The organism is Janthinobacterium sp. BHSEK, from assembly GCF_056174685.1.
In genome coordinates, this window is record NZ_JBWBYV010000059.1 from 1 (window position 1) to 54552 (window position 54552).

General features: G+C 64.0%; 58 protein-coding genes (1 of these 58 only partly in view). 26 read left to right on the forward strand and 32 right to left on the reverse strand.

Annotation, left to right across the window (positions count from 1 at the left end; translation table 11 throughout):
- Positions 1-303 precede the first annotated feature (303 nt).
- On the forward strand, positions 304-975 hold the full coding sequence (locus AC0V2Y_RS19930) for a hypothetical protein (RefSeq protein WP_475415065.1): 672 nt from the start codon (positions 304-306) through the stop codon (positions 973-975).
- A gap of 48 nt (positions 976-1023) precedes the next feature.
- Complete coding sequence (locus AC0V2Y_RS19935; RefSeq protein ID WP_475415064.1) at positions 1024-1470, forward strand: GNAT family N-acetyltransferase; 447 nt, start codon at positions 1024-1026, stop codon at positions 1468-1470.
- A gap of 58 nt (positions 1471-1528) precedes the next feature.
- Here the strand turns inward: AC0V2Y_RS19935 and AC0V2Y_RS19940 are convergent, their stop codons facing one another.
- Both AC0V2Y_RS19940 and AC0V2Y_RS19945 read right to left on the reverse strand, forming a co-directional pair.
- Positions 1529-2221, reverse strand: a complete 693-nt coding sequence (locus tag AC0V2Y_RS19940) for a DUF3334 family protein (protein ID WP_092708686.1) — start codon at positions 2219-2221, stop codon at positions 1529-1531.
- Between the two features lie 306 nt (positions 2222-2527).
- On the reverse strand, positions 2528-2785 hold the full coding sequence (locus AC0V2Y_RS19945; protein WP_475415063.1) for a DUF1488 family protein: 258 nt from the start codon (positions 2783-2785) through the stop codon (positions 2528-2530).
- 390 nt (positions 2786-3175) lie between these two features.
- On the opposite strand from AC0V2Y_RS19945, the gene AC0V2Y_RS19950 reads away from it, so the two are divergent.
- From AC0V2Y_RS19950 to AC0V2Y_RS19970, 5 genes are all read left to right on the forward strand, one after another.
- Complete coding sequence (locus AC0V2Y_RS19950; protein WP_475415062.1) at positions 3176-4846, forward strand: DUF6138 family protein; 1671 nt, start codon at positions 3176-3178, stop codon at positions 4844-4846.
- A 111-nt stretch (positions 4847-4957) separates the two neighbouring features.
- Positions 4958-5647: a hypothetical protein gene (locus tag AC0V2Y_RS19955; protein WP_475415061.1), complete on the forward strand. Its 690-nt coding sequence runs from the start codon at positions 4958-4960 to the stop codon at positions 5645-5647.
- Between the two features lie 25 nt (positions 5648-5672).
- Positions 5673-5999, forward strand: a complete 327-nt coding sequence (locus AC0V2Y_RS19960; RefSeq protein ID WP_475415060.1) for a hypothetical protein — start codon at positions 5673-5675, stop codon at positions 5997-5999.
- An 85-nt stretch (positions 6000-6084) separates the two neighbouring features.
- A complete protein-coding gene (locus AC0V2Y_RS19965) occupies positions 6085-6726 on the forward strand; it encodes a hypothetical protein (protein ID WP_475415059.1) in 642 nt (213 codons plus the stop codon).
- An 85-nt stretch (positions 6727-6811) separates the two neighbouring features.
- Complete coding sequence (locus AC0V2Y_RS19970; protein ID WP_475415058.1) at positions 6812-7681, forward strand: alpha/beta hydrolase; 870 nt, start codon at positions 6812-6814, stop codon at positions 7679-7681.
- A 9-nt stretch (positions 7682-7690) separates the two neighbouring features.
- On the opposite strand, the gene AC0V2Y_RS19975 is transcribed toward AC0V2Y_RS19970, so the two are convergent.
- The gene (locus AC0V2Y_RS19975; RefSeq protein WP_475415057.1) at positions 7691-8584 is read right to left on the reverse strand and encodes a LysR substrate-binding domain-containing protein; all 894 of its coding nucleotides are present in this window, start codon (positions 8582-8584) and stop codon (positions 7691-7693) included.
- A gap of 169 nt (positions 8585-8753) precedes the next feature.
- Here AC0V2Y_RS19975 and AC0V2Y_RS19980 point away from each other — a divergent pair, with 169 nt between their 5' ends.
- The 6 genes from AC0V2Y_RS19980 (at position 8754) to AC0V2Y_RS20005 (ending at position 12105) form a co-directional block, all read left to right on the forward strand.
- Positions 8754-9374: a LysE family translocator gene (locus tag AC0V2Y_RS19980; RefSeq protein WP_475415056.1), complete on the forward strand. Its 621-nt coding sequence runs from the start codon at positions 8754-8756 to the stop codon at positions 9372-9374.
- Between the two features lie 77 nt (positions 9375-9451).
- Positions 9452-10306, forward strand: a complete 855-nt coding sequence (locus AC0V2Y_RS19985; protein ID WP_475415055.1) for an undecaprenyl-diphosphate phosphatase — start codon at positions 9452-9454, stop codon at positions 10304-10306.
- 58 nt (positions 10307-10364) lie between these two features.
- The gene (mntP, locus tag AC0V2Y_RS19990) at positions 10365-10934 is read left to right on the forward strand and encodes a manganese efflux pump MntP (protein ID WP_475415054.1); all 570 of its coding nucleotides are present in this window, start codon (positions 10365-10367) and stop codon (positions 10932-10934) included.
- Positions 10935-11040: 106 nt separating this feature from the next.
- The gene (locus tag AC0V2Y_RS19995; RefSeq protein WP_289904861.1) at positions 11041-11247 is read left to right on the forward strand and encodes a hypothetical protein; all 207 of its coding nucleotides are present in this window, start codon (positions 11041-11043) and stop codon (positions 11245-11247) included.
- Positions 11248-11480: 233 nt separating this feature from the next.
- On the forward strand, positions 11481-11786 hold the full coding sequence (locus AC0V2Y_RS20000; protein ID WP_475415053.1) for a hypothetical protein: 306 nt from the start codon (positions 11481-11483) through the stop codon (positions 11784-11786).
- Positions 11787-11859: 73 nt separating this feature from the next.
- Complete coding sequence (locus AC0V2Y_RS20005) at positions 11860-12105, forward strand: hypothetical protein (protein ID WP_475415052.1); 246 nt, start codon at positions 11860-11862, stop codon at positions 12103-12105.
- A 7-nt stretch (positions 12106-12112) separates the two neighbouring features.
- On the opposite strand, the gene AC0V2Y_RS20010 is transcribed toward AC0V2Y_RS20005, so the two are convergent.
- A complete protein-coding gene (locus tag AC0V2Y_RS20010) occupies positions 12113-12334 on the reverse strand; it encodes a hypothetical protein (protein WP_475415051.1) in 222 nt (73 codons plus the stop codon).
- A gap of 145 nt (positions 12335-12479) precedes the next feature.
- Here AC0V2Y_RS20010 and AC0V2Y_RS20015 point away from each other — a divergent pair, with 145 nt between their 5' ends.
- Positions 12480-13196 carry an SOS response-associated peptidase gene (locus tag AC0V2Y_RS20015; RefSeq protein ID WP_475415050.1) on the forward strand — a complete coding sequence of 239 codons (717 nt, stop codon included), beginning with the start codon at positions 12480-12482 and terminating at the stop codon, positions 13194-13196.
- Here the strand turns inward: AC0V2Y_RS20015 and AC0V2Y_RS20020 are convergent.
- The 8 genes from AC0V2Y_RS20020 to queE all read right to left on the reverse strand — a co-directional run bounded on the left by AC0V2Y_RS20020 (position 13193) and on the right by queE (position 21810).
- On the reverse strand, positions 13193-14371 hold the full coding sequence (locus AC0V2Y_RS20020; protein WP_475415049.1) for a DUF418 domain-containing protein: 1179 nt from the start codon (positions 14369-14371) through the stop codon (positions 13193-13195). The two genes, AC0V2Y_RS20015 and AC0V2Y_RS20020, sit on opposite strands and share 4 nt — an antisense overlap.
- A 5-nt stretch (positions 14372-14376) precedes the next feature.
- Positions 14377-15294 (reverse strand): muramoyltetrapeptide carboxypeptidase, encoded by a 918-nt coding sequence (gene ldcA, locus AC0V2Y_RS20025; RefSeq protein WP_475415048.1) that lies wholly within the window; start codon positions 15292-15294, stop codon positions 14377-14379.
- Positions 15295-15326: 32 nt separating this feature from the next.
- Positions 15327-16244, reverse strand: a complete 918-nt coding sequence (locus tag AC0V2Y_RS20030) for an alpha/beta fold hydrolase (RefSeq protein ID WP_475415047.1) — start codon at positions 16242-16244, stop codon at positions 15327-15329.
- A gap of 152 nt (positions 16245-16396) precedes the next feature.
- Positions 16397-17554: a hemin-degrading factor gene (locus AC0V2Y_RS20035; protein ID WP_475415046.1), complete on the reverse strand. Its 1158-nt coding sequence runs from the start codon at positions 17552-17554 to the stop codon at positions 16397-16399.
- A 62-nt stretch (positions 17555-17616) separates the two neighbouring features.
- A complete protein-coding gene (locus tag AC0V2Y_RS20040) occupies positions 17617-19974 on the reverse strand; it encodes a TonB-dependent hemoglobin/transferrin/lactoferrin family receptor (RefSeq protein WP_475415045.1) in 2358 nt (785 codons plus the stop codon).
- 242 nt (positions 19975-20216) lie between these two features.
- Positions 20217-20726, reverse strand: coding sequence for a tRNA adenosine(34) deaminase TadA (gene tadA, locus AC0V2Y_RS20045; RefSeq protein ID WP_475415044.1), 510 nt, complete (start codon positions 20724-20726; stop codon positions 20217-20219).
- Positions 20719-21165, reverse strand: a complete 447-nt coding sequence (gene queD, locus AC0V2Y_RS20050) for a 6-carboxytetrahydropterin synthase QueD (RefSeq protein ID WP_475415043.1) — start codon at positions 21163-21165, stop codon at positions 20719-20721. The genes tadA and queD overlap by 8 nt, the downstream gene beginning before the upstream one ends.
- Positions 21166-21174: 9 nt before the next feature.
- Positions 21175-21810 carry a 7-carboxy-7-deazaguanine synthase gene (gene queE / locus AC0V2Y_RS20055; RefSeq protein ID WP_289897788.1) on the reverse strand — a complete coding sequence of 212 codons (636 nt, stop codon included), beginning with the start codon at positions 21808-21810 and terminating at the stop codon, positions 21175-21177.
- A 291-nt stretch (positions 21811-22101) separates the two neighbouring features.
- Here queE and AC0V2Y_RS20060 point away from each other — a divergent pair, with 291 nt between their 5' ends.
- The 4 genes from AC0V2Y_RS20060 to AC0V2Y_RS20075 all read left to right on the forward strand — a co-directional run bounded on the left by AC0V2Y_RS20060 (position 22102) and on the right by AC0V2Y_RS20075 (position 29624).
- A complete protein-coding gene (locus tag AC0V2Y_RS20060; RefSeq protein WP_475415042.1) occupies positions 22102-23001 on the forward strand; it encodes a sensor histidine kinase in 900 nt (299 codons plus the stop codon).
- A gap of 91 nt (positions 23002-23092) precedes the next feature.
- Positions 23093-24079 (forward strand): sensor domain-containing diguanylate cyclase, encoded by a 987-nt coding sequence (locus AC0V2Y_RS20065; RefSeq protein WP_475415041.1) that lies wholly within the window; start codon positions 23093-23095, stop codon positions 24077-24079.
- Between the two features lie 153 nt (positions 24080-24232).
- Entirely contained in the window at positions 24233-27097 is a 2865-nt protein-coding gene (locus AC0V2Y_RS20070; protein WP_475415040.1) for a M16 family metallopeptidase, read from the forward strand.
- Positions 27098-27281: 184 nt separating this feature from the next.
- Positions 27282-29624 carry a M28 family metallopeptidase gene (locus AC0V2Y_RS20075; RefSeq protein WP_475415039.1) on the forward strand — a complete coding sequence of 781 codons (2343 nt, stop codon included), beginning with the start codon at positions 27282-27284 and terminating at the stop codon, positions 29622-29624.
- 15 nt (positions 29625-29639) lie between these two features.
- Here the strand turns inward: AC0V2Y_RS20075 and AC0V2Y_RS20080 are convergent, their stop codons facing one another.
- Together AC0V2Y_RS20080 and AC0V2Y_RS20085 are read right to left on the reverse strand one after the other, a co-directional pair.
- Positions 29640-29894, reverse strand: a complete 255-nt coding sequence (locus AC0V2Y_RS20080; protein WP_475415038.1) for a hypothetical protein — start codon at positions 29892-29894, stop codon at positions 29640-29642.
- A gap of 24 nt (positions 29895-29918) precedes the next feature.
- Positions 29919-30704, reverse strand: a complete 786-nt coding sequence (locus AC0V2Y_RS20085) for a DNA/RNA non-specific endonuclease (protein ID WP_475415037.1) — start codon at positions 30702-30704, stop codon at positions 29919-29921.
- A gap of 227 nt (positions 30705-30931) precedes the next feature.
- On the opposite strand from AC0V2Y_RS20085, the gene AC0V2Y_RS20090 reads away from it, so the two are divergent.
- A complete protein-coding gene (locus AC0V2Y_RS20090; protein ID WP_475415036.1) occupies positions 30932-31459 on the forward strand; it encodes an SRPBCC family protein in 528 nt (175 codons plus the stop codon).
- A gap of 72 nt (positions 31460-31531) precedes the next feature.
- On the opposite strand, the gene AC0V2Y_RS20095 is transcribed toward AC0V2Y_RS20090, so the two are convergent.
- The 6 genes from AC0V2Y_RS20095 to AC0V2Y_RS20120 all read right to left on the reverse strand — a co-directional run bounded on the left by AC0V2Y_RS20095 (position 31532) and on the right by AC0V2Y_RS20120 (position 38574).
- A complete protein-coding gene (locus AC0V2Y_RS20095; RefSeq protein WP_475415035.1) occupies positions 31532-32545 on the reverse strand; it encodes a response regulator in 1014 nt (337 codons plus the stop codon).
- Positions 32538-33635, reverse strand: a complete 1098-nt coding sequence (locus AC0V2Y_RS20100) for a hybrid sensor histidine kinase/response regulator (RefSeq protein ID WP_475415034.1) — start codon at positions 33633-33635, stop codon at positions 32538-32540. The genes AC0V2Y_RS20095 and AC0V2Y_RS20100 overlap by 8 nt, the downstream gene beginning before the upstream one ends.
- A gap of 1 nt (position 33636) precedes the next feature.
- A complete protein-coding gene (locus AC0V2Y_RS20105) occupies positions 33637-34980 on the reverse strand; it encodes a sensor histidine kinase (RefSeq protein ID WP_475415068.1) in 1344 nt (447 codons plus the stop codon).
- Between the two features lie 2 nt (positions 34981-34982).
- Positions 34983-36377 (reverse strand): class I SAM-dependent methyltransferase, encoded by a 1395-nt coding sequence (locus tag AC0V2Y_RS20110; RefSeq protein ID WP_475415033.1) that lies wholly within the window; start codon positions 36375-36377, stop codon positions 34983-34985.
- A 263-nt stretch (positions 36378-36640) separates the two neighbouring features.
- On the reverse strand, positions 36641-37666 hold the full coding sequence (locus tag AC0V2Y_RS20115) for an AraC family transcriptional regulator (protein WP_475415032.1): 1026 nt from the start codon (positions 37664-37666) through the stop codon (positions 36641-36643).
- On the reverse strand, positions 37666-38574 hold the full coding sequence (locus AC0V2Y_RS20120; RefSeq protein ID WP_475415031.1) for a GGDEF domain-containing protein: 909 nt from the start codon (positions 38572-38574) through the stop codon (positions 37666-37668). Before AC0V2Y_RS20120 ends, AC0V2Y_RS20115 begins: the two co-directional genes overlap by 1 nt.
- Before the next feature lie 307 nt (positions 38575-38881).
- Between AC0V2Y_RS20120 and AC0V2Y_RS20125 the strand changes: the two genes are divergently transcribed.
- Entirely contained in the window at positions 38882-41416 is a 2535-nt protein-coding gene (locus AC0V2Y_RS20125) for a TonB-dependent receptor (protein WP_475415030.1), read from the forward strand.
- Positions 41417-41433: 17 nt separating this feature from the next.
- Positions 41434-43287: a phytase gene (locus AC0V2Y_RS20130; RefSeq protein WP_475415029.1), complete on the forward strand. Its 1854-nt coding sequence runs from the start codon at positions 41434-41436 to the stop codon at positions 43285-43287.
- Positions 43288-43369: 82 nt separating this feature from the next.
- Here the strand turns inward: AC0V2Y_RS20130 and AC0V2Y_RS20135 are convergent, their stop codons facing one another.
- The 3 genes from AC0V2Y_RS20135 to AC0V2Y_RS20145 form a co-directional block, all read right to left on the reverse strand.
- Positions 43370-43783 carry a hypothetical protein gene (locus AC0V2Y_RS20135; RefSeq protein ID WP_475415028.1) on the reverse strand — a complete coding sequence of 138 codons (414 nt, stop codon included), beginning with the start codon at positions 43781-43783 and terminating at the stop codon, positions 43370-43372.
- Between the two features lie 88 nt (positions 43784-43871).
- On the reverse strand, positions 43872-44066 hold the full coding sequence (locus AC0V2Y_RS20140) for a hypothetical protein (protein ID WP_475415027.1): 195 nt from the start codon (positions 44064-44066) through the stop codon (positions 43872-43874).
- A gap of 86 nt (positions 44067-44152) precedes the next feature.
- The gene (locus AC0V2Y_RS20145; protein WP_475415026.1) at positions 44153-44359 is read right to left on the reverse strand and encodes a hypothetical protein; all 207 of its coding nucleotides are present in this window, start codon (positions 44357-44359) and stop codon (positions 44153-44155) included.
- Between the two features lie 217 nt (positions 44360-44576).
- On the opposite strand from AC0V2Y_RS20145, the gene AC0V2Y_RS20150 reads away from it, so the two are divergent.
- Together AC0V2Y_RS20150 and AC0V2Y_RS20155 are read left to right on the forward strand one after the other, a co-directional pair.
- Positions 44577-45455, forward strand: coding sequence for an EamA family transporter (locus tag AC0V2Y_RS20150; protein WP_475415025.1), 879 nt, complete (start codon positions 44577-44579; stop codon positions 45453-45455).
- A 275-nt stretch (positions 45456-45730) separates the two neighbouring features.
- On the forward strand, positions 45731-46075 hold the full coding sequence (locus AC0V2Y_RS20155; RefSeq protein ID WP_475415067.1) for a c-type cytochrome: 345 nt from the start codon (positions 45731-45733) through the stop codon (positions 46073-46075).
- Between the two features lie 103 nt (positions 46076-46178).
- On the opposite strand, the gene AC0V2Y_RS20160 is transcribed toward AC0V2Y_RS20155, so the two are convergent.
- The 5 genes from AC0V2Y_RS20160 to AC0V2Y_RS20180 form a co-directional block, all read right to left on the reverse strand.
- The gene (locus tag AC0V2Y_RS20160; RefSeq protein ID WP_475415024.1) at positions 46179-46541 is read right to left on the reverse strand and encodes a hypothetical protein; all 363 of its coding nucleotides are present in this window, start codon (positions 46539-46541) and stop codon (positions 46179-46181) included.
- A 12-nt stretch (positions 46542-46553) separates the two neighbouring features.
- Positions 46554-46817, reverse strand: coding sequence for a DUF378 domain-containing protein (locus tag AC0V2Y_RS20165; RefSeq protein WP_326456128.1), 264 nt, complete (start codon positions 46815-46817; stop codon positions 46554-46556).
- A 213-nt stretch (positions 46818-47030) separates the two neighbouring features.
- Positions 47031-47561 carry an N-acetyltransferase family protein gene (locus AC0V2Y_RS20170; protein ID WP_475415023.1) on the reverse strand — a complete coding sequence of 177 codons (531 nt, stop codon included), beginning with the start codon at positions 47559-47561 and terminating at the stop codon, positions 47031-47033.
- A gap of 7 nt (positions 47562-47568) precedes the next feature.
- Complete coding sequence (locus AC0V2Y_RS20175) at positions 47569-48141, reverse strand: helix-turn-helix domain-containing protein (RefSeq protein ID WP_475415022.1); 573 nt, start codon at positions 48139-48141, stop codon at positions 47569-47571.
- Positions 48142-48173: 32 nt separating this feature from the next.
- A complete protein-coding gene (locus tag AC0V2Y_RS20180; RefSeq protein WP_475415021.1) occupies positions 48174-49073 on the reverse strand; it encodes a LysR family transcriptional regulator in 900 nt (299 codons plus the stop codon).
- Positions 49074-49193: 120 nt separating this feature from the next.
- Between AC0V2Y_RS20180 and AC0V2Y_RS20185 the strand changes: the two genes are divergently transcribed.
- Together AC0V2Y_RS20185 and AC0V2Y_RS20190 are read left to right on the forward strand one after the other, a co-directional pair.
- The gene (locus tag AC0V2Y_RS20185; RefSeq protein ID WP_475415020.1) at positions 49194-50270 is read left to right on the forward strand and encodes a YeiH family protein; all 1077 of its coding nucleotides are present in this window, start codon (positions 49194-49196) and stop codon (positions 50268-50270) included.
- A gap of 105 nt (positions 50271-50375) precedes the next feature.
- Entirely contained in the window at positions 50376-51017 is a 642-nt protein-coding gene (locus AC0V2Y_RS20190) for a LysE family translocator (RefSeq protein WP_070218425.1), read from the forward strand.
- 2 nt (positions 51018-51019) lie between these two features.
- Here AC0V2Y_RS20190 and AC0V2Y_RS20195 read toward each other — a convergent pair whose 3' ends face one another.
- Positions 51020-51784, reverse strand: a complete 765-nt coding sequence (locus tag AC0V2Y_RS20195) for an alpha/beta fold hydrolase (protein ID WP_475415019.1) — start codon at positions 51782-51784, stop codon at positions 51020-51022.
- Between the two features lie 86 nt (positions 51785-51870).
- Between AC0V2Y_RS20195 and AC0V2Y_RS20200 the strand changes: the two genes are divergently transcribed.
- The gene (locus AC0V2Y_RS20200; protein ID WP_475415018.1) at positions 51871-52629 is read left to right on the forward strand and encodes an AraC family transcriptional regulator; all 759 of its coding nucleotides are present in this window, start codon (positions 51871-51873) and stop codon (positions 52627-52629) included.
- On the opposite strand, the gene AC0V2Y_RS20205 is transcribed toward AC0V2Y_RS20200, so the two are convergent.
- The 3 genes in view from AC0V2Y_RS20205 to AC0V2Y_RS20215 are tightly spaced (at most 37 nt apart) and all read right to left on the reverse strand, a layout consistent with a single transcriptional unit that may run on beyond the window.
- A complete protein-coding gene (locus AC0V2Y_RS20205; RefSeq protein WP_475415017.1) occupies positions 52626-53267 on the reverse strand; it encodes a CatA-like O-acetyltransferase in 642 nt (213 codons plus the stop codon). The two genes, AC0V2Y_RS20200 and AC0V2Y_RS20205, sit on opposite strands and share 4 nt — an antisense overlap.
- Positions 53268-53304: 37 nt before the next feature.
- Entirely contained in the window at positions 53305-53694 is a 390-nt protein-coding gene (locus AC0V2Y_RS20210) for a DUF5071 domain-containing protein (RefSeq protein ID WP_475415016.1), read from the reverse strand.
- Between the two features lie 13 nt (positions 53695-53707).
- Positions 53708-54552: the 3' portion of an MFS transporter gene (locus AC0V2Y_RS20215; protein ID WP_475415015.1), read on the reverse strand. The gene runs 376 nt beyond the window's last position; 845 of the gene's 1221 nt are visible here — the last part of the coding sequence; its start codon lies beyond the right edge, outside the window; its stop codon occupies positions 53708-53710.

Here is a 54552-nt window from a genome sequence, read left to right on the forward strand (position 1 = left end):
CATGGGGGAGTATCACCGATATGCCGACGCTACAGTAATCGATCCCGTTCAACTGATGTCTGGCGGCGACATTATCGTGATCAATCTTGAACAGATATGGCTGTTTGACTCAGAAACGGGAACTATTTTGTCAAAAATACAACGATAAATATTTTTCTCTTCAACAAAGTCCGCGTCGAACTGCAAGACATGGCGCACGCCAGGAAATGTGCAAAACAGCAATCTGATACACAATGCATCTCATTTGTATCTGCGGTCAGGCGCGTCCAAGTCCGCCTGACCGCAAGCATTTCAGGAAATTTCATGCTGAAACACACGGCCTTATCGCTGGCGTTGGCCCTTGCCGGCGCCGCGCCATTCGCCCACGCCCTCGATGGCACAGCCGGGAGCAGCCACTCCGTCGTTTCGCGCATGCAGGCGGAAGCATCGAGCGCGGCCGACCCCGACGCCCCCGCACCGCTGCCCGTGCCCAGCGATATCTCGCTGGCCGAACTGGAGCGCCGCCTGGCGCTGGGCCAGGTGCAGGCCGCCGAAAAACACTATGCCAGCGCGCTCGACCCGGCCGTGCTGACGTCCCTGGCGCAGCAGATGGATTGCCGCGATATCGTCGGCATGCAGCCGTTCGGTTTCCCGCTGGACCAGACGCAGCCCACCGTCCTGAGCGGCGCCCACCTGCTGGCGCGCTGCCCGGACCGCGCTTACGTGACGATCACGGCAATGTCGATGGCGGGCAAGGCGGGCAAGCGCGCCTCCCTCAGCCCGCAGGCGTTCAGGCACACGGTCGATGGCAGGCCCGCGCGGCGCCTGTATTACAAGGCGCCCAACGGCCGTCAGAAGGAATCGCTGACCATTGTCGACGGCAACTATGCGTATGCGCTCGAATACTGGTCGCTCGATGACAGCCAGCACAGCGGCATGGTGGGCATGCGCCGCATGGAAACATTGACGTTGCCGCAACGAAATGGGCAGAAATAATCAGAATACTGTATATTCATACAGTTATCGACTATTTTCCTGTCCGCCATGCCTGCACACCCGCATACCGCCTTGCCGTACACCATTTCCGTCAGCGCCACGCTCGACGCGGAAGTCGAGCAAACCATCCTCGATGGCTTGAATGCCTATAACGATGCCATCACCGGCTATAGCGACAGGCAGGTATTGAGCGTGGTCGTGCGCGACCGCGACAGCCAGCGCGTGCTGGGCGGCGCCATGGGACGGACCTCGCTGGGCCTGCTGTTTCTCGATTTGTTTTATTTGCCCGCCGCCTTGCGGGGCCTGGGACTGGGCAGCCAGGTACTGGCGCAGTTCGAGGAAGAAGGACGCCGGCGCGGCTGCGCCTCGGCGGTGCTGTACACCATCAGTTTCCAGGCGCCCGAATTTTACGAGCGTCGCGGCTGGCGCCGCTTCGGCGAGATTGCCTGCAGTCCCGACGGCACGAGCCGGGTCTTCATGAGCAAGGCCCTGTAGGCTGCATACGGCAGCGGCCGGCGGCAAGATGCCGCCGGCCGCTCTCAGACACCGCTGCTTACATGCCCAGCGATTTGAGCAGGTCGGCGTTGTCGTCGTCTTCCGGTTCCGCCGCAGGGGCCGGGGCGGCATCGCGTTCGCGGTTCGCGTATTCGCTATCCATCAGCGAATCGGCGTCGACTTCGCGCGAATCGAAATCGTGCAGCTTGATGAACTCGGTACGGTCGATCGCCAATTCCAGGTAGAAAATATTGTTCTTTTCCGTGTAGAAGGTGACACGACGCATTTCCGGGCGGTCCAGCGGCGTGTCGACGCTGAGCATCACCTGCTTGTTCAGCACCAGCATCTTCGGCTGGCTCTGGGTGATGTTCGTTTGCAGCTCGCGCCGCACCTTGCCCGTGAAGTCGCCCACGATCTGGTTCATCAGCTCGCCCATGATGTTCGACACTTCGTCCGACGTGTAGAAGCTGGCCAGCTCCGACTTCGGCATACCCATGTGCAACATGTAGCGCTCGTAGATTTCCATCGCCGTATCGGCGGCGAAATTGAGCACCACCAGACCCGTGAAACCGCCATCGAACATGACGAAGCAGCCGATGTCCGGCTTCAGCCCCGTCTTGGTGATGCGCTGCACCATGCCCGAATAATTGACCTTGCTTTGCGTTGCCACGTTGAGCACCCGAACCACCGAGTTGCACAAACTCATCAACAAATCTTCTGTACCGTACACAACATCCTTTTCTGCATCCATGAGCAACCTCTCCTACTATTTTAAAGATGACAGCACCGTTCCCTGCCCGCCGCGCGCCGAAACACGACCGTTTCGCTCAGCAAGCGGACGACTTCACCTTTGCATGCCTGACCTTGCCCGGCAGCGCGCGCCGCGTTGCCGCCGGCTCGAACCGCCCTCTTAACTTTTTCTGTATAGAAATAAGTATCAGATGCGCAGAATACCCAGATGTAACATTTCCGTCCAGCCATACCTGCATTTACTTGACGATCTGTGCGGAAATACCATATCTGGCGCGGGCACGGGCGCCGGCACTGGAAATAGTAACTAAAAATCAAGTGCGCGCAAGACCACGCTGCTGACCAGCAGATCCCGGCTCAGGTAAGCGAAGGCGCGCTGGCCGATGCGCAGGCGGTGGGTATCGAAGATGCGCAGCAGATCGCCGCCCTGCCCCTGCTCCAGGCTGTGCAATGCCGTCGCGGTAATGCGGCAAGTCTTTTCCGCCCCGAAGACGGTCAGATGGAAGCGGATGGCATCGCCCGCCGGCTCAAGCGCGATACTGTCGCGCAAAATTTCATAGGGCATGGCCTGGCACCCCGCTATGCACACGCTCCGCCGGCCCCGGGCACCACCTGGCTGACGGAATGGCCGAACAGCGGCGCTCAAGCTGGGCGCGATTTTTCGCTGGGAATAAATGCATCATGGCGTTTCCGGCAATATCAATGTTCAATAACGGGCAAGCGTAGCGCGATGGCTAGTCAACTACCGTCTGTTACCGTACATATTTAACCGCGCGCCTGCCTGGCGCCGTGCTGGCCATTCCCTGTGCTATCGGCATCAGTCACCTCGCCGCGCCCACCGGACAACCGTGCGCCCCTTGTCCCATCCAGGCCCGGCCACCTAAAATAGTGCTTTATATTAAACATGATCGTGACGGCAACCGACGGCACTGTCGCGCACAAGGCAAGGAAGTCAATGAGCACACTTTTAGAACAGGCAACGACGGAAATGATGGCGGCCGTGGAGGCGTGGTTTGTCGAGCGCCTGAAGCGCACCGACCTGGAAGACGCCGTCAACCGGACCACCTTGCAGATGGGTATCTTCAATGATTTATTACTCGACTACAAACCCGGACGCACCACGGCGGACGATTTCCATCTGACCGATGCCGCCGATGTCGCAACGCGGACGCCATCGCACCTCGATGAAGCCGTCGTGCGCGACAGCATCGCGCCCCAACTCGCTGCCATGGTGCAAGCGAAGCTGGAAACACTGGCCGACACGCCCTTCGTCGATTACCGATTCAGCTTTCGCGGCAAGTTCCGGACGGCGCAGGGCACGCTGCACCTGAACCTGCTCGAGTATGTCAACGAAGGCAAGCGCACAACCTTGCTCGAGCACATACACAACTACGTCACGCAAAAACTCGAGCGCGGCAAGCGGCCGACGAAAAAGCTGGAAACCTTCTTCCTGGCGCGCCACCTGCTCGACCCCCACCTGTTCCCACAACCCGATATCGCCTGGACGATCGCCCAATTCGAGCGCATCGAGCAGCTGAACAAGTCGCGCCCGCAAGCGCTGGCCGAACACCGCAGCGATATCATCCAGGCCGTGTCGGCGTGGGCGGAAAAGCAGTTTCTGCCGCAGTTCTATGACGTGCAGCAATCAAGCTACCGCGCCACCGAATACACCTTGAAAGCGGACGCGGCGCTTGACACGCAGGCGCTGGCGCCCATCGACCTGCTGCTGTATGGCGCAGTGATGATCTTGCGCCACGAACCGAGCTACGCCAAGTCGACGGGCGTCAAATTCCTCGACATCGCGCGCGAGCTGGGCAGCGAACGGGCCGTGCGCATGCTCAAGGAAGGCAGCAGCACTTTCGCGCCCGACGCCATCCACCTGAAAAACGCGCAGCTGGAATGCCGCGCCAACGACGTGTTTGCCACCATCAGCATCGCGATTGCTAAGGAAGAGGAAGGCGCGTATGCGCAGGCGCTGGCCTTCATCACGCATTTGCTGAGCAACGGTTTTCCGAAAAGCTGCCAGATCAAGCTCAAGTCCAAGGTCAAGGCATACCTGCCGATCAAGGGACTGGCGAAATCCGATACGCACCGCTTCTTTGCCAACGCCCTCGCCTATCCCGCCCTGCAGCCGCAGCTGGAAGCGTATGCGCGCGCCGCCATCGAGCAATTCGAGTTCTATGCCGACACGGAAGGCGAAAAGAATTGCATGCCCGGCAGCTATGCCACGTTCGGTCTGGGCTTGCTCGACGCCCGTTATTTCCCGCTGGTGCAGCACTACATGGCCAACGTCGACGAGGAACACCAGTCCGTGCAGGACCAGTTCACGGCGGCCTTTGCTGAAAAGCATGGCGTGACGCGCGATTCCGCTCCCGTGCTGGCCGCGTGCCTGCGCGCCTGTACGGATAACGCCAAGGTCAAGATCCAGGCGGAACTGGAAGAAGTGGAGAAGCTGGAACTGTTCTGCCAGCAACTGCAAGGGCTGGAAGGTTATCTGGTCGAGCACATGCTGTATCCCATCTGGGGCAAGCTGGAAAAACTGGCCACCCTGGCGCGCAAGGCGGACGGACGGCGCAAGGAACTGCTGCTGGCCTTGCTGGAAGCGGCCAGCAAGGCGGACGCCTGAGGTGCGCAACCATCTGTGCGCAACGTTATGACTTTTACCATCTATAATGCGCGCGCCATAGTTGCTATAAAGCATTTTTTGGCGCCTGACATTGAATCGTGGAGAAAATACATGCACCAAACACAAGAAACATCGCGCACTGCCCTGCTGGCGGCAGCCTTGGCTACCGCCGTGGCACTGGCCCAGCCCGCCATCGCCGCGGAAACCGCCGTGGAACTGGCACCCATCGAGGTGGCCAACCTGTACATCAAGACCATCATCAACCAGGATGAAGCGAGCGTCGCCAAGCTCAACGCCTACCTGCGCCCCACCCGCCTGGCGGGCAAGCAGAGCGCCGAATACGCGTCGTACAGCGACCTGAAGGCGGCCGATGCCAAGTTTCCGACGGAAACCGGCAAGCTGATCGCCGACCTGTTCCCCGCCGCCATGCGCGCGGCCGTCACGCCTGCCGCCGAACAGCTGGCCGCGAATGTCATCGCCGCCAAGAATGGCGCCCTATGCCGGGCCACGAAGGCGGCCCCGGTGACGGTGGAAAACGGCATGCAGACGGCTGCCGTCAGCTTCGAATGCCAGGTCGTCAAGGTGCCGGTGGCATGGGCACCTGCCGCCCAGCAACTGGCGAAGAGCGGCTGCAAGGTTGAACAATGCACAGCCGGCCTGCAAAAGATCGCCGCCACCTACACGAGCTCGCCGAAGCAGGCGTGGCGCGCCGTGTTTGCCGTCAGCCGCGAAAAGAACTCGGAAGCCTGGCGCAACGATTTCGCGCGCGAAACCTTCGATGAAATCTGGGAATACCTGTAATCCTCGCCTCGTTTAGAATGGCTGGATGGACAAATTGACACCGGCACCACAGCCCGCGGGCCTGGCCTTGCTGCGCTTGATCGACCCCGAGCATGTGGAAGGCGCGGTGGTCGCGCAAGCGCTGGCGCAAGACTTGCCCGCCCTGCACGCCAGGCAATTGCTGGCGCTGCTGCGCCGGCTGCGGGCCGCGCAATCGAATCAACAGGATTATGCGGGCGCCAGCCCCGCGCAGGCCGAACAGCAGTTCGGCGCCGCCATCGCCGCCGTCAAGGCGGAGCTGGCCACGCGGCCGCACATTCCCAACAAGCAGGAAGCCAGGGCCCTGCGCCAGGCGGCGGCAAAGAAGCGCTGAACGGGCCTGCGGTGCGCGGGCGGGCACGGCCCGCCTTCTATAATCGGTGACGATACCTTGTTTCCCGCACTGAAAGGACTCCCCCATGCCCACACGTTTTTCCCGCCACACAGCCGGCTGCGCCATCGTTGCTTTCTCCGTCCTGGCCGCCATGCAGGCGGCCCATGCCCTGGAAACGGGCCCCATCGACGCGCGCGCTGTGTGGCAGGAGCGCTCGCTGTCGGCCTGCCGCAGCGAACAATCGCCCACGGCGCCCGACGTCTGCCTGCTGCGCACCATGCAGCGCTCGGGCGCCCGTCCGCAAGCCATCGCCGCCGCCAAAATGCTGGTGAAGGCGAACAAGGCGGGCTTCATCTCGGCCTGGCGCCCGCTGGGCAAGGCGGCCCTGGCCACCGTCACCTATCCTTTCCGCGCCAACACGAATGAAGGCAGTCTGCTGATCGGCAGCGATGGCGCCGCCATCGATGTCGACGAAGATGCCGTGCGCGAGGAAGACCGCGCCACGCCCGCCTGGCGCGCGTTTGCCGCCGCCCACCCGGACGCCGTGCCGTTCGCTCCCGCCGACTTCGTCGGCAGCACGGCGACCGCCGATGGCGGCCAGAGCGCACTGTTTTCCACGCCCCTGATCACCTGCCACGCCTGCGCCGAGGATGGCGCCCTGCTGGTTGCCTACACGATCGACAAGGCAGGGATCGTGCGCGAGCGCAAGCTATTGACGATCAAGTAAGCCTGCCTCAAAGATAAGATAGAATTGCTTGATGGCATGTCTATACGAGTACATGCCATCTATCCACTACTTATTACAGGAAACCATGCGCCGCTCTTGCCTTGCACTGCACCTCACCGCCGCCCTGCTGCTGTCCAGCTCCGTCCACCTCGCCACTGCCGCGCCCGCCGCTACGGCTAACGCTGCCGCCAGCGCGGCCACGCCGCTCGTCATCGGCGAAAGTTTCACGATCGACTCGCAGGCGCTGAAGGAACAGCGCCACATCAATGTGTATGTGGCACGCGCCTGGGATACGCCGCCCGACGCGCCGCTGCCCGTGCTGTACATGCCGGACGGCGGTGTGGCCGAAGACTTCTTGCACGTGGCCGGCTTGCTACAGGTGTCGGTAGCCAACGGCACCATGCGCCCGTTCATGCTGGTCGGCATGCAGAACACGCAGCGCCGGCGCGACCTGACGGGGCCGACGGACAGCGCGGCAGACCGCAAGATCGCGCCCGTCGTGGGCGGCTCGCAAGCCTACCGGGCCTTCATCCGCGATGAACTGATGCCGGAAGTCAAACGCCGCTACCGCACGACGGGCGAGACGGCCATCGTCGGCGAATCGCTGGCGGGCCTGTTCGTGGTGGAAACATACCTGCTGGAACCGCAGCTGTTCGACCACTACCTGGCCTTCGACCCCAGCCTGTGGTGGAACCAGGGCGCCCTGCCGCGCCAGGCGGCGGCCCTGCTGGCCAAGGGCAAGCCGGGCAAGCACAGCCTGTACCTGGCGTCCAGCAGCGAAGCGGGCATCGCCGTGGAAGTGGCGCGCCTGGCCGACGTGCTGGCAAAACAGGCGCCGCCCGGCTTGCAATGGCACCAAGAAAAGATGCCGGCCGAAACCCATGGCACCATCTACCATCCGGCAGCGTTAAAAGCGTTCCGCGCCGTGTTCAAGCCGGCCGCCGCGCCCCAGTAAGCAGGACGGCTACGCCACCGGCAGCGCCTGCCCCATCTGCTCGCGCAGCCAGTGCAGCAAGGTGGTGCGACGCGCATCGCCGTCGAACGGCAGCGGCGACAGCAGGAAATAGCCGCTGCCGTCGCGCCGGAAACCCAGGGGCGCGACGAGGCGCCCGCTGTCGAGGTCTTCGCGCGCCATGAAGACGGAGCCGATCGCCACACCCAGGCCGGCGCAAGCGGCTTGCAGACTCAGATAGAAATGCTCGTAAGTCTGGCTGTCGCCGTGGCCGTGGCAACTACTGCCGTCGTCCGTGCCGGCGGCGCGCCAGTGCGCCCAGGCGGCCGGGCGCGACGCCGTGTGCAGCAGGCGTTGCGCGGACAGATCCAGCTTGCCTTGCCGCAGCAGGGCCGGCGCGCACACGGGCGCGATCCATTCGTCGCACACCTTTTCCACATGCAATCCCCCATCCCACGCAAAATCGTTGCGGCGCAGCGCCACGTCCACCGCATCGCGCTGGAACGCCACCGGCCCGCCCGAGGCGAACAGGTGCAACGGCACTTCCGGATGGCGCCGGTAAAAGTCGCCGAGGCGCGGGATCAGCCATTTCATCGCGATCGTCGGCTCGCATGACACCACCAGCGGCGCCTGACGCGCCGGCTGGCGCACCGCATCGAGGGCGGCGTCGAGCCGTTCGAACGCCTGCTGGACTGCATCGCGCAACTGCGCGCCCGGCGCGGTCAGGAAGACGCCGCGGTTGCGGCGTTCGAACAGGGCCGTGCCCAGCGACGTTTCCAGCAGACGGATTTGCCGGCTGACCGCCCCGTGCGTCACGTGCAGCTCGTCCGCCGCCTGGACAAAACTGCCCAGCCTGGCCGCCGCCTCGAAGAAACGCAAGCTGCCGAGTGCTGTCTGTCTGCTCATGATCTGTTATTTTTTCTCACACATATCGGCAAGATATCATCGTTTTTCATCGGCCGCCAGTACACCGATAATGTGTCTTCCGGCCAACGGCACGCGAGCAGGAGTTTGCCCATACAGGCGATGAATACTCACCGATTGCCATGCGGCCGCCACTCCCCGAGGAAGACCTATGATTGCATTGCTTGCCGTTGCATTGATTACCCTGCTGGCCGCCATCGTGCCCGGCCCCGATTTCGCGATGGTCACGCGCAACAGCTATCTGCATGGCCGCCGTGCGGGCCTGCTGGCGGCGCTCGGCATCGCGCTGGGCGTGCAAGTGCACGTGTTCTATACGATGTTTGGCGTAGGACTGATCATCGCCAGTTCACCGGCCTTGTTTACGGTCATCAAGTTTGCCGGCGCCCTGTACCTGATCGTGATCGGCTGGAAGACCTGGGCCAACCGCGCGGGCCTCGTCATCGACCTGCAGGGCGGGGCCCGCGTGCCCCAGCATAAGATTTTGCTCAACGGCTTGCTGACGAATGCCCTGAATCCGAAAACCACCTTGTTTGTCATCAGCACCTACACCCAGGTGGTGCAGCCCGGCACGCCATTGAGTGTGCAGTTCGGCTATGGGCTGTGCATGTCCGCCATCCACCTCGCGTGGTTTGCCCTGGTGGCCATCTTTTTCTCACAAGCAAGCTTTCGTTTGCGCATGATCAGCCGCCAGCGGACCATCGACCGCCTGATCGGCACGCTGCTGATGGCCCTCGGCGTGCTGCTGGCCTGCGCCAACATGGACAAACTGTAATGGCGCGCACGGCTCGGGCACACGCTACGGCGGGTAAAATCGGCGGCCCTGCTTTTCCCGCCTGAGTGCCGTCCGCCATGAGCTTTTTGCAATTATTTATCCTTTCCATCGTCCAGGGCTTCGCCGAGCTGCTGCCCGTATCCAGCTCCGCCCACGTCATCATGGCGGAAAAACTGATGGGGCTGGACCCCACGTCGCCCGAACTGACCATGCTGCTGGTAATGTTGCACACCGGCACCATGTTCGCCGTCATCGTATATTTCTGGAAATCCTGGCGCGCCACGTATTTCAGTTCGGCCAGCGCCTTCCGCAGCAATGTGCTGCTGCTGGTGGCCGCCACGGCCCTGACGGGCATCGTCGGCTTCGGCTTGCTGAAAGGGATTACGCATGTCATGAGCAAGGATGCACCCGGCTTTGAAATCGAGCACCTGTTCGGCAACGCGAAACTGATGGCCGCCGCGCTGGCCGCCGCCGGCGTGCTGATCATCGTCTCCTCGCGCCTGCAGGCGCGCCAGCATGGCACCTTGTCCATCGGCAAGGCGATGGTGATCGGCGCCGTGCAAGGCCTGTGCCTGCCCTTCCGCGGCTTTTCCCGCTCGGGCGCCACCATTTCGGCCGGCATCGCCATGGGCGTGCCGCAGCGCCGCGCCGAAGAATTCAGCTTTGCCCTGGCCGTCGTGCTGACGCCGGCCGTGCTGGCCAAGGAAGGCTGGCGCTTCTACCAGGCCGTGGCAAATGGCAGCCTGGACCATCTTGAACACGGCAACAGCCTGCTGCACCTGCTCGGTCCCAGCCTGCTGGGCATGTTGCTCTCGTTCCTGGCCGGCTTGCTGGCCCTGCGCTGGCTGTCGCGCTGGCTGGAACAGGGCCGCTGGCATTTCTTTGGCGCCTATTGCCTGTTGACCTCGTTGGTGGTGCTGTACGTAGGGTAGAATCGCCGGGTTTCTAGTTTATACATACATCCCAGCCAGGTTTCACTGAAAGCCAACGATGAATTTCGCCGCCACCGCCGCCCTCTCCCTTGCCATGTCCACCGATGCCTTCGCGGCCGCCGTCGGCAAGGGTGCCGCCCTGCACAAGCCGCAATGGCGCGAGGCGCTGCGCACGGGGCTGATCTTTGGCGTCATCGAAGCGATCACGCCCATCATCGGCTGGGCCCTGGGCAGCGTGGCCGCGCCCTACGTGGAAGCGTGGGATCACTGGATCGCCTTCAGCCTGCTGGGCATCATCGGCTTGCTGATGATACGCAACGCCCTGTCCGACGCCGACGAGGAAGAAGCCCCAGCCCAGTCGCACTCGTTCTGGGTGCTGGCCGTCACGGGCCTGGCCACCAGCATCGACGCCATGGTCGTGGGCGCGGGCCTGGCCTTGCTGGGCGCCAACATCGTCGTCACGGCCGCCGCCATCGGCTTTTCCACCTTCGTCATGGTGACGCTGGGCGTGATGCTGGGCCGCGTGCTGGGCACCATCGCGGGCCGGCGCGCCGAACTGGTGGGCGGCATGGTGCTGATCGTCATCGGTTGCGTGATCCTGTACGAGCATATCGGCCATCCGGCCTGACGAGGGGGCGACCAACAGGCGCGCACGGCACCAGCGCCGGCGTGGGCGGCGGCGCGCTTTGTGCTACATTCCATACTCTGCATTCCTGTCTCGCAAGGTGACCATCATGGAAACTCTGGAGCTGCTTTTTGCCTCGCTGGTGCGCGAAACGGCCGAATCGATACGCGACCACCACGTCCCTTTTGCCATCAAACACGACGAGCGCGCCTATTTCGAGTGGATGGATGGGCACCCGATCGATGGCTACATCCAGGAAGCGTATCGCGAGATCGAGGAAACAGCCCAACAGATCCGCGCCATTCGCGCTGGGTGAGGACGCTTGCCGCAAGCTACTGCGCGGGGGGCTTTGCGGCTGGCGATGCTCACCGCACCAAAGTGCGGTTGCGCTTCTCAGCCACACATCCCCTCCGCTCGCTACGCTTGCAGCAAGTGTCGATACGCTAGTTGAATGCGTTCAAGGGACGTATTGATACAAATCAAACACTCTGCTGTTCGATACGCGTGGCATGGTCTGGCCCATGACAATCAGGTCTGGAGGCGGGAGACATGGATCAGGAACAAAAACATCAGATCAGGGGTTATGAGTTTCATGTGGCGGGGGCGCTGGAGAAGGATGGGCGCTACCGGGGCATGATCTTGATCAGCAAGCGCGGCGATACCCTGCAGGTGTACGCCAAGCCCGTGCTGATTGAAACGCCGAGCAGTTTCAAGTCCGTGCATGCGGCCTTGATCGAGGCATCGGCGTATGCCCAGGAACTCATCTATAACGGCGCCATCAAGGCGCTGCTGCCGGCCGACGGGCCACTGGCCGGAAAACAGGCGCCGCAGCCGCCGGACTTCGTCGGCAACTGACGCTGGCAAGCGCATCCGGCCATCCAGGGTGGCGCGTATAATGACGCGCTTTCCCGGATGGAAACTCAACACCATGGAATTTGTGAATTTACCGCTCGTCTTCCTGGTCGGCTGCGCGCTGATCGCCTTGCTGGCCAAGAAAAATGGCTACTCGTGGTACCTGTTTTTCTTCGTGATTGCCGTGCCCGCTCCCCTGTTGCTGCTGGCCTTGCCCCATGTGCTGGGCGTGAAAGCCGCGTCGCTGACCTCCGTACGGCTGGGCGCGGTGCTGCTGTTCCCGCTCGCGGGCTTGCTGCTGGCCCTGCGGGGCAAGCGCTAAGGCCGGTTCAACGCACAGGCACCCCGTCGGCCAGGCGCCAGCCTATCGACAAGGCCACTTGCTGCGCTTCTTTTTCGTTGCTGCAATCATCGTAATCGCAGGTGTCCGCATACGCGCCGCACGCCTGGTTCTGGCTGATGTACGAGCCGACCCAGCGGCCATCGCGGCGCTGGCTGGCCGTGGCGCTGATGGTAAAGCCTTTGTGGATGGTGGGGTTTTCAAAAGACATAATTCCTCCGATGCAAAAATAGCGTCAGGGATCTGACTGGATTCCACTGTGCGCCACATGCCGCCACCAGTCTGTACGTTTGATCACACTCACGAAAAGGACGCACGCGCGCTCGTGCCACATGACGATCGGGTATGATTTCAGCATGTGTGGACGATTCGATCAAAATGACACGGCGCGCGTGCTGGCGTCATCCTTCGGCTGGACGGACGCGGTGTTCGACAGCGAGGCCGAGCCGCACCTGAACGTCTCGCCCGGCACGTACCGGCCCGTGCTGCATATCCAGGATGGCGTGCAGCGGGTCGACGACGTCTTCTGGGGCTACCGCCCCGCCTGGGCCGCGCAAGCCGTGCCCGCCCCCGGCAAGAAAAAAATCCCCATCGCCATCAATGCCCGGCTGGAAAAACTCGCCGGCGCCTACTGGAAACCCTTGCTGCGCGCGGGGCGCGGCATCGTCTGCGTCGATGGCTGGTATGAATGGACGGGCGAAAAAGGCAGCAAGCAGCCGTGGCACATCCACCGCAAGGACCGCGCGCCCCTGTTCCTGCTGGCGCTGGCCCAGTTCGGGCCGTACAAATTCAACCGCGAGGAAGCGGGTTTCGTGCTGGTGACGGCCGACAGCCTGGGCGGCATGGTCGATATCCACGACCGCCGCCCCGTCGCCGTCAACCTGGAAGACGCGCACCGCTGGCTGGACCCTGCCTTGACGCCCGAGCAGGCGCTGCACCTGGCGCGCACCTGCATGCTCGACGCGGACTTGTTCGAGTGGCATGCCGTCGATAATCCCCTCGTGCCGTCGGCCAAACCCAGGGCACCGCCGCCGGCGTCGCCGCAAGGCGCCTTCGACTGGGGATCGGATTAAGGCAAGCGCGCCAGCCGGCGCCACAGCGCTTCCATCGGCCCCTGGCGGAAGTGCCGCAGCCAGTAGCGGCTGAGCAGCACCTGCCCCATCATGATGATGAGCGCCAGGCCCAGCATCTCGGCGGGACGCAGTGTCGCGCCCCAGGCCAGGCCAGGCCCCTGCAGCAGCCAGGTGCCGAGCAAGGATTGCAGCAGATAATTGCTCAGCGCCATGCGCCCCACGGGCGCCAGCCATGCGCCTAGCCAACGCAGCAGGAAGGGCCCTGCCAGCATCAGCGCCGCCACATAGCCGGCCGCCAGCACGGGACCGCCGGCGAACAGGCCCACTTCGAACAGGGCCGTATCGAACACTTGCTGATACGGATCGGCCACCTGCCACGCGACGGCTCCCGCCGCCAGCAGGTTGAACGGCAAGCCCACGCCCAGGCCCACGGCACGCACGCGCCGCCACACGCGCTGGTGACGCCGCGGCCGCGTCAGCCAGCCGAGGCGCACGGACAAGATGCCCAGCAGGAACAGCACGATGATATGCGGCAGCATGACGGCGGCGTACAGCAAGGAGACGAGGAAATCGTTGGCGCGCAGCCTGGCCACGGCCCACACACTGCCTTGCGTGTAGGTCGCGTAGCGGGTGGCGAAGTTTTGCAAGTCATGCGCCGTGTCCGGCGCGCCGCCCTGCTGGCCCACGGGAATGAGCAAACACATGAACAGCAGAAAACCGGCCGCCACCAGCCAGGCGCGGTTGCGTATGCGGCTCAGTTTGGCCGCTGCCAGCGGCAGGACCAGCATGCCGGCCACCGCATACGAGGTCAGCACGTCGCCGCTCCAGATGCAAAAACCGTGCAGCAGGCCGAACACGAGCAGCCAGCGCAAACGGCGCCGGTAGGCCGCTTGCGCCGCTTCCCAGCTGCCCAGCTGGCGTTGCAGGGAACGTGTCTGCAGGGCAAATCCGGCACCGAACAGGAACGCGAAGATGGGATAGAACTTGAACTGCGCCAGCGCCGCCACGCCGAAAATGACGAGCTGGTCGAGCACGGGCGGCTGCGCCGGCAAGGTGCCATAGCGCAAGGACAGCGTGCCCCAGGCAAAACCCCAGATATTCACCAGCAAGATGCCAAACACGGCGATGCCGCGCAGCACGTCGAGCTGCAGCAACCTGCCGGGTTTGGCGCTCACGGAGTTCAGGGGCGCGCCAGGGTCGGGTAATCGCTGACCTGCAGGCGGAAACCGGACGCATCCGATTGCAGCCGCGCCTGGCCGCCGAACGGCAAGGTGACCCGCCGGCGGATGTGGCCGAATTCGAGCCCCGTCAGCACGGGCACGGGCAGGCGCTGGCGCACGTAAGCCAGCATGGCGTCGAAATCGTAGCCCCTGTCCATGGGGCTCAATTTATAGGCGGAAAAGTCGCCGAGCACGACCGCATGCTGGCGTTCGAACACGCCCGCATGCAGCAATTGCAGCAGCATGCGCTCGACCCGGTACGGGTGCTCGTTGACGTCTTCCAGGAACAGGATGCCGCCATCGACCTGCGGGAAATACGGCGTGCCGAGCAGATGCACGAGCATGGCCAGGTTGCCGCCCCACAAGGTGCCCACTGCCTCAAGCCGCGGATTGTCCGCCGCCGTGCCCGTGACCGTGTGCGTGGGTCCGGCCAGGCACGACCACAGCTGGTCGAGCGTAAATTGCTCGGGTTCGTCGCGCGTAAAATCATCACAGACCATGGGACCGGCAAAGCTGGCGCGGCCCGTTTTCGCCAGCAAGCCCATGTGGAAGGCAGTAAAATCGCTGTAGCCGACGAACAGCTTGCGGCTGGCGGCCATGGCGGTAAAGTCGATGTCGGGCAGGATGCGGCTGATGCCGTAGCTGCCGCGCAAGGCGAGCACCACCTGCACGTCCGGGTCGGCGGCTGCCGCGTTGAGCTGCGCCAGGCGGCCCGCATCCGTGCCGCCGAAGCGCTGGAAGGTGTGTTCGGGATCGTAATAATTGTGGACGGTGGCGCCTTGCGCCTGCAGGCGGGCGATGCCGCGCGCCACGGCCGCGTCATCGGGCGCGCAACCGCCGGGCGCCACGATGGCGATGCCAATTTCAGGTGTCTTCAAAATGCCCGTGCCTTCAAAAGTGGTGGGCGCGCCTAGGCCGGCTGGGAGCGCATCTGGGGCGCCATCTTACCTTGCAGATGCACATCGATCAAGGCGAGCAGGCGCTCGATCAGCTGGGGCGGCATGTCGTGCCCCATGCCTTCGATCACTTCGAGCGTGGCGCCCGGGATCAGCGCCGCCGTATCGATGCCGCAGGCGACGGGGATCAGGGGATCGGCCGCACCATGGATCACCAGCGCCGGGCAGCTGATACTGGGCAACAAGGCCGTGCGTTCGCCCGAGGCGGCAATGGCCACCATCTGCCGCGCCACGCCTTCGGGGCAGCTGCCCCGCTCCAGCGCCGCCTCGATGCGCTGGTACAACAGTTTTTCCGACACAGGATAGGCGGGACTGCCGATGACGCGCACGGTGGCCGCCATGTGCGCCATCATTTCGGCGCGGCTGGCATTGCGTTTCGGACGTTGCAGCAAGGCATTGCGCGCGGCCCGCGTGGGACCGGGCAAGCCGCGCCGGCCGCTGCTCGACATGATGGAAGTCAAACTGAGCACTTGCTGCGGCGCGCGCGCCGCCATCACTTGCGCGATCATGCCGCCCATCGACACGCCGATCACATGCGCCTGGGCAATGCGCAAGGCCGCCAGCAAACCCAGCGCGTCGTCCGCCATGTCATTCAAGGTGTAGGAAGTTTTCAGGGGCCAGCCCAGCAGGTTTTTCACGTAGGCCAGCGGCAGATACGGTTTGCCCGCCTGCGCCATCTTGCTCGACAGGCCGCTGTCGCGGTTATCGAAGCGCAGGACGCGAAAGCCTTGCTCGACAATGCCTTCGACGAAGTCCGCCGGCCAGGCGATCAGCTGCATGCCCAGACCCATGACCAGCAGCACGCACGGATCGTTGGGGTCGCCGTGGCTTTCATAAGCTATGTTGAGGCCGTTCGCCATGATGGTTGCCATGATTGCCTCTCTTCAGGAACCAGCACGCAGACACGATCGCTGCGGCCTTGCAATCAGCATACCACTATTGTGCTTCAGACATGAGACCGGCACGCGGCACCCACACTGAAGTGTTGCCGCACCGGTACGGCGCGCGGCAACTCTGCTGCTACCTACTTAGCCTTAGGCAAGGAATCAGCCAGGTCCACCCAGCTTTGCGGCTGCGGTTTGCCCCGCTCGCGCACGCCGAAGAAGGAGACCACTTGCGTGCCGTCGTTGTCGAAGAATTCGACGGACGTGACGCCGCCGCGCTTGACGACCCAGCCGCTGCGCAGGGCCGTGTCGCGGATGTGCAGGTTGAAGTCCGGGTCCAGCACATTGAAGAAGCCGCCTGCCGCCATGGTTTTCTCGATCTTGCCGCTGTAGATCTGCGTCAAGCCGTCATTGCCCAGGAAGACCATGATGGCAACCTTGTCCCTGGCCGCGTTTTCCAGCAGGGTGCGCAGCGCTTGCGGCGTCACGCGCTCGACCACGCCGGCCGGCGCCAGGCGCAGCGCCTGCTCGCGTGTCAGGTGGAATTCGCGCATGATTTGCGCAAACTGGTGCACGTCCGTCATGTCTTTCCAGGCCAGCTGGAATTCCTTGACGTCGATCTCGCTGTCCGGCTTTTCCGCCGCCTTCGGCGCCACGGCCAGCACGTTCAGTTCGGCGCTTTGCTGGGGCGCGCGGAAGGTCGCCACCAATTTATCGTAGACGGCCACGCCCGGCTCGTTGCGCAGGTAGATTTTGTGCACGGCCGTACCGTTGGCGTCAAAGAATTGCAGGCTGCGCGTCGGCTTGCCGTCGCGGCCAGGCTGTTCCACGGCAAATGCGTATTTCCAGTTTTCAAAGTGGAAACGCAAGTCGATCTGGCCGCCCAGGTAGCCGCCCGCGATATTGCGCTGGCGCGCTTCCGTTTCCGGATCCTGTTTCGCGTCGGCCTGTTCCGACTTGTCGCCCGCCTGCTTGAACTTGCTGGCCACGCCCGTCGTTTCGATGACGCCGTTTTCATTGCGCGTGATGGCTTGCACCAGGCCCAGGTCCAGCGCGGCGCGCATGATTTCGCGCGGCTGATTACCGTCCGCCTGCAGGCGCGTCACGCCCTTGCCGATGTTGGTTGCCAGCAATTGTGCTTCGGACACACCCAGCGCGCGCGCCGCGTCGCGGATCTGCAGCTTCGGCTGTTCCGTGCGCAGGGTGGACCAGCGTTCCGCCAGGGTGGCTGGGGCCGCGTATGCGTTTGCAATCAGCAGGCTGCCTAGCAGGGATAGAACGAGTTTGGATAACTTCATAGAGAGACCATTCAATCAAACATGGAAAAAAAGAGGGGCAGGCGCCCCTCCCCGGTAAAAATTTAGAAGTTCACGCTGAGGCTGGCGGCGACGTTGCGGCCCGGCTTGGCGTAGCGCTCGATCTCGGCGCGGCTGGCGGCCGTGGTGCCGGCGGCCAGGCTGCGCGAGGCGGCGTAGTCCCAGTACTTGCGATCCGTCAAGTTGTACACGCCGACGACGATCTTCGCGTTCTTGTGCACGTTCCAGTACGTCGACAGGTCGAAGATGGTGTACGACGGCACGGTGAACAGGGACCCGGCATCGCCGATCAGCAGGTTTTCCGGCGCCTGCTTGGCGCCCGCATGCACGGCCGTCAGCGCCAGGCCGAACAACTGGTTCGCGTGGTCGTAGCCGAAGGTCAAGGCCGACTTGGCGGGCGCCACCGAGTTCAGGCCGCCGCTCTCGCCCGTCCGGGTATTGAAGGAGCGGCCCTTGGCCACGCCCGTGGCCAAGTCAACGTGGTAGCCCTGCATGGCCGGCGTCCAGGCGCCCAGTTCCGCGCGCAGGGTCAGCTCGGCGCCCCAGGTGCGGGCATTGCCGATGTTTTCCGGGCGGAACAGGCCGCGCGTGATGGTGGGGTAGTTCACCGGATCATCTTTTTGCATCACGTAGTCGATCATGTCCGTGTATTCCGTCTGGTAGACGGACGCGTGCATGCTCAAGCCCCTGGTGACGTCGCCCTTCAGGCCCAGTTCATACGCCTTGCTGGTTTCCTTGCGCAGGTTCGCATTGCCCAGCACGGCATAGCCCTGCCCCGTGCCCGTATAGCTGAAGGAGTCGTAGGTGCCCGTGCGCTCGGCCGCCGTCGGCAGGCGCGTGCCGCGCGTGAAGGTGGCATAGGCGTTCATCTGCGGCAAGACTTCCACGGACAGGCTCAGGCTGGGCGTGAAATACGTGTCGCTCTCTTCGCGCACTTCCTTGGCCGCGTTCGGCACGGCGATCGCATAGGTTTGCAGGTTTTTCGGTTCGTTCTTGCGGTAATCGGCACGCAGGCCCGGCGTCAGCACGGCTTTCTTGCCCGCCAGATTGAAACTGAGATCGTCGCGCACATACAGGGCCAGCTTGCTCGTGTCCATGTCGGCCATGCGGTTCTTGTTGGTGACCTGATGCTGGCCCGTGGCGACGATGACGCGGTCTTCGCGCCACGGACGGCGCGTTTTCAGCTGTTCCAGCTGCACGCCGTACAGCAGCGCATTGTCCGCATTGAGCTGCTTGAACGCTTCCAACGTCAGGCCGATGCTGTCATTCTTGAAGCTGGTATCGATCGAGCGCTGCGCCGGACTGCCAAACGTGTAGAGGCCTTGCGTCTTGTCGTCGGTCTTCGCGTTCTGCAGATACACTTTCGACGTCAGGCGGTCGAACAGGGCGAAATCCTTGAGCACTACGTCGTGGCCCAGGCTCACGCGCGTACGCTTGGTGGTGGAATCCTGCTGCACGCCCGTCGGGTAATACGCGCTGACCTTGCTACGCAGATCGCGCTTGTTCTTGCGTTCGAACATGTCGACCGTCAAGTCCAGCTTTTGGTCGCCAGGCAATGTCCACACGAGCTTGGACAGCAAGGCGTTCGAATGCCAGTCGTCCGGGTTGACGGGCGTGGTGCCGCGGCTGTCCATCTGCTCGCCGTCGCGGTGCACGTAGACGGCCAGGCCCTGCAGATTGGCGCCGATTTTGGCGGCGCCCGTCAGGGTGTGCGCATTGCTGCGATCGGCCGTGGCGCGGCCGTATTTATAGGCCACGTAATGGTCTTGCCCCTCGCCCAGGTAATCCTCGGGCGACTTGGTGATGAAGGCCACGCCGCCGCCCAGGCCGGGATTGGCGCCGCCGGCCGCCGTCGTGCCCGAATCGATGCGCACTTCGCGGAAGGTTTCCGGATCAAAATAATCACGGCCCGTGGCGAAAGCGTTGAGGGTGTTGCCGTCCGGCTTGGGCGCCGCGTCGGGCAGCGCGATGCCGTCGAGCTCCAGGCTGACCCGGTTGCCTTCCAGGCCGCGGATGTTGTAGCCCGTATTGCCGGAGCCATCCCACACGCTGCCGCTGCCCGAGGCCGCCGCTGGCGCGCTGATCAAGGGTAGATAGCGCACGATGCCGCCCATCTCGGTGACATTGCGGCGCTCCAGGTCGTCCGCCGTGACGACCGTCTTGGTGCCGGCGCGGCGCTCGTAATCCTGCTTGGCGTTGACGACGATTTCCGGGAAGACGGGCAGCTTGGCCGGCTCCTGGGCGGCCGTGCCCGCATTGATGGCGGCCGTTTGCGCGGCCACGGGCAACAGCGGCGCCGCAAACAGGCCCAGCAAGGCGGCGCGCAGCACCAGGTTATGACGGCGGGCAGGAACGGGAGATACGACGGGCGCAGCGGAGCGCTGCAGAAGCACTGTAGTCATGATGATCCGGTGTAAGAGTGGAGGCTGGCTCTTGAACCCGGATCGATAACGATAATGTTAGCGATGCGTAAGGGAAGTTTGCTGGCGAAAACAATACTGTAACACGAATCATTCTCATTTGAGAATGGCAATTGGTCTAGACAGATGTTATTTCGCAACAATTATAAAAATGCCAGCCGGGAGGGCTGGCAAGGCACGGCACACCTACCGGCAAGGCCATGGAGGCCCTGCCCTGTCTGCTGTCAGGCCGGCGGATTGGCCAGCTTGCGCGCTTCCGCCTGGGCCCGGCGGCGCTCGGCAAAGAAGCGCCGGAGGAAGTCGCCGCACTCGTCGGCCAGCACGCCGCCAACGATGGCCGTCTGGTGGTTCAGCGCCGGCTGTTCGAACAGGTTCAGCACGGAACCGCAGGCGCCCGTCTTCGGGTCGCCCGCGCCGTAGACCACGCGCGCCAGCCGTGCATGCAGCATGGCGCCCGAGCACATCACGCACGGTTCCAGGGTCACGTACAGCTCGCAGCCGGGCAAGCGGTAGTTGCCCAGCTTTTCAGCGGCCGCGCGCAAGGCCATCACTTCCGCGTGCGCCGTGGGGTCGTGGCGGCCGATGGGCTGGTTGTAGCCCACGGCGATGACTTCGCCATCCTTGACGACGACGGCGCCGACGGGCACTTCGCCCAGGTCCCACGCGTGCTGGGCCTGCTCCAGGGCCAGCTGCATGTAGCGCGCGTCCTGCGCGCCAGCGTGCGTTTCACTCATCGGTCACTTCGGCCCAGCAATTCGGCGTTTCGTGCAGCACCAGCTTATGCAGGTGCAAGCCCGTGCCGAAATGGTCGGTGAACGCCGCCTTCAGTATCTCGAAGGCGATGCGCGCCAGGTTTTCCACCGTGGGGATGCGGTCGATGACGACGGTCTTATGGTCGGGCAGGCTGGCCAGGAAATCGCGCACGGCCGTGTCCTTCTCGTAGACGAGGAAGGCGTGGTCCCACACGTCGACCAGGTGCTGCTTGGCCAGGGTTTTCACGTCGGAAAAGTCCATGATCATGCCATTGTCGGAATTGCCTTCCGCTTCGATGACCTTGCCGACCAGGGTGATTTCCACCGTGTAGCGGTGGCCGTGCAGGTTGCGGCACTGGCTTTTGTGGTCGGGAATGCGGTGGCCCGCGTCGAATTCAAGCTTGCGTGTGATAGTCAGCATATTGTTTTATTAAGGTATTTGCAGGAGTTTATGGGTTTGCAGGCTCAGCTTCCACTTCGGATTGCTTTTGCACGTCTCGATGGCCAGCTTCATGTTGTGCGCGGCCAGGGGGCCGTCCATCGCCTGCACGAAGAAGTTCTCGAAATCCAGTTGTTCGTAGGCGGCCAGGTCTTGCTGGAACTGGGGGATGACGACCTTGATCTCATTGCCCTTGTGGACGACCAGGGTCGAACCCATCTTCGGGCTGACGCAGATCCAGTCCACGCCGGCGGGCACGGGCAAGGTGCCGTTGGTTTCGATGGCGATGGTAAAGCCCACCGCATGCATGGCGTCGATCAGGGCCGCGTCCAGCTGCAGCAGCGGCTCACCGCCCGTAAACACCACGTATTTGCTGGGTGCATAGCTGGCCGGCCACAGGCTGTCGATCAGCGCGGCCAGTTCCTGCGGCGTCTTGAACTTGCCGCCCAGTTCGCCATCGGTGCCGACGAAATCCGTGTCGCAGAACTGGCACACGGCCGTGGCGCGGTCGCTTTCGCGGCCCGTCCACAGGTTGCAGCCGGAAAAGCGGCAAAACACGGCCGGACGGCCCGCGTGCGCACCTTCGCCCTGCAGGGTATAAAAAATCTCTTTGATGCTATAAGTCACTGTATTTCCTAAGAGCTGGCTGACGCATCGCGCATGGATGCGGGCGCGCCCGGCGCAAAACAACAAGGCCGGGGCCGGAGAGCCGATTGACAACCCTCTATTATATGCCGCCACGACACTTCCCGTGCAAATGCCGTGCCTGCCGCCTGGCGCCGCGGCATCCGGCAGCAAGAAAGCCACAGCGGCAGGCAAAACTGCGCAGCTTTTGCGTTTAGACAATATAAATAACCCAAGGTTAATATATTTTCTGTAATAACATTGCCCGTTGGAAAACATTTAGGGAGCGAGAAAATGATGCAACGCTGGCTGCGCCCGCCGTGTCGCCTGAGCATTCTGGCTTGCCTGGCGGCCACTACTCTCGCTTCCCTGGACGCCGGTTACGCCGCCGGTCCGATGCTGCCGACAAGCACGCCCTTGCCCCTGATACTGGTTTGCGCCATCCTGTGCGGTGCGCTGGCGCTGCTGCTGTGGCGCCAGCACCGCCTGGCGCTGCGCCTGCGGGCGCTGGAACAGCTGCGCGCGGACACCGAGCAGGACCGCCTGGCCAGCGGCCAGCAGCAGGCGCGCGAACAGGAACGCCTGCGCATCGGGCGCGACATCCATGACGACCTGGGGCAGCATCTGCTGACCTTGAAGATCGACCTGTCCATGCTGCAGACCAGCACGCATGGCGTGGCGCCCCAGCTGGCGCAGCAGCTGGCCGTGATCGTGCGCAATGTCGACCTCAGCATCGCGGCGCTGCGCTGCGTCATCCATGACTTGCGCCCGCCCGCGCTCGAAGCGGGCCTGCAGGCGGCATGCGAGGAACTGCTGGCCGACTTCAAGCGCACCACGGGCATCGATTGCCGCTGCGATTACCGGCTCGATGCCGCCGCCGGCCGCGCGCATGGCGCCCTGCTGTACCACGTGGTGCAGGAAGCGCTGGCCAATATCGCCCGCCACGCGCGCGCCACGCATGTCCAGCTATGCCTGCGGCAAGCGGGCGGCAGCGTCGAGTGCCGCATCGGCGACGACGGCGTCGGGCTGTCGGGTTCGCCGCCGCGCCTCGGTTGCGGCCTGTCCGGCATGCATGAGCGCGTGGCCGCCGCCGGCGGCAGCCTGCACATCGACAGCCGCAGCGGCACCGGCACCACCTTGCGCGCCTCGCTGCCCCTGCCGGTCTGCCACGACGCGGCGACACCCCATCGCTGAAAGTATTGCTCAATATCAACACCTTCGGCCCGCCACGCTGCATCATGGCCAACGAGCCAGCCCCCTCATTCACCCCAAGAAGGATGCTTACATGCCGGATAGCCATGCACATGCCAGCGCATCGCCCTGCGATGAAGCCCAGGGTTTCGCCGTCAAGATGATGGAATTGCTGGTCGTGCCCACCTTTGTACTCGACGTGCATGGCCAGGTGATGATCTGGAACCGCGCCTGCGAGCAGCTGACTGGCGTGCCGGCGGCCGAAGTGCTGGGCACGCGCGAGCCGGGCCGCTGCTTTTACAACGACGAGCGCCCCACCCTGGCCGACCTGCTGCTGGCCGGACGGGGCGGCGACACGCGCGCCCTGCATGCACAGCAACAATACCGCAGCAGCACGGGCAGCAATCTGTGCGCGGAAAACTGGTGCGACATGCCGCGCACGGGGCGGCGGCGCTACCTAGCCGTCGATGCCAGCCCCATCTACGGCAACCACGGCGAACTGATCGCCGTCGTCGAAACCCTGCGCGACATGACCGATGAAAAGCGCGCGCACGTGGAATTGGAACGCCTGGCCACGCGCGACGGCTTGACGGGACTGGCAAACCGGCGCTGCTTCGACGACACCATCCTGGCCGAGTGGCAGCGCGCCCAGCGGCAGGACCAGCCCCTGTCGCTGCTGATGGTCGACGTCGACAATTTCAAGGAATACAACGACAGCCACGGCCACCAGGGCGGCGACCTGTGCCTGCGCAAGGTGGCCGGCGCCGTGGCCAGCGAAATGCGCACGAACGACCTGGTGGCCCGCTACGGCGGCGAAGAGTTCGCCGTGATCCTGCCGAACCAGTCGCTCAAGGGCGCGGCCATCGTGGCCGAGCGCATCCGCCAGCGCGTGGAGCGGCTGCAGCTGCCGCGCAAGCGTCCCGACGGCGCCTGCGTCACCGTCAGTATCGGCGCCGCCACGGCCCTGCCCGGTCCCGGCACCGAACTGGGCCAGCTGATCCACACGGCCGACTGCGCCCTGTACCGCGCCAAGCACCTGGGCCGCAACCGCATCAGCCTGCCGGAAACGACGCTGACCTGACCACCTGTCCCTGCGGCACGCCTTGCCTGCCCTGACGGGGCCGCCCCTTCATGCCAAAACGCCTTGCCCCTATGCACGGCGGCACGAATATTCTATGCTGCGGCGTTGCACTTTCATAACATCCAATAAGAAGGAGCCCCCGTGTCAAGAATCATGCCCGCTTTATTACCCGCTTTCGCCCTGGCCCTGTCGGCCATGGCTGCGTCGAACCTGGGCGCCGCGCCCGTCAAACCGGCCGCAGCCCACAGCGCCGCCGCCGGCAAGGCCGATCTGCTGCCATTCAAGGCGACGGAAAAAACCCTGGCGAATGGCTTGAAGATCATCATCGTGCCGACGGGCTTTCCCAACCTGGTCTCCTTGCAGATTCCCGTGCAGACGGGCTCGCGCAATGAAGTCGAGCCGGGCAAGTCCGGCTTCGCCCATTTCTTCGAACACATGATGTTCCGCGGCACCAAGGCCTATCCGCCCGAGAAATACCAGGAAGTCATCACCCGCGCCGGCGCGCGCCAGAACGCCTACACGAGCGACGACCTGACCAATTACCACACGACGTTCGCGAAGCAGGACCTGGAAACCGTGCTGAAGGTGGAGGCGGACCGCTTCCAGCACCTCGACTATGCGGAAGACGCGTTCAAGACGGAATCGCGCGCCGTGCTGGGCGAATACAACAAGAACAGCGCCAATCCCGTGTCGAAACTGTTCGAAGTGATGCGCGACAGCGCCTACACGACGCATACCTACAAGCACACGACGATGGGCTTCATCCAGGACATCGAAGACATGCCGAACCAGTACGCGTATTCGAAGCTGTTCTTCGACCGCTGGTACCGTCCCGAGCGCACCACCATCATCATCGCCGGCGACGTGGAACCGCAGCAGGCCATCGCGCTGGTGGAAAAGTACTGGAGCGGCTGGCAGCGCGGCAAGCAGCAGGCGGCCGTGCCCGTCGAACCCGCGCCGCGCGGCCCCGTCTACAAGCACGTGGCCTGGCCCACGCCGACCCTGCCGTGGGTAGCCGTCGGTTTCCACGCGCCCGCGTTTTCCGTGAAGGACAAGGACCAGGCCGCCCTGGCGACCCTGCTGTCGCTGTCCTTCGGCCGCACCTCGCCCCTGTATAAACGCCTGGTGCAGAATGAACAGAAGGTCGACCAGTTGTTCGAGATGACGCCGGACCGCGTCGATCCCACCCTGGCCGTGCTGGGCGCGCGCGTGAAAAACATCGACGACGCCGTCTACGTGCGTGACGCCATCCTGTCCACCGTGGCGCGGCTGCGCGACACGCCGGTGAGCGAAAAAGACCTGGCGGACGCCAAGTCGGCGGAAAAATACGGCTTGATCCGCTCGCTCGACAACACGGAGCAGATCGCCGGCACCCTGGCCTCGTTCGTGCATTTCGACCGTTCCTACGCCACCATCAACCAGTACTACCGCCTGATCGACACGCTCACGCCAGCCGACCTGCAGGCGGCCGCGCGCAAATACCTGACGGACGACGGCCTGGTGGTGACGACCCTGTCGCACCAGCCGATGGCGGCCGCCATCGCCGCCACACCAAAGCTGGCCAGCCTGCTGCCGGCAGCGTCAAATGCAAAATTCGACGTGCTGGTGCAAAAGTCGGCGTTGCCGCAAATCCGCTACAAGCTGCTGTTTACAGCCGGTTCCGCGCAAGACCCGCAGGGCAAGGAAGGCCTGGCCGCGCTGACGGCCGCCATGGTGGCGTCGGGCGGCTCGTCCGAGCGCAAGATCGACGAAGTCAACCAGGCCCTGTTCCCGCTGGCCGGCAGCTTTTCCCAGCAGACGGACAAGGAAATGACGACGTTTACGGGCTCCATCCACAAGGATAACTGGACCCAGTTCAACGCCATCGCCCTGCCCCTGCTGCTCTCGCCCGGCTTCCGCGAAGACGACTTCCGCCGCTTGAAGGATGCGCAAAAAAATGCACTGCTGCTGGACCTGAAGGACAATAACGAAGAGGAATTCGCCAAGGAACGCCTGCAAACCAATGTGTATGCGGGCACGCCATATGGCCATCCCGTACTGGGCACGGTGGCCGGCATCGACGCCATCACCCTGGACGACGTGAAACAGTTCTGGAAGACGGCGTACGCGCAAGGCGCCGTCAAGGTGGGCATTTCCGGCGACGTGTCCGACGCCATGACGGCGTCGCTGACGCAAGCGCTGGCAAGCTTGCCGGCCGGTCCCGGCTTGCCCGCCACCGTGAAACCGGCGGGCCGCAAGGCGCAGGGCCTGGAAGTGGAAATCATCGAGAAGAACACGCGCGCCACGGCCATCTCGTTCGGCCTGCCTTTGGAGGTGACGCGCACGCATCCGGACTTCCCCGCCCTGTGGCTGGCGAAGACATGGCTGGGCGAGCACCGCGCCTCGAATTCCTACCTGTACCAGCGCATCCGTGAAATCCGCGGCATGAACTATGGCGATTACGCGTACATTGAAGCCTTCCCACGCGGCATGTATCAGTTCTTCCCGAACCCGAACCTGGGCCGCAAGGCGCAGCTGTTCGAGATCTGGATCCGCCCCGTGGCGCCGGACAACGCCCACTTCGCCCTGCGCGTGGCCCTGACGGAATTGGGCAAGCTCATCGACAACGGCCTGACGCAGGACGATTTCGCCACCACGCGCGACTACCTGATGAAGAACGTCTTCGTCATGACGTCGACGCAGGACCAGCAACTCGGTTACGCGCTCGATTCGCAATGGTATGGCACGCCCGAGTTCACCAAGCTGATGCGTGATGGCTTGTCGAAATTGACGGTACAAGACGTCAACCGCGCCATCAAGCAGCACCTGTCGGCGAAGAACCTGTCCGTGGTGATCGTTGCCAAGGATGCGACCGGCCTGAAGGAAAAGCTCGTCAGCGACGCGTTTTCTCCCATCAAGTACGACGGCAACAAGCCGCAAGCCCTGCTCGATGAAGACAAGGTCATCGGCGCGATGAAGCTGAACCTCCAGCCGGCGGCCGTCACCGTGACGCCGGCGGCGCAGGCGTTCGCCCAGTAAGTGGGTGCCAGAGCGACCTCGTCCGATGCAGAAGGTCGGACGAGGTTGACCTGGCATTCGGCGCGGCCAAACGCGCCTTCAGGCCGCCAATCCCGGCCTTGGTCGGAAAGTGGCATCTTGGCAATCTGGTTATCCGCATACTGTTTTCAACTCTTCCCGAGTGAAAAACATGACAAGGACAACCATGAACCTGCGCCTTTCCCCTCTTTACGCCAGCTGCCTCCTCGCCGCTGCCGCGCTGCCCGCCACCCTGTACGCCCAGGCGCCGGCCCTCGCCGGACAGTGGCAATTCCGGACGGCGACGGGCACGACCACGACGAATGGCGTCGAGGCCGACCTGATCGACACGGGCATACTCGACATTACCGAAGAGCAAGGCGGCATGCGTGCGACGATCGCGTGGCTCGATGAACGGGGCCGGCTCACCTCCCCACGCACGGTGCACGGGACAAAAGGCCCCGCCGGCACCGTTTTCCGGCATGGCGGCAAGCGCGTCAGCACGGGGCGCAACGGCAAGGAGGTCAGCACCGAGGTGACGATACGCTGGACCTTGCAAGCGAAAGGCGACGTGCTGAGCGGCGAACGCCTGGTCGAAACCGATGAGAACGAGCCCAAGCCTGTAAACGGCACGCGGCTCAGGGAACGCTATGTGCCAGCGGCTTTGCCCGCCGCGCCAGCGGTGGCGGCGGCAGGCGGCGCCGCTCGCGGCCCATCCACGCCGGCCGAGCGCATGCGCGTGGTGCGGATGGCGAAAGAGGCGCAGGGCGCCCCGCTGGCCGTGCAACAGCGCGACGGCGCCTGGCTGGGCGCATGGGTCGATGCCATTCCCGACCTCGCGTTCGACGCCGGCATGCCCGATGACTGGCTGAGCACCGCCCCCGCGCCGGCCACGCGGGCGGCGCTGCGCTTCCAGTACCTGGCCAGCGTGATGGCCTTCCAGATCAGCCACCCGGAGCAGGCCCGGCAGCAAGGGGAGCGCGACCTGGCGGGCATGCAGGGCGTGCTGCGCGCCTACGAATCGCTGCTGCGCCAGGATAAGCTGAACCGTGCCGCCAAGCTGGATGCGGCGCTGGCGGCGCGCCGGCAAGGCACATTGCCCGCCTTCCTGGGCACGTTGTCCGGCAGGGATGCGCGCATCGAAGCCGCGCCAGCGCGCTCCGGCGACGCCACGGCGCGCAAGATCGTGGCGCTGGGCACCAGCGAGCCGCGCGCGATGGACTGGCTCGACATCCTGAGCAACCGCTTCGGCGGCCGCATGGCCGGCAGCGATGCCTACACGCATGCGGCGCAATGGGCACGCATGCAATTGCGGCAATGGGGCGTGCAGGCCGAACTGGAAGAGGCGGGCCAGATGTCAGCAGGCTTCAACCGCGGTCCCTGGTCGGGCAGGATGCTGGCGCCCCGGGAGCTGCCCTTACGCATGGCGACGCCCGCCTACTCGGCCGGCACGCGTGGCGTGCAGCAGGGCCTGGCAATCGTGGGGCCGGCTACCTTGGAAGAGGCACAGCAGCGCGCCGCGCAGTTCCAGGGAAAATGGGTGCTGATCGGGGGCGAAAACAGCGGCGGCGGGCGCGATGGCAGCGCCATCCACAAGCCCAGGGCCATCACCAGAGTGCTGATGCAGGCCGGCGCCCTGGGCACCCTCCAGTCCGGCGAGGAACCCCTGTACGCCGCCAGCGCGGCGCCCGCCACCTGGGCGTCGCTGCCGACCTTGCCCGACATCAAGCTGGCCGCGCCACAGTACGCGGACATCCGCCAGCGCCTGGCGCACGGCGAGGCCGTCACCCTGGAGTTTGATATCCGCAACTGGTTCTACCCGGGTCCGGTGACGTATCACAACGTCGTCGCCCGCATTCCTGGCTCGGAAAAACCCGGGGAAATCGTGCTGATCGGCGCCCACCTCGACAGCTACGATGGCGGCACGGGTGCGGCAGACAATGGCGGCGGCGTGGCGACCATGCTGGAAGCGATGCGCCTGCTGGCGCTGTCCGAAGCGAAGCCGCGCCGCACCATCATGCTGGTGGCCTTCGGCGCGGAGGAAATCGGCCGCAAGGGTTCATTCGCATTCGCCGAACGGCATGCGGGCGAAATGAAAAACATCGTCATGATGCTCAATCGCGACGGCCGCCCCGGCGCCATCGACGGCATCGCCGTTCCCACGGCCTGGCAACCCGTGTTTGGCCGGGTGGAACGGGCCCTGCAAGACGTCCACCCCGTGTTCGGCTTCGCCGCGACCATCAACGATGTGCCGCGCGACGCCAGCAAGGCGATGAATGCGCGGACAGGCAGCGATGATGCCGTCTTCAGCCTGCATGGCGTGCCGACGCCGAAATTTAGCGTGCTCGGCGATTTCGACTACGGCCGCGTGCATCACACGGTACAGGACACGTATGAGAACGTGCTGCCTTTCGGCGCGGCGCAGCAATATTCGGCCATCGCCATCGCCCTGACCGCCTACGAGGTGGCGAATGCGCCGGAGGAACTGAGCCGGAACGGCTACTATCGCGCCGCCCAAGCGGCACAATAGACGTCCGTGCCCGCGTCACTCGAAGGGATTGGCCACCGACGTCACTTCGGGCGGCGGCAGCTGGTCCGGCAGCTCCTGCTTTTCCAGCTGGGCCACCACGTCGGTCAGCAGTTTTTGCAGCTGCCTGGCCAGCGCCAGGCCCGGCTTGTCCAGGGTCAGGTCGATGTCGCCGCTGAGGCTGATGCGGTCGACCCGGTTTTCGATGGTCAGGCTGCCGATTTCCAGCACATCGCTTTCATTGGCGTAAGGGACGAATTTCTTTGCGCACATGGGATTTCCTTTTTGACGGTCTTGTTATTTCTTGGACTTGCTTTTCACCTTGGGCAAACTCAGCATGCGCAGCTTCTGCTGGCGCGTCAGCGACGGTAACAGATCGATGCCTATCCTGTCTTCCAGTTGCGCAATGCTCAGCACTTCATACGTCTTGGTGTCGACGTTTTCAATGAAGTAGGCGGCGCCGGCACGCTGGCGCGGGCTGTACACGGCCTTGTACAGATGGCTGGGCACGATGACTCTTCCCACCTTGCGCAGGTTGCCGCCGATGAACGCCGGTCCCGTGATCACGTACAGGTCGCCCTCCTTCTTCGCCATCTTGCGCACGGCGCCCTCGATGCCGGCCCACACATAGCGGTTGTTGCGCGCGTCTTGCGGCACCATATTGGCCAGGGTAAAGCTGTCGCGCTGGCTCTGGCGGTCCGGCATGTCGCCGTTGGGCGCCATGTGGCCACGGTCGAAGCCGCTGCGCGCATAATCGGCCAGTTCCGCGCGCTGGGCGGCGGGCAGCTTGCGTTCGGCATGAAAGGAGTTTTCGCGCGACAAATCCTGCGCCGCTTCCAGGTTGTTCGCCGTCAAGTGCTCGGCCGACCACAGCGGCGTGCGCGTGATACCCGAGTGCATCACGCCAAACACGTTATAGCACAGCTCTTTGGTCGCCACGTCCAGCTTGGGGTTGGTGATTTCCGGCTTGCGGCCGTCGACGTAGTGGGCGGGACAGGCATCGGCATGCGCCAGGTTCGCGGCAAAGGCGGAAGCCAGCACGCCGCACGCCAGGGTCAGCCTGGCGATCGATCGTTGAATCATATTTCCCTTTGAAATCTTTGCAGGCCAGCATTCTAGCGGACGCGGGCTCCCGCCACAAACCTGGCGTGCGCGCCTGTGCGGGGCGGCAAATTGGCGTGCAGGCGGGCGTGCAGGCGGCCCTGCGCAAAGCCGGCGCAAATAAAGGCCAACAGGCCGCGCACGGCCATTCATATCTGCTAAGATTGCCTTGATTCGTTCGCATCGACCATTCAAGATTTGGAGAGCATATGATCAAAAAAACCCTGCTGCTGATCGTTGTCGTCGTCGCCGCCATCCTCGGCTATGCCACCACCAAGCCCGACACCTTCAGTGTCCAGCGCGAAATCACCATCAAGGCCCCGCCCGAGAAAATCGCCGCCCTGGTCACGGACTTCCATTACTGGGCCGCCTGGTCGCCGTGGGAAAAGCTCGATCCCGCCATGCGCCGCACGTTTACGGGGCCGGCCAATGGCCTAGGTGCCCAATATGCGTGGCAAGGCAATGACAAGGTGGGCGCCGGGCGCATGGAAATCACGGAAGCGGCCCAGCCCGAGCGCACCGTCATCAAGCTGGACTTCCTCAAGCCGTTTGAGAGCCACAACACCACCACGTTTACCATGGCGCCCGAGGGCGACGGCACCAAGGTGAACTGGACCATGACGGGCCCCAGCCCTTACGTCAGCAAGGTCATGACCGTCTTCGTCAGCATGGACAGGATGATCGGCAAGGATTTTGAAAAAGGCTTGAACAACCTGAAGGCGGCGGCGGAACGCTAAGCCCGCCCACCGCCAGCGGACACAGGGCCCGCGCGGCCCTGTTGTATTTGGCACGCCCCCTTGCGGGTACCGTCAGAACTGCTCGATCCAGGCCGCCAGGTGGTCCGGCGTGAGCGCCGGCTCGGCCTGCACCACCTTGCCCTGCAAGCCCAGTTCCGTTTTGCTCAGCTGCAAGGACCAGCCGCGCCGCGCCAGCCACAGCAAGCTGGCCAGCCAGAACGAGTGGATGGCCGAGACGGGCATGGTGGTCGGCGTTTCCAGGAATTCCGTCAGCAGGCGGCCATCGAGGAACAGCGCCGTGCCGCCCTGGTTTTGCAGTGCCGCGCCAAACACGGGCAGCAGCATGTCGATGGCCTGCTCCACGCCGCGCCCCGGATGCTCGCGCTCGAGCGTGTCGAGCTGCTGGCGCACGGCGGCGGCAAAGGCCGTGCCGCGGAAGGCTTCCGAACTGACCAGATCGGCATAATCCATCAGCAGCCAGTCCGGCTCGGGCGGCGTGACGCCGGCCGTCAGGGCCGCCGACAGATACGCTTCCACGGGCAGCTGCTGTTCCGGACCAGCCAGGCTGGCGCACAGCGCATACAGGGTGCCGATGCGGTTGGCGACGGCTTGCCGCTGGCGCACCATCAGCTTTTCACGCAGCAACTGCGCGTGTTCGTTGCGCAAGCGCGCCAGTTCCAGCGCCTGCTTGAGCTCCATGCGCAGCGCCGCGATATCCCACGGCTTCTGGATGTAGCGGTGGATCTGCCCCTGGTTGACTGCTTCCACCGTGTGCTCCAGCTCGGAATACGCGGTGGTCAGGATGCGCACGATGTGCGGATGGCGGTCCCAGCAATACGACAGCAGCTCGTTGCCGTAGGCGCCAGGCATGCGCTGGTCCGACACCAGCACGGCGATGCGGTCGGCTTGCTCGTCGAGGATGCGCTTGCCTTCCTCGACCGAGGTGGCCGTCAGCACCTCGGCCAGCGGCGCGATGGCGCGCTGGAAGTATTTGAGGGCGTTGGCCTCGTCATCGACGTAGAGTATCGTCGGCAAGCCTTGCGCCGGCTCACGCTGAGCCGGTAAACGCAGATTGGCGTCAATCATGCTCGTTCCTTATATGTACTGGAAAATTCAGGGTGACCGTGGTGGAACTGCCAAATTCGGTGGCGATATCGAGGTTGCCGCCGAACGACTGCATCATGCGGTGGCAAAACACCATGCCCCAGCCCTTGCCTTCGCCGCCGCTGCTGCTCAAGGGGTCGATCAACAGCTGTTCGACGATCTCGGGGGCGATGCCGGCGCCATTGTCGCGCACCGTGATGCGGCCCGCATCGATGCGGATGCCGATCGCCGGATGGGCTTGCTCGCCGGCCGAACGCAAGGCATTCGCCAGCACGGAAGATAAAATCAGCGCGACGCAATTGGGCGACTCGGCAATGGAGAAATCGTCGCCCACCTCGACCGCGATGGCGGCGCGCTGGGCCGTGCTCAAAGGATAGCTGTCGAGCAAGGCGTCCAGCAGCTGGCGCGCGCTGCCGGCGCGGCGTCCACCCTGCATGCCCGGCCCGCTGCTGGCCAGGCGCACCGTGTCGACAAAGCTGGCCAGCACCGACAGGCAATAGCGCGCATTGTCGTGCATCAAGGCGGCCGCCTCGCCGATCTCCGCTTGCGGCGTGGAATCCGCCTGTGCGCGCCGGGCGATGCCGCGCGCAAAATTGGCGATGGCCGCCAGCGGCGTGTTCAATTCATGCGCGAGGAAGGCCAGCGATTCCTCCATCGCCACCAGGCCCTGACGGCGCGCGGCCCGCTCGCGTCCCGTCTGCACGGCCAGCTGCAGCGCCGTTTGCATGGCGGCCAGATCGAGCGGCTTTTCCAGCAGGCGGAATAAGGTGCCGCCGTTGATCAGCTCCAGCAGCACGTCCTTGTCCGCATACGCGGTGACGAGCATGCAGACGATGTGCGGATAGCGCTGCGCCACTTCCTGCAGCAATTCGCTGCCCAGGCGGTCCGGCATGCGGTAATCGGTGACGAGCACGTCGATGAGGCCGGTCTCGTCTTCCAGCAAGGCCAGCGCCGCATCGACGCTGGGCGCCGTCAGCACGCGGTAGCGCTGGCCGACGGCGCGCTCGAAATACTTGCAGGCGAGCGCTTCGTCGTCCACGTACAGCACGCTGGCGCGGCTATCGTTGTCCATGCTAGCGGCCCTCCCAGTCGGAACGCTGCAAGTCGAAATTCATGCTGGCCCATTCGCCGAGCACGCTTTCGGCGCTCAGGGTGCCGCCGTGGCGCTCGATCACGCCATAGCTGATGCTCAGGCCCAGGCCGAGGCCCTGCCCCACTTCGCGCGTGGTAAAGAACGGCTCGAACACGCGCGCCAGGTTTTCCGGAGCGATGCCGGGGCCGTTGTCGCGCACGCTGATGCGCAGGCGGTTGTCGTCCCAGTGGGCCGTGACGCGGATCTCGAACGGCGGCGCATTGCCCTTGCGCATGGACAGCACGGCATTGCCCAGCAAGTTGATCAGCACGCCCACGATGGCCGCCTCGTCGCCGCGCACCAGGGTGTCGACCGGCAAATCGTGGCTGATGCTGACGTTCTTCGTTTCGTGGCCGACGAGACGGATGGCGGCCTCGAGCGCGCTGCGGAACTGGAAGTGCCCCGTTTCCAGCTGGTTGCCGCTCTTGCGGTAGGCGAAGGTTTTCAAGTCCGAGACGATGTGCTGCACGCGCAGCATGCCCTGCTTGGCGTCGGCCAGGCATTCGCTGACCAGCGCGCTTTGCTTGGCGGCCGGGTCTTCGATGGCCACCTCGATGGCCATCATGCAGAAATTCACGGGGTTATTCACTTCATGCAACATCCCGGCGGCCAGGGTGCCGATGGCGGCCATCTTCTCTTGCTGCAGCATCTGCCCCTTGATATCGGCCAGGCTTTTATTCGTTTCTTCCAGCTGCGTGTTCTTTTGCGCCACTTCCGCCTTCAGCTGGAACAGCATGAAGCGGGCGCGTTCATTGAAATAGGTAAACACGGCGCTGATGCTGGCCGACATGATCAGGAACAAACAGTTGACGACAAACGTGCTTGGCAAGTCGAAGCCGCCCGCATGCCAGGCGCAGGCAGCCACGTACAGCAGGCAGGAAATGGCGCCAAAGACCATATTTTGCCACAGGCCGAAGGCCAGCACGATGCCCGACGAATAAATGGCCAGGGTCATGCCCACATAATAGATCGAGGTGGCGCCTTCCGTGACGGCGATCATCCAGGCGATCATGATTTGCGGCAGGATCAGCCAGACAAAGGTCAGCCCCTGGATGCGGTCTTGCGCCCAGCGCGTGCGCATGGCCAGCACGACGCAAAAGATCAGCACGGACACGAGGATGCGCGCGCTGGTAAACGCCGACTGCTTGTCCGGGTACAGGGCCGAATCGAGGCCCATGCCCAGCAGGATCAGCACGATGCCCGTGTAGGCCCCGCCGCGGCTGAATTCCAAGCGGAAGTCGCGCAAAACGGCCGTGTAGCCGGCATGCAAGCCTGGGGTATCCATCATCAAGGAATGCTCACTTCCGCAAATACATTCACGCCCGTGGCGTCGACATAGATCAGCGGATCCGTCGCATGCTCGGGCAGCAGGGCCGACAGGCCCGCTTCATCGCGATAGATCAAATGCCACTCCAGCAAATGCTCCATGCCGAACTTGCCCGGATTATCCGCGTGCACATTCGTCACCAGCAGGCGCCCGCCCGGCCCCACGCGCGAGGCGAAGTGCAGCAGCAGGCGCGCGCACACCTTGTCGGACAGATAATCGAACAGGCCGGCGCAATACACGGCATCGAAACTGCCGGGCAAGCCCGTGGCGCCGGAGCCGTGGCGGCGCTTGAGCAGGTTGTGCACGGAGTCATGCACATAATCGATCTCCACCACGCGCCCCGTGCGCTGCATGATGGTGGTCAGGCGCGCGCGCGTCCAGTCCAGCGTCTCGCTGCTGAAGTCGACCAGCTCGAAGGCCAGCCATTGCGCATCGGGACACGTTTCCAGGAAGCGCTGCACCTCGATGGCCGGGCCGCAGCCCACGTTGAGCACTTTATACACGCGCCCGGCGGCGCGCGCCGCGGCCGCCTTCTGCGCCAAAAATTCCGTCAGGATATCGATGCGGTTGCGGTGCGCCGTCGCCACGGCCGCCTGCAGGAAGGCGGCGTTGACGATCTGAAAATACGTGCTCGGGCCCTGGCGCGGATCGTCCAGCAGCTGGTTGACCATCTGGTAGTCGCCCGCATAGCCGAGCGGCTTCGTAAACGTGCGGAAGACGAAGGGCGCGCGCAGGATCAGCGGATGCAGCGCCGCCTGGGCGAACGCGCGGTGGGCCGGCGCCCGCTCCTCTTCGACCAGCGAAGCCTCGGTCTCGAGCTGGCGCAGGTACAGCTGGGTTTGCTCCATCAGGGGCAAGGCCAGCTCGTCGAAGATATCGGGGCGCAGGCGGCCGTTTTCCTTCGGCAGCGAATCGGACAGGTCGACCTGCTCGACCCAGCGCGCCACTTCCGACAGGAAGGCGCGCATTTCGTTGACGACGATCTGGTAATCGCGGCGGATGCGGAAGCGCTCGCCCCAGCCGGCGACAAAGGCGCTCGACTCCTTCAACACGGCGCCCTTGACCACGACCACGTCGCTCAGCTCGCGCCACTCGTCGATCAGGGTCACGGAAACGATGGCGGTCAGGCCCGTGTTGACGCTGCTGATGACGACGGCCTTGCCCACGTAGGCGTTCTTCGCCCCCATGCGCACCGTCACGTCATTGAGCACCTCGCTGACCTGCACAATCGAGTATGGATTGTAGATTTCCATGACCAGCGAATTGCGCTGCAAGTTGAAAATCGTGCCGCGCACCGCCTCACCCTGGGTGTTGCGGAAACTGACGACTGGATCGATCTGCGATTGTGAATACACGATTGAGCATTATCAAGTTGCCCGGTTTCCGGCGCACCACACTGGTGACGCCAGCTTCCAGGCTGGGTTAAGGCACGGCACACCGGTCGTCTGCCGCCGGCCCGCCATCGCGATGGCGCTGTCGCGGCGTCGCGTGGCGCCGTGCCGGAGCGCCTCAAAGCGCGTCTGTTCGCTCTCTGATCGAGTGTACTATGGATGTAGCAGAACGGGCAATTGTTCCCGCAGGAACGACTGTCCGTGGCGCAGGCGCGCAACGCCGGCGTTCATCCCGCCACGAACAGGGCCAGCGCGTGACGCAATAGTTGCGGCGTTTGCCCCGTCCAGCGTTTGAACGAGCGGCGGAAGTTGGTGGCATCATGAAAGCCGAGGTAGGCGGCCACGGCATCGTTGTCGTAGCCATGCGCCTGGAACAGGTAGATCGCCTTGTGCGCGCGCACCTGGTCCAGCTCGGCCTGGAAATGCGTGCCATGGCGCGCCAGATGGCGTTTCAGGGTGGCGGGACTGACGCCGAATTCCTGCGCCGTGCGTTCCAGGGTCGGCGCGCAGCGGATGTTCGCCAGCAGGTAGTCGTACAGCGCACCGAGCAGGCTGGCGGCGGGCACGGGCGCCAGGGCCGCCGCGCGCAAGGCCAGCGCGGCCGCCGTGGCATTGCCGCGCGGCCAGGGCTTGTCGAGCCAGCTGGAATCGATGAGCATGGCGTCCACCTGGCAATCGAAACGCAGGGACTGGCCCAGGTGCACTTCGTGCTGCTCCACGTGGCGGGGCCGCGCGCGGTTGAAACAGAAGCGCCATGGCAAGGACTCGCCCGCCAGCCAGCGGCACATGGCCGCCAGCGCCGTCATGTGCATTTCCACCAGAAACGGCAGCTGGCTGGGCGCGCCGAACGCATCGACCCAGTACAGCACGTGCATGTCGCCCGCCTCGCGCAGCCGGGGCTGCAGCAGCGGACACAGCAAGGTATGGAAGTTGCACAGGATGGTCAAGGCCTGGCGCAGATTCTGCGCCTGCAGCAAGGCGTGGCTGGCGGCGCCGTAATGGCCGGGCAGCATTTGCTGGCCCAGCATGAAGCTGGTGTCGGCACTGTCAAGGCCGCGCGCCACGTTGGCCAGCAATTGCAGGTATTGCGCAGCGCTGACCTGGCTTTCCGCGGACGGCAGCGCGCCGCCATCGAGGCCCGTGCCCTTGAGCAGCGGCGCCGTGGCCAGCTCGCGGCTGCGCGCATAGTCGAGCACCAGCGCCGGCTGGTGATGGGCCGCGATGCTGGGGTCGCCCTGCTGGTTCAGCGGCATCAGGCAGGCGCGGCGCTGCCGGCCCTGGGACTGGCGCTGCGGCCCGGCGTTTCCACGGCCCGGCTCAGCTCGGCCAAGACCACTTCCGGCACGCCATCGGTGAGCGAGCAGGCATGCCGCAGGCTCAGGCGGATTTCGCGGTTGTCGTTGGCATGGTGGCGCATCTGTCCCACCATGGCGCACAGGTGGCGTGCCTTGACGGCCGCATCCTCGCGCGACACGCCCGGCATCAGCACGGCAAAGCGGTCGCCCGCATAGCGGCACAGCAAGTCGTCATTGCGCAAGTTCAACAGCAGCATGTGGCCCACGGCTTGCAGCACGCGGTCGCCTTCGCGGTGGCCGTATTCCCGGTTAATCAGGTGAAAGCTGTCGATGTCGAGCAAGACCAGCGCGCAATCGAAGCCGGGCCGGCGTTCCTGCTCCAGGCGCATCTGCGTGCGCAGGTAGCTGGCGTCGGCCAGTTGCGTGATGCGGTCGAAGGCGCGGTGGTCGCGGAACAGGCGTTCGCGCTTTTGCAGGTGTTCGTTCAGGCGGAACTGTTCCAGGCGCCAGTAATACATGCCGATCGTCAGCACCAGCATGCCAAACGGAATCAAGGCTTCCAGCCAGTTGTCCCACACGGCGCTCTTGTCGACGGCAAAGAATTCGTCCAGGCAATCGGCCCAGGAACCCAGCATGATGGCGCACAGGCCGCCGGCGATCAGGCTCGTCACCCGCCCCCGTGGACGGCTGCTGAGGGTAAACAAAAACCAGATGCCCGCCATGACGGCCGTGCCGCCTTCGCAGACGATATCCATCCACTTCCAGATGGCAAACGGTTTAACATGGCCCAGTGTGGCGTACAGGAATAAAAACAGGGGCAATGCCAGCGCGGCGGCAATCAGACTGTTACGGTGCAACGGCAGCATGTGGGGAACCTTTAAAAGTGGTGCTGTCGCCACGATAGCGCCCGCCCATGACGGCACGATGACATGCCCCGCGCCCGTGCGGCAGGTGCAAACGGCTCAACATCAGAAGCGCGGCGCAGGCAAATGCGGCAAGCCGTTGCCCATGCGCCCCGCGCCGGCAGGTCAATTCAGCTCACCCCGGTTCATTTCCGGCTGGATAGCGTTCACCCGCCGTTGTTTTCAGGGTGGCAAGCCCTTGCCTGTCACGCAACCGTCATATTTGCTGCCTAGAATCCGCCCGGTTCCTTCCTCCCTAACCGAGCTCTTCATGAAAACCATGCACCCTTCCTTCCCCTCCCCGCTGCGCCTGACGGCCGTGGCCCTGGCCGTCATGGCTGTCTTCAGCGGCGCCAGCCAGGCACAAGCACAGGACGACGGCCAGCCGGCCGCCACCGTGGTCGTCAGCGGCCAGCGCGCCAGCCTGCGCAACGCCATCGCCGCGCAAGAGAAAGCCGACAACATCATCAGCGTCATCAGCAGCGACGATATCGGCGGCTTGCCCGATAAAAACGCGGCCGAGGCACTGGCCCGCTTGCCGGGCGTGTCCGTGCAGCGCGACCAGGGCGAAGGCCGCTACATCACGGTGCGCGGCCTGGGCCCGGACCTGAACGCGGTCACCATCAACGGCGCGCTGGTGCCGTCGCCGGAAGCGGGCCGCCGCGCCGTGGCACTCGATATCCTGCCTGCCGGCCTGATCCGCACGCTGGAAGTCTCGAAAACCTTGCTGCCGGAAATGGACGCCAACTCGCTGGGCGCCACCATCGAAGTCAAATCGCTGTCCGCCTTCGACTTGCCGGGCAAGCTGCTGTCGGCCAACGTGGCCGCCAGCCATGATGAAAAGACGGGCAAGACCAGCCCCAGCGGCGGCGCCCTGTGGGCCCAGCGCTTCCTCGACGGCAAACTGGGCGTGGCCGCCGGCCTGAGCGCGGAAAAGCGCTCGTTCGGCTCCGATGACGTGGAAACGGGCGGCGCCTGGAGCAAGGGAAAACTGTCGGGCCTGGAATTGCGCGACTACCTGCCCGTGCGCAAGCGCGGCGCCCTGGCCGTCAACCTCGACTACCGTCCGGAAGCGGGCAACAGCTGGTTCTTGCGCTCTTTTGTGAGCGAATTTTCCGACGATGAAGTGCGCGACCGTTTGACCATCAGCAATATCGCGGGCGGCAGCCTGGCCGAAGGCCAGACGGCCAGCGCGCGCGCCGAGCGCCGCATCCGCCAGCGCAAGTATACGCAGCAAGTGCGCTCGCTGGTCCTGGGCACGCAGCAGAAATCGGGCGACTGGACCCTGGACGTGAAAGGCGGCCTGAGCCGCGCCACGGAAGACACGCCGGAATCCTTGAACGACGGCCGTTTCCGCGGCCTCAGCAACTTTAACGGCATCAGCTTCAACAGCACCGAGCAACCATTGTTGAGCGGCCCCGCCTCGCTGTACGACCCGGCCAGCTATGCGCTCAATGCCATCACCCTGCAAAAGCGCTACTCGAAAGACAACGAACACCACGCGCGCATCGACCTGGCGCGCAAGTTCGACATCGCCACGCTGAAATTCGGCGCCAAAGTCAGCCGCCGCGAAAAAACCAATGACACGGATCAATGGGCATATAACAGCAGCAAGGCCACCAGCGGCAATTACTGGGGCGCCGGCTCCACCTCGATGAGCAACTTCGTGCAGGGCCACAATCTCGACTACGACCTGGGCAACATCGGCGTGGCGCTGGACCCGGCCCTGATCCGTGCCCGTGTGTCTGGACTGGACCGCGACAAGGCGCGCCTGGCCACGGAATCGATCATCAACGATTACCGCATGCATGAAGACATCAACGCCATGTATGTGCAGAACAGCTACGACTTCGACGCCTGGCACATCCTCGGCGGCGTGCGCGCCGAGCGCACCAGCTTTGAAGCGGCCGGTTCGCAGGTGGACAGCGCCGGCGTCGCCACCGCCTTGACACGCGAGCGTTCGTACACCAACTGGCTGCCAAACCTGCAAACCCGCTATGACCTCGATCAAAAGACGAGCGTGCGGGCCGCCTGGACGCAAGCCGTGGTGCGCGCCAACTTCAGCCAGCTGGCTCCGGGCATCAGCCTGGCCAGCAACACGGAAGCCGTGATCGGCAACCCGGACTTGAAACCCTTGAAGGCCAACAACCTGGACCTCGGCATCGAGCGCGTGCTGGGCAACGATGGCGTGATGTCGGCGTATGGCTTCTACAAGGACATCAAGAATTTTACATACACGACCAACCTGGCCGGCACGGGACAATGGACGGGCTACACGACGGCCACCTCGTATGCAAACGGCGACGCGGCAAAAGTCAAAGGCATCGAACTGGCCTACATGCAGCCGCTGCGCATGCTGCCGGCGCCATTCAACAAGTTCCTCGTCGGCGTCAACGGCACCTTGAGCACCTCGCGCGCGCAAATCGGCCGCTACGACAAGGCGAGCAAGCAGCAGATGAACCGCGACATCCGCCTGCCGGGCCAGTCGAACCAGGTCATGAACCTGATGCTGGGCTATGAAACGGGCCCCGTCAGCGCCCGCCTGGCCCTCAACTACAAGTCGCCTTACCTGCTGGAAATGGGTGGCGAGATCCTCGACCAGAGCCAGGACCATATCGTCGCCAGCCAGAAGCAGCTCGATTTCTCGCTGTCCTACCAGATCAACAAGCAGTTCCAGCTGATGTTCGAGGCGGCCAACCTGAACAACGAGAAATACTATGTCTACCAGGGCACGAAGCAATACAACGTGCAAAACGAACAATACGGCCGCACTTTCAAAGTGAGCCTGAAAGCCAGCGCCTTCTGATGATGATTCTCAATAACATGAAAAAAACCGTACTCTGCAGCGCTGTGCTGGCTTGCCTCGGCGGCATCGCGCAGGCCGCCCCTGCCCAAGCCGTCCCCACTTTCACGCAGGAAGCGGAAGAGCTGGCGCGCCTGCCCGGCGGCGGCTGGCTGACTTTGGACAAACACGGCTTGCGCCTGTTCAATGCGGCTGGCCAGGAACAGGACCGCATCGCCGTGCGCGCCAAGCAGCTCGACACGCGCATCGATGGCAGCAAGCTGCAGGCCGTCTTCCTGGAAGCGGACACGCAGCGCCCGCTGCCCGTCTCCGTCGATGTGCAGGCCGGCAAGCTGGTGAAACTGGCGCCGTTTCCCGTGCCGACGTTTTCCGTGGAAGCATCGTGCCTGTACCGCGACGCCCAGCAGCTAACCCATCTGTTCCTGATCGGCAAGGATGGCCAGGCGGAACAGTGGGTGATGCAGGGCGAGCAACGCAGCCTGGTACGCAAACTGGCCTTGCCGCCCCATGCGAAACATTGCCGCGCCGACGATGGCGCCCGACGCCTGCTGGTGAGCGAGGCCAACATGGGCGTGTGGGCGTATGACGCCGATTCCGAAGGCATGGGCAAACGCGAAGTGGTGGCCCTGCGCAAGCCGTATGGCCAGCTGGACGGGGGCGCCGGCGCGCTGGCCGTGCTGCCGGGCGGCGTGGCCGTGCTCGACGGCAAGGCGGACAAGCTGCACCTGTTTGCTCATCAAGGCGGGCAGTGGACGGCGCAACCAACCCAAACCGTCGCCTTGAACGTGCGCAAGGGCGACAGCCAGCTGGCGCTGGACAAGGACGCCTTGCTACTGCGCGGCAAGAACGGTTGGCAGGCGCGGCCCGTGAAATGGACAGGCAAGGCGGAAACAGCGCCGGCGGAGGCCATCATCGCCCCGCAAGCGCAGACGGAACCGATGGCGCGCCAGGGCGATGCAGCCGACGACCCGGCCATCTGGCTGGCCAGCAACCCGGCCGATGCGCGTATCCTCGGCACCAACAAGAAACAGGGGCTATTGGTCTACGACCTGCAAGGCAAGCAGACGCAGCTGCTGGAAGTGGGCCGTTTGAACAACGTCGACGTGCGGCAGAACATTCAGCTGGGCGGCAGCAAGGTCGACCTGGCCGTGGCCACGCAGCGCGACGACAACAGCATGATGTTATTTACCATCAATGCCAGCGGCGAGGTGGCGGAAGCGGGCCGTTTTGCTACCGGCCTGAAAAGCATCTACGGCATGTGCTTGTATCAGCCAGCGGCCGGCGGCGTGCAGGCGTTCATCAACGACAAGGACGGCACCTTCCAGCAATACAGCATCGGCCTGGAAGGCGACAAGTTCAGCGCGACTCTGTTGCGCAGCTTCAAGGTCGCGACGCAACCGGAAGGCTGCGTGGCCGACGACGCCAACGCCCGCCTGTTCCTGGGCGAGGAAACGCGCGGCGTGTGGACCACCTCGGCCGACGCCGCCAAGCCGGACGCGCTCACCATGGTCTTGCCCGTGGGCGCGAACCTGGCGGCCGACGTGGAAGGCATGGCCATCTACCGCCAGCCGGGCGCCAAGCCCGGCACCGGCTACCTGATCGTCTCCAGCCAGGGCGACAACAGCTACGTGGTGCTCGACGCGCAAGCGCCCTACAAGGTGCGCGGCCGCTTCAAGGTAGGCTTCAACTTGCCGGCCGGCATAGACGGCACATCGGAAACGGACGGCCTCGACGTCACCTCCGCCAACCTGGGCGGCGCGTATGCGCAAGGCATGCTGGTGATCCAGGACGGCTACAAGCGCCTGCCCGATGGACCGCAGAACTTCAAGTACGTGGCGTGGAGGGATGTGGCGAAGGCCTTGAAGCTGGAATAATCAGACTGGAGCGGGGCCGGCCCCGCCGGGGGAATGCGCACCAATGGGGCGCATTCCAATCCCGACGAGCCCGGCCCCGATACTATCTGCGCGGCATATCGATATGAAATGGCAGGCGCTTGCCGCACAAGTCCACCATGCCCGACATGGCTAGTCGATCCGCCGACAATTCAATGATGTTGACGGCCGACACGTCACCATACTCCATCATATAGATACCCGATTCCTCTGCCTCGGGATGCATATCCAGCATCCCGATCGCCAGCGCTCCTTCCGGCCCTTTCTGTATGCGCAAGCCATGCAGGAAAAAAGCCGGCGGATACAGCGCCCACGACCATTCCGCATCCTCCGGCTCGGTCAAGCGCATAAACACATCGTCATCCCCATGGATATCGATATTCAGCTCCAGCATGCCGCTGCCATGAGCTTCCAGACTAATACTTGATTTCGCTACATCCACCTCAAAATTGGTGTCGCCGATACTGAACACAGTCATTGCCCTGCTACTCCTGTAGACGCGTTAATTACAATGCTCGATAGAACGCCACACCCTCGTCGGCCAGCAGACACACGCGTGGAATTCTTCAATCGCCCTGCTGTTGCCAAAACGCCTTGCCGCCCTTGATATAGATCCAGGCACTGGCCGAACCCTCTTTTGCCACCATGATCCCGTCCGTTTTCAGCCTCAGCGATTTTTCATGGTAGCTGTGCTGGAGCGGGCCCTTGTCTTCCACCTGCCACACTTCCAGCCAGGCGAAATCGTCGCCGCCATTGGACAATGCATGTCCCGCCCCCACGATGAGGGGCGCCGACTTCTGCCGGAACAGGAAGACGATGCCTTCTTTCCTGCTGTCCTTGTTCTTGATCAGGACAGCCAGGTCGCCATTGCCGTGTCGCCGTCGAAATCGCCGCGCAGAACGAAGGGATTCATGCGCGCATTGACCTCGATGGCCTCGCGCTTGGCCAGGCTGTCGAGTTGCTGCGTTGCCCAGATCGGTAATTGCGCCTGCGGCGACAAGGCCTGCGCACCGGCCATGCCGGCGGTACACCCCAGCACGAGGGTTACTGCCATGTTTCTGCAACTCATGGGACGGCTCCATCAAAATGAAGAATCGGAGGGTGCACCCGGCGGTTCCAAGGGTGCAGGCAGAATAGCATTATCAGGAAATACTTGCACTACCTCAACAGTGCCCGCGCTACATCGCCTGTCAATGTGCAGGCGGCTAAATTGCCGTGCGTTGCAGATCTGCCAGCGACTGCCAGCCTCAGGCATATTAAAATACCGTCCCATGACCTCCCCAGCCTCGACCTCCGCCCTCCCCGACAGCATCCTGCTCCCTTCCCTGGCCGTACTGGGAGGGCAGATTTCCGTCAATCTGGGGGCGGCGATTGCGAAGAATCTGTTTCCCGTCATCGGGGTCGAGGGGATTACGGCGTACCGCGTGGGGTTCTCGGCGCTGATCCTGCTGGCCATCTTCCGTCCGTGGCGCTACCGGCTGACGCGCAAGGATGTACTGAATTTGCTCGTCTATGGTTCCGTGCTGGGGCTGATGAACTTGCTGATTTACCGGGCGTTTGCGCTGATACCGATCGGCATCGCGGTTGCCATCGAGGTGACGGGGCCGCTGGCCGTGGCCATGCTGTCGTCGCGCCGGCCCCGCGATTTATTCGCCGTCGCCTGTGCCGTGTTCGGCTTGTATTTGCTGCTGCCCCTGCAAGGCAGCCCGGGCAGCCTGGACCCTGTCGGCGTGGCGTATGCGCTGGGCGCGGCCCTGTGCTGGGCGATGTACATCATCTTCGGCAAGCGCGCCTCGACCTTGCAGGGCGGCCAGGCGGTGGCCTGGGGCATGACGGTGGCGGCCATGGTGACGGTGCCCATCGGTGTCGCGTATTCGGGCACGGCCCTGCTAGCGCCATCGATTGCCTTGATGGGCCTGGCAATCGCCATGCTGTCCAGCGCCCTGCCATATTCGCTGGAAATCTTTGCCCTGCGCCGCTTGCCGCAGGGCGTGTTCGGCATGTTCAGCAGCGCGGCGCCGGCCGTCAGCGCGCTGGCCGCCATGGCCGTGCTGGGAGAATTGCTGAGCCTGACCCAGTGGCTGGCCATCGCCTGCATCGTGTTCGCGTCAGCCATGGCGGCGCTCGGTGCACAGGGCGGCAAGCGCTAAGTAATCCTCAGGAAATTATTGTGAATTTATGACGAACAGAACCGAATGCTATGCAAGGCACCCGCTGCGACGCAGTGCGAGCACTGCTAGCAGCGGGCAACGCTGCACAGCAGACAGGCAGGTTTTGATGCCGACCTGTAAAATATGTCAGCGCTTGCCATACAGCCCATTCAGTCCAATTCCAGTCCAATTCCGCCTCGCCAATGACATCCCCATTTCCTTTTCGCTTGCTTTTCCCTCTGACCGCGACAGCCCTGCTGCTGGCGCCAGCCGCCATGGCCAACGCGGCCGCGCCTGCCGCTAAGCCTGCCGTGCAGGGCAATGCGGAAGCGGGCAAGGCGGCGTTTCGCAAGTGCGCCTCCTGCCATCAGGTGGGCCCATCGGCGCACGGCGGCTTCGGCCCCAAGCTGACAGGCGTGATCGGCCGCAAGGCCGGCACCACTACCGACTACAAATACTCGGCAGCCATGAAAAACGCGAATATCATCTGGACCGAGCAGAACCTGGCCAGCTTCCTCAAAGCACCGAGCGATTTCATCCCGGGAAACAACATGCGCTTCTGGGGCATCGGCAATGCCCAGCATGTGGCCGACCTGCTGGCCTACCTGCGCACGCAGTAAGGCGTAAAACCGTAAAACGCAAGAAGCCAGGTATAAAGCCAGACAGGCATCAGGCCAAGCACAAGCATGGCGCACGCAGGCAGATGGATCCGCATCGCTCCCCTTAGCGATCCAAGGCATCGAACACGCCCTTGCGCTTCTTGTGCGCCGCCTCGTATTCGCGCAGGCGCTTGCGCTGGGCGGCAGACAGGCCGTCCAGCTTGTCGCGTATCTGCGCCACCGTCAGGTGCTGATAGCCGGCAATCGGCAAGTCGCTTGCCGCTGGTGCGTCAGCCGCCTTGGCCGCAGGCTTGCCCGCCCCTTCCTCGCCATCTGCCTCCTGCGTTTCACCCGCTTGCGCCCGTTGCTTGTTCACGATGCGGGCCGCGACTTCGTCCTCGCGGCCCGGATAGCGCCCTTCCCGCTTGAATTCTTTTTCCAGCTTCCTGAATTCACGTTCGCGCTTGGGACTGGCACCGACAGGCATGTCACCTCCCGCCTAAGGCTTGGCCGGCAGCTTGCGCACGCACAGATAGATGGAATACAGCGCCGCCAGCCCCACCAGCACGTACACGCCGCGCGACGCCGTCGTCATGGCGCCCAGGATGCGGGCCACGATGTCGATATCGAACAGACCCACCAACGCCCAGTTCAAGCCGCCCACGATCAAGAGGATCATCGAGATCCAGTCGACCACGTTCAGGCGCTTTGCCGTCATTTCCTGTTTTGCCGCACCGTCCGATCCTGCCTGGATATTCGCCATATCAACCTCCTGATAGAAGAAAGGACCCGCCGCCGGGTCTCTGCAAGGAACAGTGTAGGCGCGGCGCCGGCACGCACCAGTCGGACGATGCCGGGTATCGGGGTAGGAGGGATCTGTAATCAGGTGGGTGATTTTATCTGGCAACAAGCCAGCCCACAGTGGCGGGCAGCGGCATCGTACGGTCCTTGTGATGCCAGAGTTTGCCTTGCCAGGTCATGGCTGCAGTTGCTTGTACATGATGGTGGTGGCGTCCAGCCGGTCGCCGGCCGGCGCCAGCGCGTAGCCGGGGATGCTGCCCGCCACCACGTAACCGAGCGACAGGTACAGCGGTTCCGCGTGGTCGCCGCTGCGCGTGTCCAGGGTCAGCAGGCTGCGCGGCAAGAGGCGTGCCTGTTCTTCCAGCGCCTGCATCAGCTGGCGGGCGATGCCATGCCGTCGAAAGGCGGGCGCGACCAACAGCTTGCGCACTTCGGCCCGGTGCGCCTGGTTGGGATTGGTGTCCCAGTCCAGCTGCACGGCGCCCGCCACCTTGCCCGCCACTTCGGCCACCAGCAGCAGGCGCACGCCTCGCGTCACGGCGGGCAGCACATTGTCCGTCCAGAACGCCTGGCTGGCCGCCACGTCGAACGGCAAGATGAAACCGATGCTGGCGCCGTCGTGCACGCAGTCTTGCAGCAAGGCGCCCAGTTCCGGCAGGCGTTCGAGAATATCGGCGGACGAAAAATAGCGTAGCGATGGGGACATATCAACCTCAGACGATGAACAAAAAATAGCGGGCGCCGCTGTCGGCTGGCGTCGTGAACGCGCTGGCGCCATGCAATTGGTAGCGCAGGCAATCGCCGGGCATCAAAGCGTGGGAGCGGCCGTCGATCGTTACGTTGAGCTTGCCGTCCTGCAGCAACAGATGGTGTTCCATGCCGGGCCGGGGCGAGGCCGCGTAGGCGATCGTCACGCCCGCACCCAACTCGCATGCGAGCGCTTCGCCGGCCAGCGCGCGCGACGGGGGCGAGACGGAGCGGCGGACAAAACCGGTCTCCGGGTCCGTCCACACGCTTTGCTCGGCCCGCCGCAGCAGGGGCGGAAAATCGTCCTCGACCATGCGCAGCAGGCGCGACATGGCCAGGCCATACGCGGCGCACAGCTTGCCCAGCACGCTAGTCGTCGGGCTGACTTCGCCGTTTTCCAGGCGCGACAAGGTTGCACGGCTGACCTGGCTCAAGTGGGCCAGCTGGTCCAGCGACCAGCCCCGCTCCACGCGCAACTGTTTTAATCGCGCGGCCAGGCGCTGTTCTGTCTCGCTCTCTGTGAGCGTTGAATTTTCCATATAAGGGAATTTATTCCATATATGGAAAAACGTCAAGCCATGCGCGAGGCGTGGCGGCACAGTTCCAGAAAACCCCTCAAACGGGGCGAGAGGATCTTCTTCGATTGGCGGATCAGATAAAAGTTGCGCTCCAGGGGCGGCAGCATGGTTTCCAGTTCTACCAGTTGCCCGCTGGCCAGCAAATCGGCCACGACGACCCGCGACAGGCAGGCGATGCCGAGACCGGCCGCCGCGCCATACTTGATCGCTTCCGAGTTGCTGAATTCGCCTGCGGCGCGCAGATAGTGCAGATACGGCACCAGCGCTTGCTCCACGGCTTCGCGCGTGCCCGAGCCCGCTTCGCGCAGCAGCCAGCCCGCCTGGTTCAACTCCGCAAAACTGAGCAGATGGCGCAACTGCGCCAGCGGGTGCGCGGGTGCGGCCACGATCAGCATCTGGTCCGTCAGCCACGGCTCCACCAGCAAGCCCGCTTCGTGGCACGGTCCTTCGATCAGGCCGATATCGACACGGAACTCCGCCACGGCGGCCGCGATGTCGGCCGTGTTGGCAATCGTCACCTGCGGAATGCTGCGCCCGTACTGCTGCGCCGCCTGGGCCAGGATCTGCGGCAGCAGATAGATGCCTATCGTCGTGCTGGCGCCGATTTGCAGACTGACGGGCACAGACGGGTCGGCGCCCGCGAACTGGCGTTCGATGCTGGCGGCCCCGTCGCGCATCTGCCGCGCCTGCGGCAACAGCAGGCGGCCATTGTCGTTGAGCAGCAATCGCTTGCCCACGCGATCGAACAGTTGCGCCCCGAGCAGGGTTTCCAGTTCGTTCAGGGCCGCGCTGGTGGCCGATTGCGACAGCGTGATCAGCTCGCCGGCCGCGCTGGTGCTGCCGGTGTCCGCCACGGCCAGGAAAATCTGCAGTTGCCGCAAAGTCAAAGCCATGCTGTTTCCTCTCTCAATTTACCTATTTTTCAGGTTAAACATACAAAAACAATCCATTTTACCATTTAATAAGCGAACTGTACAGTCATGCCATACGAACCAAGAACCATGGAGTACGGCATGTCTTCCCTCTCAACAAGCAACACAACAAGTTTCAGCGACCGCTACGGCCGCCTCCTTCCCGGCCTGCTGCTGAGCGGCATCATCGCCTGGGGCGCCATCGCGCTGGGCAAGCTGGAATGGATGCAAAGCCACGGCATGAGCGCCCTGACCCTGGCCATCATGCTGGGCATTGTGCTGGGCAACAGCGTATATGGACGCCTGGCGCCAACCTGTGGCGCGGGCGTGGCTTTTTCCAAGCAGACGTTATTGCGTCTTGGCATCATCCTGTATGGCTTCCGTTTGACCTTCCAGGACATCGGCCAGGTGGGTCTGGCAGGCATCGCCATCGACGCGCTGGTGCTGACCTCCACGTTTGGCCTGGCCATGTTCCTCGGCACCAAGGTGTTCAAGCTGGAACGCAACAGCGCCATCCTGATCGGCGCGGGCAGCTCGATCTGCGGCGCGGCGGCCGTGATGGCGACGGAACCCGTCGTCAAGGGCCGCAGCGAGGATGTCACCGTGGCGGTCTCCACCGTCGTGGTGTTCGGCACCATCGCCATCTTTCTGTATCCCGTGCTGTACCAGCTGAACCTGGGCTGGCAAGTGCTGGGCGCCACGCCCACGGCCTTCGGCGTGTACATCGGTTCGACCGTGCATGAGGTGGCGCAAGTGGTGGCGGCCGGCAAGTCGATCGGGCAAGAGGCGGCGAATGCGGCCGTGATCGCCAAGATGGTGCGCGTGATGATGCTGGCGCCGTTCCTCGTCATCCTGTCTGCCCTGCTGGCGCGCGGCAAGGCCAAAGATGGCAGCCACGACAAGGCGGCCAAGCTGGCCATCCCCTGGTTTGCCTTCATCTTCATCGGCGTGGTGGCCTTCAATTCGCTGGGCCTGTTGCCAGCCAGCATGGTCGCCACCATCACCGACATCGACACGGCCCTGCTGGCCATGGCCATGGCGGCCCTGGGCTTGACCACGCACATGTCGGCCATCCGCCGCGCCGGCATCAAGCCCCTGTTGCTGGCCGGCCTGCTGTTCTGCTGGCTGATCGCGGGCGGCGCCGCCATCAACCATGTGGTCGCCAGCCTGTTTGCCTGAAGCAAAGCCTGATTCAGGCGGGGCCGCCGGCGCGGGAGTCGAAAACTTCGTACAATAAGCGTGTTTTGACTCTCAATCCGGCTCCGGCCCCACCCAGGAACACCCATGCACCTCTCGAACTGGCTGCTTTTCTGCAGCGTCGCCCTGCTCGTCACGTTTTCTCCCGGCCCGGCCGTCTTGCTGGCCATCTCGAATGCCATCGCCGTCGGCCCGCGCCGCGCGATGATCAGCAGCATGGGCAACGGTTTCGGCTTGTTCATCATTTCCGGCGTGGCCATGGCCGGCATGGGCGTCGTGCTGGCTACCTCGGCCACGGCCTTCATGCTGCTGAAACTGGCCGGTGCCCTGTATCTGGTGTTCCTGGGCATCAAGCAATGGCGCAGCAAGACCAGCGTCGTGGCCGATGCGCCCGTGGTGCAAGGCGCGGCGAATCCTAATTCCTTCTGGAAACTCTTCCGCCAGGGCTTGACGGTCGCGCTGACCAATCCGAAAGCCATCCTGTTCTTTTCGGCCCTGTTTCCGCAATTCATCACGCCGGGCGAGCCGGTGGCCATCCAGTTCACCGTGCTGACGACCTCGTTTGTCGCCTGCGCCATGCTGGCCCACTTGTTTTACGCCAACCTGGCGCGCCTGCTGAAAACCCAGCTGGCCACGCCGGGCCGCGCCAAGTTGTTCAACCGCATCACGGGCGGCGCCTTCGTCTTGCTGGGACTGAGCCTGCTGCGCCTGCGCAGCAAGGCCGCATAAGGTCACTGCGCCGATAGAAACGCCTCGATGCTGGCCGCCAGGGCCAGCGGCGTTTCATTCATCGGATAGTGTCCCGCATTGCCCAGCACCTCCAGCCGGGCTTGCGGGTACCACGCCAGATACGTGCGGCGCATCAAGTCCGCATCAAAACGGGGGTCGTGTTCCCCGACCAGCGCCAGCAAAGGCAGTTCCACGCGCGCCGCCTTGATTTCTTCACTGAAATCCGTCCCGCTCCACGCGAGGAAGTAGCGTGCAAACGCGGCCTGATCCGAACTTTCCCACGAATACCGCGCCTTCCAGTCCAGCCAGGCGGCCGACAAGCGCCCGCCCGTGCTGCGGTCGATGATGGCGCGCCGCGCCTGCACATTGCCGCTGGCGTCGAGAAACAGCGCGCGCGCCGTGCCCTGCAGCGTCACGCCACAGCTGGGCACGGGCGCCACGGCCACCAGCTTGCGCAAACGCAAGGGCGCCAGCAAAGCCAGCCGTTCCAGCGCCATGCCGCCCATGGAGTGACCAACGACGCTGAACGTGGCAAAGCCCAGCGCATCGGCCAGCGCCAGGGCGTCGCGGGCGACCTCTTCCATCGAATACTCTCCCGCCGCGCCGCGCATGCCGCCATAGCCGCGATTGTCCATGAAGACATAGCTGAAAGCGCCGCCATCGAGGGCCGCTTCCATCGGCGCAAACGCGTGCGCGTCGCCGAACCAGCCGTGCAGGACGATGACGGCGTGGGGGCCATGGCCCACGCGATGATAGGTATTGTGCATGTTCACTCCTGAAAAAGAGTGTGATGGTAAGCGGCCGGCAAGCGGCCCGCCTTCGATGGCAGGTCAAATACTGTAGAGTACGGGCCATGGATGATTTTTATACAGAAGTGCCGCGAACACTGATCGCCACCGCGCGCGACCATGCCTCCGGCGAGATATTTCCCAGCCACAGCCATGCACGTGGGCAATTCGCCTATGCGGCACGCGGCGTCATCAGCGTGCACACGCCGCAGGGCAACTGGCTGGTGCCGCCGCAACGCGCTTGCTGGGTACCGGCCGGACTCGTCCACGGCATGCGCATGCATGGCGCCGTGACCATGCACAACGTGTTTATCGCCCCGGATGCCATCGCCAGGATGGGCTTGCCACCGGTTTGCCAGGTGCTCGATGCCTCGCCGCTGCTGCGCCCGTTGCTGGCCGCAGCCGTGACCGTGGAAGCCTTGTATGCGCAGGCGTCGCGCGCCGGGCGGTTGATGGCCTTGCTGCTCGACGAGATCGCCGCTGCCAGTCCCCTGCCCCTGAGTGCGCCACTGCCGCAGGATGCCAGGCTGGCGCAGCTATGCATGGAATTGCTGCGGCAACCGCGCCTGGACAGCGGCCTGGACGCGATGGCGATGCAGGCGGGCATGAGCCGGCGCACGTTCACGCGGCAGTTCCGCGCCCAGACGGGGCTGGCCTTTGCCCAATGGCGCCAGCAAGCGTGCCTGCTGGCCGCCATCACGCGGCTGGCCGAAGGACAAGCCGTCACCCGCGTGGCGCTCGATCTCGGTTATGCCAGTCCCAGCGCTTTTACGGCCGCCTTCCGCCGCGTGCTGGGCCAGGCGCCCAGCGACTATCTAGCCTAGGAAATGATGTCGGCGATGCGCTGCGCCAGCGCCTGCGCCAGTTTCTGCACATGGTAGCCATCGACAAAGCCATGGTGGGCCTGCGCGGAAAACGGTATCCGCATGCGGCCATCCTGCTGCGCGGGGCCGAATTTGCCCCAGGTAAAGGTCGGGATGTCGGCGTCGCGGTGGCGGCAGATCGGGTGCTCGATGGCCGCCAGCTCCAGCCATGGCAGGCAGGTAATGAAGATATTGTTGCGCTGCTCGCGTTCGCTCTCTCCCTCGCCCGTGTTGATCAGCGCGCAGCTCGCTTCGGCGATGCGCTTCGCTTCCAGGCTGCGTTCGATAAATACGTCGAGCTGGTCGGTCATGGTAAAACGCGTGTAATTGAGGTTCTCGTCGCCGTTGATGACGGTGTAGGAAGCGGGAAAGTCGTCGATCCTGATCACTTCGCCCTGGCAGATGCGATACATGAAGTTGTCGATGTCCTTGACCGTATTGAGCAGGCAAAACAGGAAAAAGTGAAACACGGGAACGTTCCGCTCCTTGCACCAGGGCCGGAAATCCGGCACGTCGAGCTGGAAATTGATGTTGACGAGGGGATTGTCAAACGCGCGGAACAAGTCATAGCGGTCGCGCCGCTTTGCAAAATTTTTCATGCGGCGAGTGTAGACGATGGAAGTGCTGGCGGGCAAGTCACGCCGCACCGGCAGCGCTGCGCGCCAAAATTTCCCGGGCCACCTCCGCCACGCCTTCCTCCAGCTCGGCAGCCGTAGGCGCCAGGGCGAAACGCTGCAATTCCCCGTCCAGGGCGGCAGCGAGCCCGGGGGAATGGCGCACAATAGCCAGCAAAACAACATATTTCCACTGTTCATCGTCACTGGCCAGCACCGTTTTGAGATACGGAGCCAGGCGTGGACCAATGCCGGCCAGAAAAGGCAGGAGGATGGAGGCCACGGGCCAGTTCGCGTCCTGCACCCACTCGAGGATCTGCGGCATGGCGGGACGGATTTCCTCCCATGGCAAGGCGGTCAGGGCTTGCGCATTGCCCGTATCGTGTTTATCGCGCGGCAATGGCAGACTCATGCGAGGCATCCTGTCATGCGGCGCCGCCATGCGCCAGGCCCCGCTGCACCTTCCACGCCAGCGGCAAGGTCAGCAGCAATACGGCCGCCAGCGCCAGCAAGGCCGTGGGTACGCTGGTATGGTCGCCCAGCGCGCCGAACAGCACGGGCGACAGCGCGCCGCCGCCGATGCTGCCCGTGTAGAACAGGGCAAACGCGTGCTCGCGCTTGCCGGACTCGGCCAGTTCCGGCACCGCGCCGTACAGCACGGACGAGGTGCCGTTCAGCGCCAGCCCCAGCAACGGCAGCATGGCCATGATGCCGGCCAGCGGCAGCCACAGGGCCGCGACGATCAGCAGCGAGGTCATCGATTCCGTCAGCCACACGGTCTTCATCATGCCGATGCGCGCGCCCAGGTAGCCGCACAGCAGCTTGCCGAAGGCGCCGCCCACGAACAGCAGAGATAAGGCCACGCCGATGCCGGCCGTGCCCGCCCCCTTGCTTTTCAACAAGAACGGCAGGAAGGTGAGAAAACCCATGCGCACGGCGCTGTCCAGGGTGCCCGTGGCCAGCAGCGCGCGAAAGCTGCCTTTGGCGCCGCTGCCAGTGATGGGTTTGACCGCTTTCTTCTGGCTGGCCTGGATGTCTTCCGGTTTCGGCAGCAGCCACCACAGCAAGCCGGCCGCCGCCAGACCCAGCAAGCCCAGCAGCGAGACGCTCGCTTGCCAGCTGCACACCAGCAACAGCAAGCCCACCAGCGCGGGAATCAGGGTCTTGCCGATATCGCCCGCAAAATTGTAGTGCGACAGCGCCTCCTTCACGCCGCCGCCCGCCTCGTGCGTGTCCGTGACGATGGACGAGGCCAGCGGATGCTGGGTGC

Excerpts from the sequence above, each read along its gene's own strand:
- AC0V2Y_RS19930 (WP_475415065.1), top strand. The coding sequence starts at position 304 with ATGCTGAAACACACGGCCTTATCGCTGGCGTTGGCCCTTGCCGGCGCC.
- AC0V2Y_RS19935 (WP_475415064.1), top strand. The coding sequence starts at position 1,024 with ATGCCTGCACACCCGCATACCGCCTTGCCGTACACCATTTCCGTCAGC.
- AC0V2Y_RS19940 (WP_092708686.1), bottom strand. The coding sequence starts at position 2,221 with ATGGATGCAGAAAAGGATGTTGTGTACGGTACAGAAGATTTGTTGATG.
- AC0V2Y_RS19945 (WP_475415063.1), bottom strand. The coding sequence starts at position 2,785 with ATGCCCTATGAAATTTTGCGCGACAGTATCGCGCTTGAGCCGGCGGGC.
- AC0V2Y_RS19950 (WP_475415062.1), top strand. The coding sequence starts at position 3,176 with ATGAGCACACTTTTAGAACAGGCAACGACGGAAATGATGGCGGCCGTG.
- AC0V2Y_RS19955 (WP_475415061.1), top strand. The coding sequence starts at position 4,958 with ATGCACCAAACACAAGAAACATCGCGCACTGCCCTGCTGGCGGCAGCC.
- AC0V2Y_RS19960 (WP_475415060.1), top strand. The coding sequence starts at position 5,673 with ATGGACAAATTGACACCGGCACCACAGCCCGCGGGCCTGGCCTTGCTG.
- AC0V2Y_RS19965 (WP_475415059.1), top strand. The coding sequence starts at position 6,085 with ATGCCCACACGTTTTTCCCGCCACACAGCCGGCTGCGCCATCGTTGCT.
- AC0V2Y_RS19970 (WP_475415058.1), top strand. The coding sequence starts at position 6,812 with ATGCGCCGCTCTTGCCTTGCACTGCACCTCACCGCCGCCCTGCTGCTG.
- AC0V2Y_RS19975 (WP_475415057.1), bottom strand. The coding sequence starts at position 8,584 with ATGAGCAGACAGACAGCACTCGGCAGCTTGCGTTTCTTCGAGGCGGCG.
- AC0V2Y_RS19980 (WP_475415056.1), top strand. The coding sequence starts at position 8,754 with ATGATTGCATTGCTTGCCGTTGCATTGATTACCCTGCTGGCCGCCATC.
- AC0V2Y_RS19985 (WP_475415055.1), top strand. The coding sequence starts at position 9,452 with ATGAGCTTTTTGCAATTATTTATCCTTTCCATCGTCCAGGGCTTCGCC.
- mntP (WP_475415054.1), top strand. The coding sequence starts at position 10,365 with ATGAATTTCGCCGCCACCGCCGCCCTCTCCCTTGCCATGTCCACCGAT.
- AC0V2Y_RS19995 (WP_289904861.1), top strand. The coding sequence starts at position 11,041 with ATGGAAACTCTGGAGCTGCTTTTTGCCTCGCTGGTGCGCGAAACGGCC.
- AC0V2Y_RS20000 (WP_475415053.1), top strand. The coding sequence starts at position 11,481 with ATGGATCAGGAACAAAAACATCAGATCAGGGGTTATGAGTTTCATGTG.
- AC0V2Y_RS20005 (WP_475415052.1), top strand. The coding sequence starts at position 11,860 with ATGGAATTTGTGAATTTACCGCTCGTCTTCCTGGTCGGCTGCGCGCTG.
- AC0V2Y_RS20010 (WP_475415051.1), bottom strand. The coding sequence starts at position 12,334 with ATGTCTTTTGAAAACCCCACCATCCACAAAGGCTTTACCATCAGCGCC.
- AC0V2Y_RS20015 (WP_475415050.1), top strand. The coding sequence starts at position 12,480 with ATGTGTGGACGATTCGATCAAAATGACACGGCGCGCGTGCTGGCGTCA.
- AC0V2Y_RS20030 (WP_475415047.1), bottom strand. The coding sequence starts at position 16,244 with ATGGCAACCATCATGGCGAACGGCCTCAACATAGCTTATGAAAGCCAC.
- AC0V2Y_RS20035 (WP_475415046.1), bottom strand. The coding sequence starts at position 17,554 with ATGAAGTTATCCAAACTCGTTCTATCCCTGCTAGGCAGCCTGCTGATT.
- AC0V2Y_RS20040 (WP_475415045.1), bottom strand. The coding sequence starts at position 19,974 with ATGACTACAGTGCTTCTGCAGCGCTCCGCTGCGCCCGTCGTATCTCCC.
- tadA (WP_475415044.1), bottom strand. The coding sequence starts at position 20,726 with ATGAGTGAAACGCACGCTGGCGCGCAGGACGCGCGCTACATGCAGCTG.
- queD (WP_475415043.1), bottom strand. The coding sequence starts at position 21,165 with ATGCTGACTATCACACGCAAGCTTGAATTCGACGCGGGCCACCGCATT.
- AC0V2Y_RS20060 (WP_475415042.1), top strand. The coding sequence starts at position 22,102 with ATGATGCAACGCTGGCTGCGCCCGCCGTGTCGCCTGAGCATTCTGGCT.
- AC0V2Y_RS20065 (WP_475415041.1), top strand. The coding sequence starts at position 23,093 with ATGCCGGATAGCCATGCACATGCCAGCGCATCGCCCTGCGATGAAGCC.
- AC0V2Y_RS20070 (WP_475415040.1), top strand. The coding sequence starts at position 24,233 with ATGCCCGCTTTATTACCCGCTTTCGCCCTGGCCCTGTCGGCCATGGCT.
- AC0V2Y_RS20075 (WP_475415039.1), top strand. The coding sequence starts at position 27,282 with ATGAACCTGCGCCTTTCCCCTCTTTACGCCAGCTGCCTCCTCGCCGCT.
- AC0V2Y_RS20080 (WP_475415038.1), bottom strand. The coding sequence starts at position 29,894 with ATGTGCGCAAAGAAATTCGTCCCTTACGCCAATGAAAGCGATGTGCTG.
- AC0V2Y_RS20085 (WP_475415037.1), bottom strand. The coding sequence starts at position 30,704 with ATGATTCAACGATCGATCGCCAGGCTGACCCTGGCGTGCGGCGTGCTG.
- AC0V2Y_RS20090 (WP_475415036.1), top strand. The coding sequence starts at position 30,932 with ATGATCAAAAAAACCCTGCTGCTGATCGTTGTCGTCGTCGCCGCCATC.
- AC0V2Y_RS20095 (WP_475415035.1), bottom strand. The coding sequence starts at position 32,545 with ATGATTGACGCCAATCTGCGTTTACCGGCTCAGCGTGAGCCGGCGCAA.
- AC0V2Y_RS20100 (WP_475415034.1), bottom strand. The coding sequence starts at position 33,635 with ATGGACAACGATAGCCGCGCCAGCGTGCTGTACGTGGACGACGAAGCG.
- AC0V2Y_RS20105 (WP_475415068.1), bottom strand. The coding sequence starts at position 34,980 with ATGGATACCCCAGGCTTGCATGCCGGCTACACGGCCGTTTTGCGCGAC.
- AC0V2Y_RS20115 (WP_475415032.1), bottom strand. The coding sequence starts at position 37,666 with ATGCCGCTGAACCAGCAGGGCGACCCCAGCATCGCGGCCCATCACCAG.
- AC0V2Y_RS20120 (WP_475415031.1), bottom strand. The coding sequence starts at position 38,574 with ATGCTGCCGTTGCACCGTAACAGTCTGATTGCCGCCGCGCTGGCATTG.
- AC0V2Y_RS20125 (WP_475415030.1), top strand. The coding sequence starts at position 38,882 with ATGAAAACCATGCACCCTTCCTTCCCCTCCCCGCTGCGCCTGACGGCC.
- AC0V2Y_RS20130 (WP_475415029.1), top strand. The coding sequence starts at position 41,434 with ATGAAAAAAACCGTACTCTGCAGCGCTGTGCTGGCTTGCCTCGGCGGC.
- AC0V2Y_RS20135 (WP_475415028.1), bottom strand. The coding sequence starts at position 43,783 with ATGACTGTGTTCAGTATCGGCGACACCAATTTTGAGGTGGATGTAGCG.
- AC0V2Y_RS20145 (WP_475415026.1), bottom strand. The coding sequence starts at position 44,359 with ATGGCAGTAACCCTCGTGCTGGGGTGTACCGCCGGCATGGCCGGTGCG.
- AC0V2Y_RS20150 (WP_475415025.1), top strand. The coding sequence starts at position 44,577 with ATGACCTCCCCAGCCTCGACCTCCGCCCTCCCCGACAGCATCCTGCTC.
- AC0V2Y_RS20155 (WP_475415067.1), top strand. The coding sequence starts at position 45,731 with ATGGCCAACGCGGCCGCGCCTGCCGCTAAGCCTGCCGTGCAGGGCAAT.
- AC0V2Y_RS20160 (WP_475415024.1), bottom strand. The coding sequence starts at position 46,541 with ATGCCTGTCGGTGCCAGTCCCAAGCGCGAACGTGAATTCAGGAAGCTG.
- AC0V2Y_RS20165 (WP_326456128.1), bottom strand. The coding sequence starts at position 46,817 with ATGGCGAATATCCAGGCAGGATCGGACGGTGCGGCAAAACAGGAAATG.
- AC0V2Y_RS20170 (WP_475415023.1), bottom strand. The coding sequence starts at position 47,561 with ATGTCCCCATCGCTACGCTATTTTTCGTCCGCCGATATTCTCGAACGC.
- AC0V2Y_RS20175 (WP_475415022.1), bottom strand. The coding sequence starts at position 48,141 with ATGGAAAATTCAACGCTCACAGAGAGCGAGACAGAACAGCGCCTGGCC.
- AC0V2Y_RS20180 (WP_475415021.1), bottom strand. The coding sequence starts at position 49,073 with ATGGCTTTGACTTTGCGGCAACTGCAGATTTTCCTGGCCGTGGCGGAC.
- AC0V2Y_RS20185 (WP_475415020.1), top strand. The coding sequence starts at position 49,194 with ATGTCTTCCCTCTCAACAAGCAACACAACAAGTTTCAGCGACCGCTAC.
- AC0V2Y_RS20190 (WP_070218425.1), top strand. The coding sequence starts at position 50,376 with ATGCACCTCTCGAACTGGCTGCTTTTCTGCAGCGTCGCCCTGCTCGTC.
- AC0V2Y_RS20195 (WP_475415019.1), bottom strand. The coding sequence starts at position 51,784 with ATGCACAATACCTATCATCGCGTGGGCCATGGCCCCCACGCCGTCATC.
- AC0V2Y_RS20200 (WP_475415018.1), top strand. The coding sequence starts at position 51,871 with ATGGATGATTTTTATACAGAAGTGCCGCGAACACTGATCGCCACCGCG.
- AC0V2Y_RS20205 (WP_475415017.1), bottom strand. The coding sequence starts at position 53,267 with ATGAAAAATTTTGCAAAGCGGCGCGACCGCTATGACTTGTTCCGCGCG.
- AC0V2Y_RS20210 (WP_475415016.1), bottom strand. The coding sequence starts at position 53,694 with ATGAGTCTGCCATTGCCGCGCGATAAACACGATACGGGCAATGCGCAA.